The organism is Erythrobacter sp. SN021 (assembly GCF_021864455.1).
The window spans coordinates 681161-737706 of the sequence record NZ_JAKKUW010000001.1 but is presented as its reverse complement, the minus strand read 5'-3'; the positions used below and the strand labels follow the sequence as shown (position 1 = coordinate 737706).

General features: G+C 63.6%; 55 protein-coding genes (2 of these 55 running past the window's edge). 32 read left to right on the top strand and 23 right to left on the bottom strand.

Annotation, left to right across the window (positions count from 1 at the left end):
* From L5849_RS03595 to murI, 7 genes are all read right to left on the bottom strand, one after another.
* A protein-coding gene (locus L5849_RS03595) for a serine hydrolase (RefSeq protein ID WP_236924449.1) crosses the window boundary here: on the bottom strand, positions 1-1411 show its 5' portion. The gene continues 491 nt to the left of window position 1, outside the view; 1411 of the gene's 1902 nt are visible here — the first part of the coding sequence; the start codon lies at positions 1409-1411; the stop codon falls past the left edge of the window.
* A gap of 142 nt (positions 1412-1553) precedes the next feature.
* On the bottom strand, positions 1554-2246 hold the full coding sequence (locus L5849_RS03590) for a nitroreductase (protein WP_236924448.1): 693 nt from the start codon (positions 2244-2246) through the stop codon (positions 1554-1556).
* 62 nt (positions 2247-2308) lie between these two features.
* Positions 2309-3352, bottom strand: coding sequence for a cell wall hydrolase (locus L5849_RS03585; protein WP_236924447.1), 1044 nt, complete (start codon positions 3350-3352; stop codon positions 2309-2311).
* A 232-nt stretch (positions 3353-3584) separates the two neighbouring features.
* The gene (locus L5849_RS03580; protein ID WP_236924446.1) at positions 3585-3947 is read right to left on the bottom strand and encodes a DUF6463 family protein; all 363 of its coding nucleotides are present in this window, start codon (positions 3945-3947) and stop codon (positions 3585-3587) included.
* The gene (gene hemA / locus L5849_RS03575) at positions 3947-5167 is read right to left on the bottom strand and encodes a 5-aminolevulinate synthase (protein ID WP_115417142.1); all 1221 of its coding nucleotides are present in this window, start codon (positions 5165-5167) and stop codon (positions 3947-3949) included. Before hemA ends, L5849_RS03580 begins: the two co-directional genes overlap by 1 nt.
* A 108-nt stretch (positions 5168-5275) precedes the next feature.
* Positions 5276-5758: a hypothetical protein gene (locus tag L5849_RS03570; RefSeq protein WP_236924445.1), complete on the bottom strand. Its 483-nt coding sequence runs from the start codon at positions 5756-5758 to the stop codon at positions 5276-5278.
* A gap of 6 nt (positions 5759-5764) precedes the next feature.
* The gene (gene murI / locus L5849_RS03565; RefSeq protein ID WP_236924444.1) at positions 5765-6559 is read right to left on the bottom strand and encodes a glutamate racemase; all 795 of its coding nucleotides are present in this window, start codon (positions 6557-6559) and stop codon (positions 5765-5767) included.
* A gap of 74 nt (positions 6560-6633) precedes the next feature.
* Between murI and plsY the strand changes: the two genes are divergently transcribed.
* From plsY to L5849_RS03540, 5 genes are all read left to right on the top strand, one after another.
* Entirely contained in the window at positions 6634-7257 is a 624-nt protein-coding gene (gene plsY, locus L5849_RS03560; RefSeq protein WP_234041434.1) for a glycerol-3-phosphate 1-O-acyltransferase PlsY, read from the top strand.
* The gene (gene dprA / locus L5849_RS03555; RefSeq protein ID WP_236924443.1) at positions 7254-8363 is read left to right on the top strand and encodes a DNA-processing protein DprA; all 1110 of its coding nucleotides are present in this window, start codon (positions 7254-7256) and stop codon (positions 8361-8363) included. Before plsY ends, dprA begins: the two co-directional genes overlap by 4 nt.
* Positions 8364-8620: 257 nt before the next feature.
* Positions 8621-11197, top strand: coding sequence for a type I DNA topoisomerase (gene topA, locus L5849_RS03550; RefSeq protein WP_236924442.1), 2577 nt, complete (start codon positions 8621-8623; stop codon positions 11195-11197).
* On the top strand, positions 11197-11379 hold the full coding sequence (locus L5849_RS03545) for a hypothetical protein (protein WP_236924441.1): 183 nt from the start codon (positions 11197-11199) through the stop codon (positions 11377-11379). The genes topA and L5849_RS03545 overlap by 1 nt, the downstream gene beginning before the upstream one ends.
* Before the next feature lie 199 nt (positions 11380-11578).
* On the top strand, positions 11579-13402 hold the full coding sequence (locus L5849_RS03540) for a diguanylate cyclase (RefSeq protein WP_236924440.1): 1824 nt from the start codon (positions 11579-11581) through the stop codon (positions 13400-13402).
* A 42-nt stretch (positions 13403-13444) separates the two neighbouring features.
* Here the strand turns inward: L5849_RS03540 and L5849_RS03535 are convergent, their stop codons facing one another.
* From L5849_RS03535 to lepB, 4 genes are read right to left on the bottom strand one after another with little or no spacing between them, the layout of a single operon-like run.
* Positions 13445-14698, bottom strand: a complete 1254-nt coding sequence (locus L5849_RS03535; RefSeq protein WP_236924439.1) for an MgtC/SapB family protein — start codon at positions 14696-14698, stop codon at positions 13445-13447.
* A 22-nt stretch (positions 14699-14720) separates the two neighbouring features.
* Positions 14721-15635: a GTPase Era gene (gene era, locus L5849_RS03530; protein ID WP_236924438.1), complete on the bottom strand. Its 915-nt coding sequence runs from the start codon at positions 15633-15635 to the stop codon at positions 14721-14723.
* Complete coding sequence (gene rnc, locus L5849_RS03525) at positions 15632-16303, bottom strand: ribonuclease III (protein ID WP_115417133.1); 672 nt, start codon at positions 16301-16303, stop codon at positions 15632-15634. Before rnc ends, era begins: the two co-directional genes overlap by 4 nt.
* Positions 16300-17196: a signal peptidase I gene (gene lepB / locus L5849_RS03520; RefSeq protein ID WP_115417132.1), complete on the bottom strand. Its 897-nt coding sequence runs from the start codon at positions 17194-17196 to the stop codon at positions 16300-16302. Before lepB ends, rnc begins: the two co-directional genes overlap by 4 nt.
* Before the next feature lie 67 nt (positions 17197-17263).
* Between lepB and pgi the strand changes: the two genes are divergently transcribed.
* Positions 17264-18814 (top strand): glucose-6-phosphate isomerase, encoded by a 1551-nt coding sequence (gene pgi, locus L5849_RS03515; RefSeq protein ID WP_236924437.1) that lies wholly within the window; start codon positions 17264-17266, stop codon positions 18812-18814.
* Here pgi and L5849_RS03510 read toward each other — a convergent pair.
* Together L5849_RS03510 and L5849_RS03505 are read right to left on the bottom strand one after the other, a co-directional pair.
* Positions 18811-19932: a PAS domain-containing sensor histidine kinase gene (locus tag L5849_RS03510; protein WP_236924436.1), complete on the bottom strand. Its 1122-nt coding sequence runs from the start codon at positions 19930-19932 to the stop codon at positions 18811-18813. The two genes, pgi and L5849_RS03510, sit on opposite strands and share 4 nt — an antisense overlap.
* On the bottom strand, positions 19919-20701 hold the full coding sequence (locus L5849_RS03505) for an alpha/beta fold hydrolase (protein WP_236924435.1): 783 nt from the start codon (positions 20699-20701) through the stop codon (positions 19919-19921). The genes L5849_RS03510 and L5849_RS03505 overlap by 14 nt, the downstream gene beginning before the upstream one ends.
* Before the next feature lie 279 nt (positions 20702-20980).
* Here L5849_RS03505 and L5849_RS03500 point away from each other — a divergent pair, with 279 nt between their 5' ends.
* Both L5849_RS03500 and gorA read left to right on the top strand, forming a co-directional pair.
* Positions 20981-22351 (top strand): DEAD/DEAH box helicase, encoded by a 1371-nt coding sequence (locus L5849_RS03500; RefSeq protein WP_236924434.1) that lies wholly within the window; start codon positions 20981-20983, stop codon positions 22349-22351.
* A gap of 94 nt (positions 22352-22445) precedes the next feature.
* Complete coding sequence (gene gorA / locus L5849_RS03495) at positions 22446-23798, top strand: glutathione-disulfide reductase (protein WP_236924433.1); 1353 nt, start codon at positions 22446-22448, stop codon at positions 23796-23798.
* 75 nt (positions 23799-23873) lie between these two features.
* Here gorA and L5849_RS03490 read toward each other — a convergent pair whose 3' ends face one another.
* Positions 23874-24977 (bottom strand): FAD-binding oxidoreductase, encoded by a 1104-nt coding sequence (locus tag L5849_RS03490; RefSeq protein WP_236924432.1) that lies wholly within the window; start codon positions 24975-24977, stop codon positions 23874-23876.
* A 170-nt stretch (positions 24978-25147) separates the two neighbouring features.
* On the opposite strand from L5849_RS03490, the gene L5849_RS03485 reads away from it, so the two are divergent.
* From L5849_RS03485 to L5849_RS03460, 6 genes are all read left to right on the top strand, one after another.
* Complete coding sequence (locus L5849_RS03485; RefSeq protein WP_306664116.1) at positions 25148-25864, top strand: SDR family oxidoreductase; 717 nt, start codon at positions 25148-25150, stop codon at positions 25862-25864.
* Between the two features lie 99 nt (positions 25865-25963).
* Positions 25964-26512, top strand: coding sequence for a TspO/MBR family protein (locus L5849_RS03480; RefSeq protein WP_236924430.1), 549 nt, complete (start codon positions 25964-25966; stop codon positions 26510-26512).
* Between the two features lie 285 nt (positions 26513-26797).
* Positions 26798-27043 carry an accessory factor UbiK family protein gene (locus L5849_RS03475; RefSeq protein WP_236924429.1) on the top strand — a complete coding sequence of 82 codons (246 nt, stop codon included), beginning with the start codon at positions 26798-26800 and terminating at the stop codon, positions 27041-27043.
* A gap of 49 nt (positions 27044-27092) precedes the next feature.
* A complete protein-coding gene (locus tag L5849_RS03470; RefSeq protein WP_115417124.1) occupies positions 27093-27692 on the top strand; it encodes a DNA repair protein RecO in 600 nt (199 codons plus the stop codon).
* Between the two features lie 114 nt (positions 27693-27806).
* Positions 27807-28874 carry a 3-isopropylmalate dehydrogenase gene (gene leuB / locus L5849_RS03465; RefSeq protein WP_236924428.1) on the top strand — a complete coding sequence of 356 codons (1068 nt, stop codon included), beginning with the start codon at positions 27807-27809 and terminating at the stop codon, positions 28872-28874.
* Between the two features lie 32 nt (positions 28875-28906).
* Entirely contained in the window at positions 28907-30046 is a 1140-nt protein-coding gene (locus L5849_RS03460) for a glycosyltransferase family 2 protein (RefSeq protein WP_236924617.1), read from the top strand.
* 231 nt (positions 30047-30277) lie between these two features.
* On the opposite strand, the gene L5849_RS03455 is transcribed toward L5849_RS03460, so the two are convergent.
* The gene (locus L5849_RS03455) at positions 30278-31549 is read right to left on the bottom strand and encodes a phospholipid carrier-dependent glycosyltransferase (RefSeq protein WP_236924427.1); all 1272 of its coding nucleotides are present in this window, start codon (positions 31547-31549) and stop codon (positions 30278-30280) included.
* Positions 31550-31592: 43 nt separating this feature from the next.
* On the bottom strand, positions 31593-31979 hold the full coding sequence (locus tag L5849_RS03450) for a hypothetical protein (RefSeq protein ID WP_236924426.1): 387 nt from the start codon (positions 31977-31979) through the stop codon (positions 31593-31595).
* Positions 31980-32048: 69 nt separating this feature from the next.
* Here L5849_RS03450 and L5849_RS03445 point away from each other — a divergent pair, with 69 nt between their 5' ends.
* Both L5849_RS03445 and L5849_RS03440 read left to right on the top strand, forming a co-directional pair.
* Complete coding sequence (locus L5849_RS03445; protein ID WP_234041433.1) at positions 32049-32588, top strand: TetR/AcrR family transcriptional regulator; 540 nt, start codon at positions 32049-32051, stop codon at positions 32586-32588.
* 40 nt (positions 32589-32628) lie between these two features.
* Positions 32629-33834, top strand: a complete 1206-nt coding sequence (locus L5849_RS03440; protein ID WP_236924425.1) for a PLP-dependent aspartate aminotransferase family protein — start codon at positions 32629-32631, stop codon at positions 33832-33834.
* Here L5849_RS03440 and L5849_RS03435 read toward each other — a convergent pair.
* A complete protein-coding gene (locus tag L5849_RS03435) occupies positions 33831-34592 on the bottom strand; it encodes a hypothetical protein (RefSeq protein WP_236924424.1) in 762 nt (253 codons plus the stop codon). The genes L5849_RS03440 and L5849_RS03435 overlap by 4 nt on opposite strands.
* 179 nt (positions 34593-34771) lie before the next feature.
* Between L5849_RS03435 and L5849_RS03430 the strand changes: the two genes are divergently transcribed.
* Entirely contained in the window at positions 34772-34984 is a 213-nt protein-coding gene (locus tag L5849_RS03430; RefSeq protein WP_236924423.1) for a PLP-dependent transferase, read from the top strand.
* Here the strand turns inward: L5849_RS03430 and L5849_RS03425 are convergent.
* Positions 34981-35394: a DUF6628 family protein gene (locus L5849_RS03425; protein ID WP_236924422.1), complete on the bottom strand. Its 414-nt coding sequence runs from the start codon at positions 35392-35394 to the stop codon at positions 34981-34983. The two genes, L5849_RS03430 and L5849_RS03425, sit on opposite strands and share 4 nt — an antisense overlap.
* A 101-nt stretch (positions 35395-35495) precedes the next feature.
* On the bottom strand, positions 35496-35810 hold the full coding sequence (locus L5849_RS03420) for an excalibur calcium-binding domain-containing protein (RefSeq protein ID WP_236924421.1): 315 nt from the start codon (positions 35808-35810) through the stop codon (positions 35496-35498).
* A gap of 50 nt (positions 35811-35860) precedes the next feature.
* Between L5849_RS03420 and L5849_RS03415 the strand changes: the two genes are divergently transcribed.
* Together L5849_RS03415 and apaG are read left to right on the top strand one after the other, a co-directional pair.
* Positions 35861-36475, top strand: coding sequence for a 2-hydroxychromene-2-carboxylate isomerase (locus L5849_RS03415; protein WP_236924420.1), 615 nt, complete (start codon positions 35861-35863; stop codon positions 36473-36475).
* 192 nt (positions 36476-36667) lie between these two features.
* Complete coding sequence (apaG, locus tag L5849_RS03410; protein WP_115417115.1) at positions 36668-37066, top strand: Co2+/Mg2+ efflux protein ApaG; 399 nt, start codon at positions 36668-36670, stop codon at positions 37064-37066.
* 20 nt (positions 37067-37086) lie between these two features.
* Here apaG and L5849_RS03405 read toward each other — a convergent pair whose 3' ends face one another.
* Complete coding sequence (locus L5849_RS03405; protein WP_236924419.1) at positions 37087-38616, bottom strand: Ppx/GppA family phosphatase; 1530 nt, start codon at positions 38614-38616, stop codon at positions 37087-37089.
* Complete coding sequence (locus L5849_RS03400) at positions 38613-40778, bottom strand: RNA degradosome polyphosphate kinase (RefSeq protein ID WP_236924418.1); 2166 nt, start codon at positions 40776-40778, stop codon at positions 38613-38615. The genes L5849_RS03405 and L5849_RS03400 overlap by 4 nt, the downstream gene beginning before the upstream one ends.
* A 132-nt stretch (positions 40779-40910) precedes the next feature.
* Between L5849_RS03400 and L5849_RS03395 the strand changes: the two genes are divergently transcribed.
* From L5849_RS03395 to L5849_RS03380, 4 genes are all read left to right on the top strand, one after another.
* On the top strand, positions 40911-41711 hold the full coding sequence (locus tag L5849_RS03395) for a LysR family transcriptional regulator (RefSeq protein WP_236924616.1): 801 nt from the start codon (positions 40911-40913) through the stop codon (positions 41709-41711).
* A gap of 173 nt (positions 41712-41884) precedes the next feature.
* Entirely contained in the window at positions 41885-43495 is a 1611-nt protein-coding gene (locus tag L5849_RS03390; RefSeq protein WP_236924417.1) for a Tad domain-containing protein, read from the top strand.
* Complete coding sequence (locus L5849_RS03385) at positions 43495-44115, top strand: TadE/TadG family type IV pilus assembly protein (protein WP_236924416.1); 621 nt, start codon at positions 43495-43497, stop codon at positions 44113-44115. The genes L5849_RS03390 and L5849_RS03385 overlap by 1 nt, the downstream gene beginning before the upstream one ends.
* A 4-nt stretch (positions 44116-44119) precedes the next feature.
* Positions 44120-44743, top strand: a complete 624-nt coding sequence (locus L5849_RS03380) for a TadE/TadG family type IV pilus assembly protein (protein WP_368735716.1) — start codon at positions 44120-44122, stop codon at positions 44741-44743.
* Between the two features lie 57 nt (positions 44744-44800).
* Here L5849_RS03380 and L5849_RS03375 read toward each other — a convergent pair whose 3' ends face one another.
* Entirely contained in the window at positions 44801-45448 is a 648-nt protein-coding gene (locus L5849_RS03375; protein WP_236924414.1) for a GNAT family N-acetyltransferase, read from the bottom strand.
* A gap of 43 nt (positions 45449-45491) precedes the next feature.
* Positions 45492-46139 carry a hypothetical protein gene (locus tag L5849_RS03370; RefSeq protein ID WP_236924413.1) on the bottom strand — a complete coding sequence of 216 codons (648 nt, stop codon included), beginning with the start codon at positions 46137-46139 and terminating at the stop codon, positions 45492-45494.
* Between the two features lie 865 nt (positions 46140-47004).
* Here L5849_RS03370 and L5849_RS03365 point away from each other — a divergent pair.
* The 9 genes from L5849_RS03365 to rplC form a co-directional block, all read left to right on the top strand.
* The gene (locus tag L5849_RS03365) at positions 47005-49407 is read left to right on the top strand and encodes a hypothetical protein (protein WP_236924412.1); all 2403 of its coding nucleotides are present in this window, start codon (positions 47005-47007) and stop codon (positions 49405-49407) included.
* A 334-nt stretch (positions 49408-49741) separates the two neighbouring features.
* The gene (locus L5849_RS03360; RefSeq protein WP_115417934.1) at positions 49742-50005 is read left to right on the top strand and encodes a cold-shock protein; all 264 of its coding nucleotides are present in this window, start codon (positions 49742-49744) and stop codon (positions 50003-50005) included.
* Between the two features lie 81 nt (positions 50006-50086).
* Positions 50087-50503, top strand: a complete 417-nt coding sequence (locus tag L5849_RS03355) for a hypothetical protein (protein ID WP_115417109.1) — start codon at positions 50087-50089, stop codon at positions 50501-50503.
* A gap of 535 nt (positions 50504-51038) precedes the next feature.
* On the top strand, positions 51039-51410 hold the full coding sequence (gene rpsL / locus L5849_RS03350) for a 30S ribosomal protein S12 (RefSeq protein WP_006831873.1): 372 nt from the start codon (positions 51039-51041) through the stop codon (positions 51408-51410).
* A gap of 212 nt (positions 51411-51622) precedes the next feature.
* Positions 51623-52093 (top strand): 30S ribosomal protein S7, encoded by a 471-nt coding sequence (gene rpsG, locus L5849_RS03345; RefSeq protein WP_115417108.1) that lies wholly within the window; start codon positions 51623-51625, stop codon positions 52091-52093.
* Between the two features lie 109 nt (positions 52094-52202).
* Positions 52203-54296: an elongation factor G gene (gene fusA / locus L5849_RS03340; protein WP_236924411.1), complete on the top strand. Its 2094-nt coding sequence runs from the start codon at positions 52203-52205 to the stop codon at positions 54294-54296.
* A gap of 94 nt (positions 54297-54390) precedes the next feature.
* On the top strand, positions 54391-55581 hold the full coding sequence (gene tuf, locus L5849_RS03335; protein WP_236924410.1) for an elongation factor Tu: 1191 nt from the start codon (positions 54391-54393) through the stop codon (positions 55579-55581).
* A 311-nt stretch (positions 55582-55892) separates the two neighbouring features.
* Complete coding sequence (rpsJ, locus tag L5849_RS03330) at positions 55893-56204, top strand: 30S ribosomal protein S10 (RefSeq protein WP_006831877.1); 312 nt, start codon at positions 55893-55895, stop codon at positions 56202-56204.
* A 260-nt stretch (positions 56205-56464) separates the two neighbouring features.
* A protein-coding gene (rplC, locus tag L5849_RS03325; protein ID WP_115417105.1) for a 50S ribosomal protein L3 crosses the window boundary here: on the top strand, positions 56465-56546 show its start. It continues 785 nt past the right edge of the window; only the first 82 of its 867 coding nucleotides appear in the window; it begins with the start codon at positions 56465-56467; the stop codon falls past the right edge of the window.

Sequence of the window (56546 nt, the reverse complement as noted above, 5' to 3'; positions counted from 1 at the left end):
GGACGATCTCGCCGACCTCGTCCCTCGCGACACGCAGACGCGATCCATCCAGCGCTATCCAGATATCATTGCCGATGGGCGCGTAGCGTGTCGGCATAGGACCGGAGGTGACCAGAAAGCCGTTGTCGGCGGTCAGCGTCATTTCCGACCCCAGCCCCGCAAGGGCGAGCGGTCCGCCGAATGTGCGCCTGTTGGTCCAGTAGAGACCGGCGACTTCCTCGGCGGCTTCGACATCTCCCGCATGTTCGAGATAGCGTGTGACCGGATCGCTGCCGGTGATACGGCGTACGATGGCCACCGCCACATCGACAGGGAGGCTCTCCATAGAGGTCATGTTCGAAGAGGCGAAAACCCCGATCCCGCGATCGGGCAGGACGAACATCCAGCTCAGAAACTTGGTCGCTCCACCGTGGCCGATCGTGTTCTCGCCATCGATTTCATTGAGCATGAAACCCCAGCCCATGTCGTCGCCTCCGGCCGCATCGGCAAAGGCATTGGTCTGCACACGTGCCCATCCTTGTTCCGAAAGCAGGCGATCGCCGTTTTCAAGCTTTGTGCCGCGCAGCATCAGTTGCATGAAGGTGGCCGCGTCCTTCGCGCTTATCGCGACTGCGCCTACCGGCTCTTGCGGGCGCACCGGCAAATAATTCGAGACCGTCGCCGTACCGTTCTCCGGGATGTGTGGACGTGCCATACGATCGTCGAGCACAGTCGGGTTCTTTCCCTGCCCCGGATCGTGCAGCGTCGTCGCGTTCATGCCGGCCGGTTGCAGGATACGCATGTTCACGAATTCGAAATAATCCATGCCCGTCGCTCGTTCCACCACATAGGCGGCGAGATTGGTGCCGTAGTTGGAATAGCTCGCCCGCTCTCCCGGCGGGGCAACCAAGCGCGGCATCGACCGCTTCGCAGCGTCACGAAGCGAAATGTCCCGTTCCGAATCCAGAAAATCGCGCAGGCTGTCCTCAAATCCCGCACGGTGAGCCATCAAATCCCGCATCGTGATGGGCTCGTCATAGCTGTTTGGAATGTCGAAACCGTCGAGATAGGCATTGATGTCGGCATCGAGGTCGAGCTTGCCCTCCTCGGCCAACATATGTGCCGAGAGCCAGACGAACAGCTTGGATATCGATCCGATGCGGAACAGCGTATCCGCATCGTTCATGCGACCGCTATCCATGTCGGCCACGCCATAGCCTTTGGCGATGACACCGTCGGGAGTGACGACCGCGACACTCATCCCCGGAGGATCGAGATCCTCGATCTTGGCTGTCACGAAACCATCGATGAACTTTTCGAGATCGGCGATGCTAGTGCTGCGGACTTGTGCGGGTGTCTGTGCCTGTATCGGCTGTTGCGCATTGCTGGCGGGCACTACCGTCACGCCCGCGATGGCCACAAGCAAGATCATGAACAAGGCGGCGATTCCTAGTCGCACAAATCTTCTCTCTCCACGGGGGCATGAGATCGAACCAAGGCATGCGGCATCATGCAGCGATAAGGGAGTGTCGGTTAAATGGAAACCGGGTATTGGGTTGAAAAAGGCTGCCGGGCTAGTCGAACCCGACGAAACGCGCCGCCTCGTCCACGCCTTTGCGCTCGCTGACGACGGCATTGGCGGGGAAGCTTTCGTCGGGCCAGCCCATGGCGACCGCCTTCATGATCACCTGGTCGTCCGGAATGTCGGCATGTTTGCGCACCACCGGGCTCTGCATGATTCCCTGACTGTTGATGACGCAGCCCAATCCGCGCGACCAGGCGGCGTTGACCAGCGCGGTGGTGACGGCGCCGCAATCGAAAGCGGTATCATCGCTGCCCGATAATTCCTTGTCATAGGTCACGATCACGCAGACCGGTGCATCGAACTGGCGGAAACCGCGCAGCACCCAGTCCTGCCGCTTGTCCTTGTCGTCGCGGGCGATGCCCATGGCGCCGAACAATTGCTTCGCGACGCCAACCTGCCGTTCGCGGTGGACGCCGGCGAAGGGTTCGCCGCGGCGGAACTCGCGGCTGTCGGGAACGCCGGCGAGGATGTTCTCGGTATTGCCCTTGCGAATGCGATTCAGCGGCTCGCCGGTGATGACGTGGAAGTGCCACGGCTGCGTGTTCATAGAGGTGGGCGAGCGCATGGCGAGCGTCAGGATTTCCTCGATTAGCTCGCGCGGCACCGGCTTATCGAGATAGCCCCTGATTGAGCGGCGATCCATCACCACCTCTTCATAGGTCATGTCCCGATTGCCGCTCATTCCAACCTCTCCCTTGTCGATGGCGGGAGGCTTAGCGCGCCGACTCGGTCGCGCAAAATCCCCTACGGCCTTGCGGGCAGGCAGGTGCCTATGCCGGGGGCCGGGAAGGTGCGGCAGTCGAGAAAGATCGCTTCCTGCCCGCCCGCACCCGCGGCAACGAAGCTGAAGCGCATGGCGCGGCGTGCCTCGTCGGTCAGCGGCAGGCCGCGCGGAATGGCGTCGGCCTCGCTCCATCCCTGTACGCGGCAATAGCCTTCGCCCGAGCACAGGCCCCGCGCACGTTCGACCAGAGTCTGCGGCGATTCGCCCCTTGCAACGAGAACGAAATGCACGCCCGCGCCCGGCGAGGGTGGCGCGCCCTGGCCGACTTCGCTCACCTGCGCCGGGGTTTGACTGGTGATGCTGCGCACTGCTTCGCCGCTCTGGAGCAGGGTCGGCAGCGGATTGGCCTCGGCGACGGCCAGAGCCGTCTGGCGCAGGGCCAGGGGATCGGGCTCGGCTCCGCGATAGGAGGCCGAAAGCGCCGTGCGGCTGCCCCAGTAACCGCGCCAGCGGAAGAAGATGTGCGGGCCCACCTGTGCCACCTTGTCGAGCCGGTCGCTCCACCAGGGATAGACATAGTCGGCGTGGAAATGCGTGGCATTGCCCACCGGTGCATGCGTCGCGCCGCCGAGCATGTCCTCGGCTCGGGCGCGGGCACTACGCCATGCTGCTTTCGAATAGGCTCTTTCGAGCGAACCGTCGCAGGTGAAGCTGAACTGGCATCCGGTGGGGCGCTGCGAGCCTTCGAACACCACGCCGCATACGGTTCCGGCAAAGGCCGGATGGCGCACGCGGTTGAGGATCACCTGCATCACTGCCCGCTGGTCCGCATCGCCGCCACCAGCCTCGGCCATGCCCGCGAGCGCCAGGCAATCGCGCGCGCGGACGCGATCGGCCTCGCTGCCGCGAAAGCCAAAGGGGCTTGCCGTGCCAGGACCTGCCGCTGCGAAGTCGATCGCCGCATTGCGCGCGCGCGCAACGTTCGATTCGAGTTCGGACAGAATGACAGTGTCATCCGCAGCGCCGGGGAGATCGGCGATCGCGATGTCGGGGGTGATTGTCATCGCAACTTCATCGAGGCCGGTTGCTTCAACCCTGGCGTCCCGAGCAAAAATTGCCAAAACCAGAAATGGCAGCAGCATCAGCCCTGCAAAGACGCATACGGGAAAGACATCGCGCAAGGCGCGGCGTGAGACAGGTTCCCCATTCATCCTTGCGATCTAACCGTGGGCTCACCGTCGCACAATATACGCAAGCGGCAGGGATGCTGGCGCGATCGTAAAGTTGCCGGTTCTGTCAGACTCGTGCCAAGCGCAATTCGCGGACCCACATTCCGACGCCCGCCGGGACGAGGAGCCAGGCTCCGGTTGCGGGCATCGGCGCTATCAGCGCGACCAATGACAGCGAAAAGACGAGGACAACCAGCCATCCGAGCGACGTGCCGCCGCGCTCCGTCCGGTCGACCATGACCCCGAAGAGAAAAAGGAAGGGGGCGAACATGGCGAACCAGAAAGCCTCGGATTCGATCGAGGCGGGCGGAATGCTGCCGCTAAGCGTATAGGATACGGCTGCGGCGATGCCGACGGGGTAAATAGCAAAAGTGGCTGCCAGATGCAGAAGAGCAACGGCCGCGATCGACAGGCCGATCCACTGCCGCATCACGCCGCTTTCGCCAGCTCCAGATCCATCCGGTCCCAGATCTCGACCAGCGCGCCGACAAGCTCGTCCATCATCGCGGGGGTATGGGCCGGGCCGGGCGTAAAGCGCAGGCGTTCGGTCCCGCGAGGCACGGTCGGGAAGTTGATCGGCTGGACGTAGACGCCGTATTCGGCGAGCAGGATGTCGCTGATCTTCTTGGCGCGCACCGGGTCGCCGACCATTAGCGGGACGATGTGGGTTACGCTGTCCATCACGGGCAGGCCCGCATCGCGCATCTTCTGCTTGAGCAATTCGGCGGCGGCCTGCTGGCCTTCACGCTCGACCGAGGATGCCTTGAGGTGCCGCACCGATGCCAGCACGCCCGCGACGAGGGCGGGGCTGAGCGACGTGGTGAAGATGAAGCCGGGCGCATAGCTGCGAATGCAGTCGACGATCTTCTTGTCCGCCGCGATATACCCGCCCATCACGCCGAACGCCTTGCCCAGCGTCCCTTCGATGATGTCGATCCGATGCGCGGCTTCGTCGCGTTCGGAAATGCCGCCGCCGCGTGGGCCGTACATGCCCACGGCATGGACCTCGTCGATATAGGTCAGTGCGTTGTACTTCTCGGCCAGGTCGCAGATATCGTGGATCCGGGCGACGTCGCCATCCATCGAATAGACGCTTTCGAAGGCGATCAGCTTCGGCGTCGCCTCGTCCTCGGCAGCCAGCAGTTCCTCGAGGTGGTGGAGATCGTTGTGCCGGAAGACGCGCTTCTCGCAGCCCGAATTGCGGATACCCGCGATCATGCTGGCGTGGTTCAGTTCGTCGGAAAAGATCACGCAGCCGGGCAGCAACTTGGCGATGGTTGATAGTGTCGCGTCGTTCGAGACATAGCCGCTGGTGAACAGCAGCGCGGCGTCCTTGCCGTGGAGATCGGCGAGTTCGCCCTCGAGCTGCACGTGATAATGCGTGTTGCCGCCGATATTGCGGGTGCCGCCACTACCCGCGCCGACATCGTGCAATGCTTCTTCCATCGCGGCGATGACCTTGGGGTGCTGGCCCATGGCGAGATAGTCGTTCGAGCACCACACGGTGACCGGCTTCGGGCCATTGTGGCCGGCAAAGCAGCGCGCATTGGGAAAGGCGCCCTTGTTCCGCAGGATGTCGATGAAGACCCGGTAGCGGCCTTCCTCATGCAGTCGGGAAATCGCTTCGTCGAAGATCTGGTCGTAATTCACTGGCGTATTCGCCCGTCGCTGCACCGCCCGTCCGCGGCTGACTGTGAGCCTCGCCCTAATCGAAACGGTTTCAAATCGCTACCGCGATCTTTGCGAGCGACTCGCAAGTCAGCGGGCTGCCGGTGGCGGCTCGAATCCGGGCAGGGGATCGCCCCCGTCGCCATGGACGAACTCGCTGCGCAGGCTCTCGACGAAGGCCGCGAACTCCTCGCGGATCGCGATCCACAGGGCGCGTTCGTCGGGGGAATCTTCTGGAACGGTGCGAAGCAGGACGTCGAGCGCCGCATCCACCAGCCCGAGATACCAGCGCGGGGGAATATGCAGCGAGTCGTTGTGGTGCACGATGGCGGTTCCGTGGTCGATGCGCGCGGTCGCCGGGTCTTCGATCCAGGTCAGGAGCAGGTAGAGGCTTTCGGCCACCATGCGCCCTTCGAGCTCCGCCGTGTGACCCAGCCCGTGGTGCTCGAACGAGGCCCGCGCATCGGGATGGCGGGCGTAATAGGCGTCGAGCACCGGGCGCGTAACATCACCGCCAACCTCGGCGAGACGTTCGAGGCTTCTTTGAGCGAGTTCGGAGCGGTCGCGAGTCATGGCAGGTCAGAATTTCTCCAGTCGGTCGATACCCCGCTCGGCAAATGCCGGTGCGAGTCTTTCGAAATCCGCCAGCGCGCCGGTAGTGATCGCGCGGTCGCCGGTGCTGCGGGCGAAGGGTTGGCCTTCGGTGAGATGCGCGATCCGCCGCGCGATCCCCTGCGCTCCATGCACGAATTCGACCCCCTGACCGAAGGCTTCGCGCAGTTCCTGTTCGAGCAGCGGGAAATGGGTGCAGGCGAGCACGATTGTGTCGATATCGCTTCCATGCGCCTGCAGCATGAGGCCTTTCGCCGAATCGGCCACGTCGTCGATGCATACGCGTTCCCCGCGCAATTTGGCCTCGGCCAACGGGACCAGGCCATTGGCGCCGTGGCGTAGCAACCGCTTGCCCACCGCAAAGGCATGTTCGAGATCGTCGACATATCTCTGCCGCATCGTTGCCTCGGTGCCGAGCAGACCGAAAACGCCAGTTTTGGTGAGCGCGGCGGCGGGCTTGATCGCGGGCACGGTGCCGACGATCGGCGTTTCGAGCACGTCGCGCACCATGCCGAGCGCGATCGTGCTGGCGGTGTTGCAGGCAATGCAGATCAGGCGCGGCTGGTATCGTTCGGCCATCCGCCCGAGCAGCCCGGCGACGCGCGCGGCCACCTCCGCCTCGCTCTTCGTGCCATAGGGCAAGCCCGCCACATCGGCGGCGTAGATTACCGGCGCATCGGGCAGCACCTTGCGCAGTTCGTCCAGCACGGTGAGCCCGCCAACGCCGGAATCGAACAGGAGAATGGGGGAGGTTGCGTCCAAAGCGGATATTCCGTGCGGCCTGAGCTTGTCGAAGGGCCGTACTTAACTTTACAGCACAATCAAAGAGGAAGGGCGTGGCCGCGATCGGGCGCCCGGCAGCGGAGGTTCCCGTGGACGCATTTTACGCAGCATTGCTCGGCTATGTGGTCGGATCGATCCCCTTCGGCCTGTTGCTGACCAAAGCAGCGGGCATGGGCGACGTGCGCCAGATCGGTTCGGGCAATATCGGCGCGACCAACGTGCTGCGCACGGGCAATAAGGGGCTCGCCGCCGCTACGCTGGTACTCGATCTCGTCAAGGGACTCGCCCCGGTGGCAATCGCGGGCCAGCTCTGGGGCGAAGTGGCGATGGCCTTTGCCGCCGGTGCCGCGGTGCTAGGCCACTGCTTTCCCGTCTGGCTGGGGTTCAAGGGCGGCAAGGGCGTGGCGACCAATGCTGGCGTTGCCTTCGGTCTCGCCTGGCCGTTGGGGCTGGCCTATGCCTTCATCTGGCTGAGCGTACTCGCGATCTTTCGCGTCTCCTCGCTCGCCGGAATGGCGGCGGTCGTCGCTGCGGCTGCCGCCGCGCCGCTCTTCGGCTATCCGCAGTTCTTCCCGGTTCTTGCCGCGATCGCGCTGCTGATCATCTACCTCCACCGCGCCAATATCGCCCGGCTGATGAAGGGCGAAGAACCCAGGATCGGCGGCTCGAAAGAGTGAGCGGCGGGGCGCAGCCCGCACTGTCGCAGGACGAGGCTTTCGCCCGCATCCGCCTGCTACGCTCGCCCAATATCGGGCCGGTCAGCTATGCCATGCTGTTGCAGCGTTTCGGCAGCGCTACAGAGGCGCTGGGCGCGCTACCCGATCTCGGCAAGCGCGGCGGGCGGCAGTACCGCGCTTGCCCCGCCGACAGGATCGAGCGCGAGGTCGAGGCCGTGCGCAAGGCGGGCGCGAAGTACCTGTTTCACGATCAGCCCGATTATCCCGCACTGCTCGGTCAGATCGATGGAGCGCCGCCGATCCTGATCTGGCGCGGCGATCTGGCGCTGGCGTCGAAACCCTGCGTCGCCATGGTCGGCGCGCGCAATGCCAGTGCCGCCGCAGTCAAGCTGGCGCGCGATTTTGCGCAAGGATTGTCCGAAGCTGGTTTCACCGTGGTTTCCGGCCTGGCGCGCGGGATCGACGGCGCGGCGCATGAGGGGGCTTTTCCCACTACTATCGGGGTCATCGCCAGCGGCATCGACATTGCCTATCCCCCACAGCACGCCGAATTGCAGGAGCGGATCGCCGACGAAGGCCTGCTGCTGGCCGAACAGCCGCCGGGCACCGAACCGCGCGGCAGCCACTTCCCCAGCCGCAACCGGATCATCGCCGGGCTCGCGGGCGGAACGCTGGTGGTGGAGGCCGCGGTCAAATCGGGCAGCCTGATCACCGCGCGGCTGGCGGGGGAGGCGGGGCGCGAGGTCATGGCCATTCCAGGCAGTCCGCTGGAAGCGCGCAGCCACGGCTGCAACCACTTGATCCGCGAAGGCGCGGTGCTGGTGCAGACGCCCGAAGACGTGTCCGAGCTGCTGTCGACCTTCGACGGCGAGTCCCGATCCACTTTTCGCGAACCCTCACCGGCCTTCGATTTCGAGCCCGGCGGGTTGGCAGAGACCGACCCGGCCGACATTGCCGGTCTTTTGACAAGCGCGCCGGTACCGGTGGACGAAATCATCCGCCAGTCGGGCGCCGATGCCGGCGCCGTGCACCTTGCGCTGCTCGAACTCGAGATCGCCGGACGGCTCGAGCGGCATGCGGGCGCCCGGGTCAGCCTTTCGCTCTGATGGCGGCGAAATTGACGCGTTCTTGCAAGCGCGATTCGCAGACGCGTCTTATGGTGAATTCACCAGGTGGCCGATTCGGCCATCGCGATTTTCCGGACTGAATAGCGGGCACCCCCCAACGGCGCTCGCGACGGGCCGTCCGTGTACCTCCTAGGCCGGGCGGCCCGTTCGGTTTTTGGCGCTTGACGCCAATCGGGACCGGTCCCCATTTTCGCGCGTATACGCACGTACACACGTAAGGGACTGTAATTACCCCCATGCAACTGGTTATCGTCGAATCGCCCGCGAAGGCGAAGACCATCGAGAAATACCTTGGCAAGGACTTCAAGGTTCTGGCCAGCTACGGCCATGTCCGCGACCTGCCGCCGAAGGATGGCAGTGTGCGCCCCGACGAAGGTTTCGCGATGGATTGGGAGCTCTATCGGGACAAGCAGAAGCGGTTCAAGGAAATCGCCGACAATGCGAAGGCGGCCGACCGCCTGATTCTCGCGACCGACCCCGACCGCGAGGGCGAGGCGATTTCATGGCACGTGCGCGAACTGCTGGCCAAGCGCAAGGCGCTGCCCAAGGATGTCGAGCGCGTGACCTTCAACGCGATCACCAAACGGGCAGTGACCGACGCGATGAAGGCGCCGCGCGATCTCGACCAGGATTTGATCGACGCCTATCTCGCCCGCCGCGCGCTCGACTATCTTTATGGCTTCACGCTGTCTCCGGTGCTCTGGCGCCGCCTGCCGGGCGCGAAGAGCGCCGGCCGCGTGCAGTCGGTCGCGCTGCGTCTGATCGTCGATCGCGAGATCGAGATCGAGAACTTCCGCGCCGACGAATACTGGTCGGTCATCGCGAAGTTGCAGCATGACGGCACCGAATTCGACGCGCGGCTGGTCAAATATGACGGCAAGAAACTGGAGAAGCTCACCCTCGGGAACGAGGGCAGCGCCATGGCCGCAAAGAATGCGGTCGAGGCGGCGAACTTCACGGTCGAGGAAGTCGAAACCAAGCCTTTCAAGCGCAATCCGGCTCCGCCGTTCACCACCTCCACCTTGCAACAGGAAGCCGCCCGCAAGCTCGGCTTCTCGGCCAGCCATACCATGCGCTGCGCGCAGTCGCTCTACGAGGCGGGCGCGATCACCTATATGCGTACCGATGGCGTGAGCATGGATGGCGGCGCGATTGCCGATTGCCGCAAGGCGGTGGCCGATCGTTATGGCGGCCATGCGCTCCCCGATAGCCCACGCATGTACAAGTCGAAGGCCAAGAACGCGCAGGAAGCGCACGAGGCGATCCGACCGACCAACTTCAATCAGGACCGCGCCGGATCGGGCGATGAAGGCAAGCTCTACGACTTGATCTACAAGCGCGCGATGGCCAGTCAGATGGCCGCGGCCAGCCTCGAACGCACCAGCGTTACCCTGCGCGACGCGACCGGCCAGCACGAGCTTCGCGCGACCGGCCAGGTGGTCAAGTATCCGGGCTTCCTCGCGGTTTATCAGGAAGGTCGTGACGATGCGGAGGACGACGAAGACGGCCTGCTGCCCACGATCGCGAAGGGCGATAGTCCGCTCAAGAAAAGCGTCGATGCGAACCAGCACTTCACCCAGCCGCCGCCGCGCTTTTCCGAAGCCAGTCTGGTCAAGCGGCTCGAAGAGCTCGGCATCGGTCGCCCCTCGACCTATGCCAGCACCATCCAGACTTTGCGCGACCGCGCCTATGTGCGGATGGAGAAGAACCGCTTCTTCGCCGAGGAAAGCGGGCGTCTGCTGACGGCCTTTCTCGAACGGTTCTTCCCGCAATATGTCGCCTTCGATTATACGGCGGGCCTGGAAGACGAGCTCGACATCGTGTCCGACGGGCGCGAGGACTGGAAGAAGCTGCTCGAAGCCTTCTGGCGCGATTTCAAGCCCAAGACCGAAGAGGTGATGGAGAAGAAGCCTTCGGAAGTGACCGAGGTGCTCGACGATTTCCTCGCCGATTATCTCTTCCCCGAACGTGCCGACGGCAAGGACCCGCGCCATTGCCCACTATGCGAAACCGAAGGGCGCGAGGGCGGCAGGCTGGCGCTGCGCGGTGGCCGCTATGGCGCTTTCGTCGCCTGCGCCAACTATCCCGAATGCAAATACACCCGCCAGTTCGCCAAGCCGGGCGGTTCCGACGGCGATGACGGCGCCGATGACGGCGTCATGGGCGAGGATCCGGAAACCGGCCTGCCGGTCGAGCGCAAGAGCGGCCGCTTCGGCCCCTATGTCCAGCTTGGCGAGGGCAAGGAGGCGAAGCGCGCGAGCATTCCGAAGGACCTCGACGATTTCGATCTCGAATGGGCCTTGAAGCTGCTCAGCCTGCCGCGCATCGTTGGCACGCACCCGGAAACCGGCAAGGAAATCGAAGCCGCGATAGGGCGTTACGGCCCCTATCTGCGCCACGATGGGAAGTACGGCAAACTGTCGTCGACCCGCGAAGTCTTCGAGGTCGGCATGAACCGTGCGGTCGATATTCTCGCCCAGGCCGCCAATCGCAAGGGCGGCGGGCGCGGCAAGGCCGAACCGATCAAAACGCTGGGCGAACACCCCACCTCGGGCGGCGAGATCAAGGTGATGCCGGGCCGCTATGGCCCCTACGTGACCGACGGCACCACCAACGCCACGATCCCCAAGGATGTGAAACCCGAGGACGTGACCGAGGCGCAGGCGATTGAGCTGATCGACGCGCGTGCCGCGAAGGGACCGGCAAAGAAGGGGAAGGCCGCGCCGAAGAAAAAGGCCGCCGCGAAAAAGAAGCCTACGGCAAAGAAGCCCGCGGCGAAGAAGAAGCCTGCCGCGAAGAAGGCGGCGGGCTGATGGCCAAGGAACGGTTCGAACGGCACAAGCAGCCCTGGACCGGAGAGGAAGCGGGCCAACTGCGCACGCTTGCCGGAAAGGGGCAGGGGCTGAAGCAAATTGCCAAGGCGCTGGGGCGCAGCGAGGAATCGACCAAGGATTTCGCCAAGAAGAACAAGATCAAAATTGCGAAGAAACGGTAGGCACGCTGCATTGTCCCGCAGTCAAGGCTGACTGGCGGCGAGGCATGTTCGCGCCCGTTTCGAGTCCGTCGGCGGCGGCGAAAGTGAAGCCTACTGCGTGAGGTGCCGATGGTTGAAGGCTCCTGGCTGAATACCGCGTCAGGAACCATACCGCCTCGGCCTTAACGCTTCGGTTGGTCTTCCCTGCCATAAGGCAGCCATGCGTTTGGCAACCATCACCAATGTGGCCTATGGGGCGACCGTCGCCTTGACGGTCGTATCCGGCGTTATGATGCTTTTGGCATCGAATGCGCATGATCGCGAACGGGCCGCTGTCGAACAGCGCTATCAGCTCGACAAGGCGACCTCCCGGCTCGGCCGGGACATCTACGCCATGAGCGAGCACGCGCGCCAGTATGTCAACACGGGCGACGAGACCTACGCCGTGGTTTATCGCCGCGACGAAGAGGAACTGGAATCGGTCGAGCGGCGGATCGAACATATCGGCGATGCCGGTGCCAGCCAGAACGAACTCGCCACGCTGGCCGAAGCGATCCGCTGGGCGGATACGCTGCATGATGAACAAGTCGCAGCGATCGCGGCTTACGAGCGGGGCGACGAAGCGCGCGCACGGCAGATCCTGTTCGGCCCGGAATACGAGCGCGAATTGAACCGCGCCGAAATGCTGGTGCAGCGTTTTCAGAACCAGCTCGACGGGCGCATAGAAAGAGTGGTGAACGAAGCGGCGGCAATCGCGGCCATGTGGAAATTGCTGGCTGAAATCGTGCTGGCGATCACGGGTCTCCTGTTTCTGTTCGTGCTGTATTTCATTTTCAAGCGCCGCGTGCTGCATCCCGTGGTCCGGCTGAGTGATGTGATCGGCAGGTTAGCCGCCGAGGACTACGCTACCGAGCTGCCCGAAGTGAGCCAGATCGACGAAATCGGGGACATGGCGCAGGCTATCCGCGTTTTCCGCGAAAACGGCTTGGCACGGCAGCGCCTCCAGGCCGAACGCGATGCCGACAGCGCCCTTCGCGAACTGCTTTCGCGCATGACCCAGCGCATGCAGAGCTGCGATACGCTGGAAGACTTCGAAGACGTAGTGCGCCGGTTCGTGCCGGAGATCGACCCGGGGCGGGCCGGACGTCTCTATTTGTTCGACGAATATCGCAATGCGATGGTCGAAGCTTGCACATGGCAGAAACCGGTCCATTCGCAGGCCGAATTCGCGCCCTCCTCCTGCTGGGCTCTGCGACGTGGAATGCCCCACAGACCACAAAGCGACGGAATAGATGTGCCTTGTCAGCATCTCGCATTGGCGGATGGGGAAATATCCGATTCGCTTTGCCTGCCGTTGATGGCTCAGAACGAAACACTCGGACTGCTCTATCTCGAGGTCCGCGATGACAGCGCAGACGTATTACCGACGCCGGCCAACTATATCGAGATGCTGGCCGAAAACATCAGCCTGGCGCTGGCGAATCTCAAATTGCGCGACGCGCTTCGAAAGATGGCCATGCACGATACGCTGACAGGCCTTTCCAATCGCCGCAGCTTCGATCACGTCATGGAAAAGCTCCGCACGGGCGAGGGGGATGCCGCCGCGCGCATGAGTTGCCTGATGCTGGACGTCGATCATTTCAAGAGCTTCAACGACCGTTTCGGTCACGAGGCCGGCGACCTCGTGCTGAGCGAAGTGGGCAAGGTCCTGCAAAAAGCCACGCGCGAACCCGAATTCGCCTTCCGCTACGGCGGCGAAGAATTCGTGCTGCTATTGCCGGATTTCGACAGCGAGCAGGCAGCGGCCCGCGCGGAAGACATTCGTTTGCGGATTGCCGCGCTCAATCTTCACCACGACGGCGAACGGCTCGGCCGGATCACGATATCGATCGGTGTTGCAAGCGTTCCGGAACATTGCGATCTGAGCCAGATGGTCCAAGCTGCGGATGCCGCGCTGTACCGCGCGAAGGAGGGTGGGCGCGACCGAGTGGAACTGGCCCAGTGTCGGCGGGAGATAAGGGGAAGTACCCTGCAAACGGGTTGATCCCGACCGACCCACCGATCGCAGACCCGGTCGCCAATTGCTTCATAGCCTTGCGTAGCCGAACACGAGGCTTGCCGCCAATGCCACCATGCTTGCCGCCAGGGCGATGGCGGCGGGCCGTGCCTCGTGCCTGCCATAGGCCACGGTCACGCCGAGCTTCACGCACATATTGGCGAGGATCGTTCCCGCGATGGCCAACGCGGCGAGGCGCGGCGCGATCGTGCCGGGTTCCAGCCCTCCCGCAGTCACGATGGCCGCATCCACATCCATGCTGCCCATCAGCAGCAGCAGGATGGCAATGCCCTGCTCGCCGAATTCGCCTTGCGCCCAGCGCGCGGCCACTGCGGCAAGGGCAACGAAGGCGACGAAGGTCAGGGCGGGTAGCATGGCGATGGGGTTGCCCGGCGGTGCCGGTCCGGTCGTGCTGGGGGCCTTGCGGTAGAGCCAGTAGCTCGCCGCGAAGCCAGCGATCAGCGCGGGCGCCACCACCACCACGAACGGTTCGAGCAGGCTGGTCGCGAGCACCGCGACAAGAATGATGACCCGCAGATACATGACCGCGCTGGCCAGTGCGATCCCCGCATTCTCCGCGCCGCCGCCCATGCCCGATCCAAGCCGCTGGGCGAAGGAATGGGTGACTGCCGTGGAACTGTAGGCCCCGCCGATCACCGCAGTGGCGATCGTTCCCCGGCGCGCGCCGAACATGCGGTTGGCGACATAGCCGACGAAGGAAAAGCCGGTGACGATGACGACCACCAGCCACAGCACACGCGGCTCCCACGCGTCGTATGGGCCGTAGCGGCCTTCGGGCAGGAAGGGCAGTACCGCCAGCGCGATGACCGCATAGCGGGCGAAGGCCTTGATGTCGGCCTCGTCGAGCGCGCCGACCCAGCGATGGGCCTCGGTGCGCAGCGCAAGGATTAGCGTGACCACCGCCGCGCCCGCCACCGCCAGCGCTTCCTGGCCGATTCCCGCGAGGAACCCCAGCCCGAGCGTGACCATGGCCGCCACCGCGCTGGTCGCGTCGGGCCTCCCGGTGTCGAGTACCGAGCGCGAATAACCGATGGCCACCAGCGCCGCGGCGAGCGCGAAAACGATACCCGAGACGATGGGGTATCCCAGCAGGCCGATGATTCCGCCTAGCCCCGCTGTCATGCCGAGCAGGGTGAAGGTCCTGATGCCCGCAACCCGCATTCCCGGCGTTTCGTCGCGCAGCTTCCAGCCGCGTTCGATTCCTATCAGAAGCCCGACCGCGAGCGCTGCGGCGAGCTGGGGTACGAAGTGGGACGCAAGCATGTCCAGCGGAAAATCTCCCGGCTCAGCTCTTCCAGTCGAGCCCCATTTCCTCGTACATTTCCTTGTCCTCGCTCCAGCGCTCGTCGGTCTTCACATGGAGGAACAAATGGACCTTCTGGCCGAGCAATTCGGAGAGTTCCTCGCGCGCGGCCTTGCCGATTTCCTTGATCCGGCTACCGCCTTTGCCGAGCACGATGGCACGCTGGTTATCGCGCATGACGACGATCTGCTGGTGAATCTCGACGCTGCCATCCTTGCGCTGGATGTATTTTTCCGGGCGAACGGCGCTGTCATAGGGCAATTCCTCGTGAAGCTGCTGATAGAGCTGTTCACGGGTGATCTCGGTGGCGAGCAGACGCTCGCTGGCATCGCTCACCTGATCTTCGGGATACATCCACGGGCCTTCGGGCATCATCCCCGCCAGCGCTTCCTTCATTTCCGGCACGCCGTCACCGGTCAGCGCGGAGACGAAATAGACCGTCTCGAATTGGACCTTCTCACCAAGCTCCTGCGCCAGCGCCAGCAGCGGTTCCTTCTTCGCCACATCGACCTTGTTGAGGACGAGGATTTTGCGTTCGGGACGCTGGGCAACCTGTTCGAGCAGCGGTTCGAGTTCATGGCGTCGCTGCTTGACCGGGTCGACCAGCAGAAGCACCGCGTCGGCTGCTTCCGCACCTTCCCAGGCCGCGCTGACCATCGCGCGGTCGAGCCGCCGCTTGGGCGCGAAGATGCCCGGCGTATCGACCAGGATCATCTGCGTTTCCGCATCGTCGCTTGTGTGCAGCGCGATGCCCATCATCCGCGCGCGAGTGGTCTGCGCCTTGGCGCTGGTGATAGCGACCTTTTGGCCGACCAATTGGTTGACCAGCGTGCTCTTGCCCGCATTGGGCGCGCCGAGGACGGCGACGACGCCGCATCTGGTTTGCGTATCACTCACCCGAATTTCTCCATGAATTTGCGTGCCGCTTCCTTTTCGGCTTCCTGCTTGCTGCCCGCGCTGCCTTCCGCCGCGCCGACCCTGTGCACACTGACCCGCACGGTAAAGCGTGCCGCATGATCGGGCCCGGACCGGTCGATCAGCTCGTATTCGGGGGGCTTGCGCTGATTGCCCGCAGCCCATTCCTGCAACGCGCTCTTGGGGTGTTTCGACTTGCCCGCGCCGCTTTCGAGCGCCGGGCGCCAAAGCAGGCGGACGAGATCGCGCGAGGCATCGAACCCGTTATCGAGGAACTGCGCGCCGAGCAGCGCTTCCATCACGTCGCCGAGGATATTGTCGCTATCGCGGCCACCGTCGCTGCTGGCTTGCTTGGAAATGCGGATATGCGGCGCCAGACCGACACCGCGCGCAATGGTCGCGCACATTGCCCGGCTGACGATCGCGTTGAGACGCTGGGCGAGCTTGCCCTCCGGCGCATCGCTTTGCGCATAGAGCCAATCGGCAATGGACAGGCCGAGCACACGGTCGCCGAGGAATTCCAGCCGTTCGTAGTCGCGCTTTTCGCCCATGCTCCCATGCGTGAAAGCGGCGAACCACAGCGCCTCGTTTTTTACGGTAAAGCCGGTCTTCGCCAGCCATTCGCGCGTTTCAGGGGCGAGGGCGCTCATATGTCGCTTCCGATCCGGTCCCAGCGCGCGGCGGTGAACCAGGTCCAGGGCAGCAGCCACTGCGCGCTGCCATCGGTGGACCACAGCACACGGCTGGCGCGGCCGACCAGCAGGTCTGCATCGACCAGCCCCACACCGCCATCGGGCACGGGCGGAAAGCGGCTGTCGAGCGAGTTGTCGCGATTGTCGCCCATCATGAAAAGCTGACCTTCGGGGACGATTACGGGGTCGAAATTATCGGGATCGATCCGCACGGGCTGGCCGCGCGAATTGGTGACGAACCCGCCCGCGCCATCGGCAAGCAACCGCGCCCCGACCGGGCCGAAGTCGACGATCATGTAGCTTTTGCCGGAAGGCAGCGTCTCGCGGAACTGGCGATAGCGGCAGATCGTGCCGTCGACCACGATGCCTCCATCCCGGCGGCAGCTCGTATTGGCGCTCATCGGAATGTCGGCATAGCCCGCCGCCTCCTTGGGCAGAGGCTCGCCATTGAGGATCACCACGCCATCGCGGGTGGCGATCGTATCGCCGGGCAGGCCGATCACGCGCTTCACGTAATCGGCGCCGGTCACCGGATGCTTGAAAATCGCAACGTCTCCGCGCTCGGGCAGGTCGGCGAAAAGGCGCCCCTCCCACAAGGCCACTTCGCCCGGCAGCGAGAGCCTGGAATAGCCATAGGGCCATTTGGCCGCGACCAGATAATCGCCATTGCGCAGGTTCGGCAGCATCGATTCCGACGGAATGGTAAAGGGCGAAAAAATGAAGCTCCGGAAAATCAACACCGCGATCACCAGCTTGGCCACAAACCACAGGAAACTGCCGAGCGTTTCCTTTTCGGGTTCGTCCTTGGCGGGTGCGGGGCTCGAATTCCTATTCAGCGCTTGCTCTGTCATGCGGGGTTCTCAATCATCGCCGAAGTCCCTAGTCGCCGACCTGCGCACACGAAAGGATTTTTGAGCCATGACTTCTTCCGCCGCGATCTGGGACAAGCTCGAAAACCTGCCGCGCCCGACGCTGGGCGAGCTGTTCAGCGCGGTCCGCGACGGCGGCGAGGGCGCGGACGAACCCGGCGGGGCGGAGCGCGTGGCGATGCTCTCGGACCGGATCGAGCTGGGCGAAGGCGGCATCCTGTTCGACTGGTCGAAGACGCATCTCGACCGCGCGGTAATCGCGGCGTTCGAGGAGCTGGCCGAAGCGATGGACTTTACCGGCATGCGCGCCAAGCTGTTCGGAGGCGAGGTGGTCAACCCGACCGAAGGACGCGCGGCCGACCATGCTACGCTGCGCGGCACGGGCGACGAAGCCAAGGTCGAGGAGGCGATGGCGCTGATCGACCGTATGGGCATGCTGGTGGACGCGATCCACCAGGGCGCGCTGGGCGAGATCGAGCACCTCATCCACATCGGTATCGGTGGCAGCGCGCTGGGGCCGGCGCTGGGCGTCGATGCGCTTTCTCGCGACCTGTCCTATTGCGACGTCCACGTCGTCTCCAACATCGACGGTGTCGCGCTGGAGGCGGCCTTTGCCAAGTGCGATCCGGCCAAAACGCTGATCGCGGTTGCCAGCAAGACTTTCACCACCATCGAGACCATGACCAACGCTCGGTCGGCTCTCAAATGGCTTGCCGATAACGGTGTTTCGGACCCCGGCGGCCGCGTCATCGCGCTCACCGCCAATCCCGAAGGCGCGGTCGAATGGGGCGTCGACGAGACGCGCATCCTGCCGTTCCAGGAAAGCGTTGGCGGGCGCTATTCGATCTGGTCTTCGATCGGCTTTCCCATCGCGATGGCGGTCGGGATGGACGATTTCCGCGTCATGCTGGCGGGCGCCAAGGCTGTGGACGAACACTTTCGCGACACCGACGGGGCGGCCAATCTCGTGCTACGCGCGAGTTTTGCCGATCTCTACTACAGCCGTGTGCGCGGCTGCCAAACGCGCGCGGTCTTCGCCTATGACGAACGCCTCGGTCTGTTCCCCGACTACCTTCAGCAGCTCGAAATGGAATCGAACGGCAAGCGCGTTACTGCCGACATGCAGCCAGTGGACGGCCCGACCGCGCCGATTACCTGGGGCGGGGTGGGCACCGATGCGCAGCACGCGGTGTTCCAGCTCCTCCACCAGGGCACGCACCTTATCCCCGTGGATTTCATCGCCAGCGTGGCACCGGGCGACGAGCTCGACCCCGCGCACCACCGCATCCTGCTGATGAACTGCTTCGCCCAAGGCGCCGCGCTGATGGCGGGGAAGGCGGGAGAGGACCCCGCGCGCAACTATCCCGGCGACCGTCCCTCGGCCACGATCCTGTGCGACGATCTCGACGCCGCCGCGCTGGGCGCGCTGATCGCCTTCCACGAACACCGCACCTTCGCCAATGCCGTGCTGATGGGCATCAATCCCTTCGACCAGTTCGGCGTCGAACTCGGCAAGCAAATGGCGAAAGCGATCGAACAGGCCGGAGAGGCGTTCGACGCGAGCACCGAGGCGCTGGTGAAGGCGGCCGGCTTGGCTTAGCGCTGTTCGCTTTCCTTGGACGGGATGACGAGCTTGAAGGTTGTCCCGCCCTCATCGGAGGCGACTTCCATCCGTCCGCCATGCGCCGTGGCGATCTGGTCGACGATGAACAGGCCCAGTCCCAGGCCATCGTGATTGCCCTGTTTCGAGCCGCGATCGAACGGTTGAAACAGAGTCTCGAGGACATTGGCAGGAATGGGCGTGCCCGAATTCGTAACCGAGATTTCCAGTTTGTCCCGCGTCGTTATTGCCTTCACCATGACCGGGGCATCGTGCCTGCCGTGATGCAGGGCGTTCGAAAGAAGATTCGAAAGGAGCTGGGCCAAACGATCTGGATCGCACTTCACCGATGTCCCGATCGCAATCTCGCTGCGGATGTCGCGGTCGGGCCTTGCCGTTTTCGCTTCGACAATGACGATTTCCAGCTTCCTATCGAGGTCCGGCGTCGGCTGGAGTTCCAGCGAGATACCCGATCCCAGCCTGCCGCGGGCAAAATCCATGACATTGTTGATCAGCTCGATCGCGCGATCGATCGTCGAGTCCATGTGGGTGACGATTTCACGATCTTCGGTGTCGAGATTGCCGGAGTCCTTAAGCAGGCCGGTTCCCGCTTTCAGCGCAGCCACGGGGTCACGAAGATCGTGGCCCAGGACCGCGATGAACTGCTCGCGCAATTCGGCCTCGCGATCGCGCTGTTCCGTTTCGGATTCCGCGCGGATTTTCGACTCGAGAAGGTTGCGTTCGTATTTTCGGCGGTCTTCCGCAAGGAACAGCGTCAGGCGCGTGAAAAGATGGTTGTCCGATTCGTCCCGCTTTTCCGATGCATTGGCAATTACGGGCACGAGCCCGTGGTCGCATCTCAAGTCGAGGGCGATCTCGTAAACGAAGCCCTGCAGGCGCAGCAGCGGAGCAAGGTGCGTTTCGTAGGCGATGCGCCCACCGGTTCCGAGCAAGTCGCGCAGGGGTTTCCCGACCAGATCGTCAGCCGATAGATCGAGCCAGCCGAGCAGGGTTCGATTGGCCCGTACGATCGTTGAATCTGGGGCGAGCGACAGGTAGCCGCACGGCGCGTTTTCATAGAGGTCGAGGAGATCCTCGGTCGGGTCAGGCCCGGACATAGTGCCGGATTGCCTGCGCGACTTCATCCGGTGCGCTCAGGTTGGGGCAGTGCCCGGTCGCCTCCAATTGCACGAACGAGCTGTCGGGTACATTCTCGGCGACATATTTGCCGACCTCGACCGGGGCGATGATATCCTCGCTGCATTGCAGAACCAGCGTGGGGACGGGCACCGCCGACAGATCCGCCCGATTGTCCGAGAAGAAGGTAGCCCGCGCAAAATCGCGCGCGACATCCGGATCGGTGTTGCAGAAACTGTTGGTCAGCCTTTCGCCCAGTTCGGGGCGGTCGGGATTGCCCATGATCGCCGGTCCCATGGCGGCCGACCAGCCGAGGTGATTGTTGTCGAGGAATTCGAGCAGCTCTTCGATCTGCTGTTGGTCGAAGCCGCCAGTATAGTCCCCGTCGTCGATGTAGCGAGGCGAGGGGCCGACCATGATTAGCTGCTTGAAGAGATCGGGCGCCTCGATGGCCGCGAGCGCGCCGATCATCGCACTGACCGAATGGCCGACAAACACCAGATCCGGCGTGTCGATCGATCGCGCAACCTCGACGACGTCGCGTGCATAGCCGTCCAGGCTCGCATATTTCGCCTTGTCATATGCGCTCAGGTCGCTGCGTCCGGCCCCGACATGGTCGAAGAGCACGATGCGGAAGGAATCCGCCAACCGGTTGGCCACCGGTTCCCACATGCTCTGGTCGCAGCCAAAGCCGTGGGAGAACAGGAGGGTGGGGGATCCCGAGCCGAAGGTCCGGATATTATTGCGCATCTCAATCATGTGGGGGATTGTTACCAGCCTATCGGTTAATTCCAAGGTTACACGCAAACCCTCGTACGGCTTGACTTTCATCATGCCCTGCACCACATGCACGCCATCGAAGCGCGCTAGCCAGCGTGAAGCGGCGATGACGTTACATCCATCGCCCCGGCCGCGCCTCGGTTCATCTTCCAAGACTTCCCAATTCACGCGGGTGGTTTCAAACCCCGCGACCGCGCCCGGATTCCGCCTTGGAACCGACGGCGCGCCGCATGTTTAATGCGAGTAATCATGACTCAGTTTTCCGACCTCGGGCTATCGCAGCCCGTCCTCCAGGCCCTCGACCTCAAGGGCTACAATGAACCCACGCCGATCCAGGCGCAGGCGATCCCGCATGTGCTCGAAGGCCGCGACCTGCTGGGCATTGCGCAGACCGGAACCGGCAAGACCGCCGCCTTCATGCTGCCCAGCATCGACCGGCTGCGCGATGCCGACCGGCAGACGCCGTTCAAATCCTGCCGCATGCTGGTGCTCGCCCCGACGCGCGAACTTGCCGGGCAGATCGCCCAGAACGCCAAGGAATATGGCGCGCTGGCGGGTCTCAAAGTGCATTCGATCGTCGGCGGCACCTCGGTCAACAAGGACCGCAACAAGCTGCATCGCGGGACCGATATCCTCGTGGCCACGCCGGGCCGCCTGCTCGACCTGATCGACCAGAAGGCCTTCACCCTCGACAAGGTCGAAGTGCTGGTGCTCGACGAGGCCGACCAGATGCTCGACCTCGGCTTCATCCATGCGCTGCGCCGCATCAGCCAGCTTGTGCCCGAAGACCGCCAAACGCTGTTCTTCAGCGCCACCATGCCCAAGCAGATCCAGGAACTGGTCGGCAAATATTGCCGCAATCCGGTCAAGGTCTCGGTGACGCCCGAAAGCACCACGGCCGAGCGGATCGACCAGTTCCTCTTCATGGTCCAGCAGGACGAAAAACAGACGCTGCTCGAAATGATCCTGTCCGAACGCCACCAGGTGCCCGGCAAGTTCGAGCGCGTGCTGATCTTCGCGCGGACCAAGCACGGCTGCGACCGGATCGTGAAGAAGCTGTCGCAGGTCGGCATCCCGGCCAATGCCATCCATGGCAACAAGAGCCAGCCGCAGCGCGAACGCGCGCTCGACGAATTCAAGCGCGCCAAGACCCCGATCCTCATCGCGACCGATGTGGCCGCGCGCGGGATCGACATTCCGGGCGTCAGCCATGTGATCAATTACGAACTGCCCAATGTGCCGGAACAATATGTCCACCGCATCGGGCGCACGGCGCGCGCGGGCAAGGACGGCATCGCCATTGCCTTTTGTGCCGAGGACGAGCGCGACTATTTGAAGGACATTCGCAAGAAGACCGATGCGGAGTTCGAACGCCTGCCGCTGCCGGACAATTTTCGTGCAGTGGTGGAAGGTGTCGGGCCGACCAAGCGCGCGGCTCCCGGCCAGCGCATGGCCAAGCCCAAGGTTCGCCCCACCGGCGATGCCGCGGCGCGCCGGTCCAAGCCCAAGAACAAGCACCCCAACCGCGCCGGCGCGCCCAAGCGCGACGGTGCACCCGGTGGCAAGCCGAGCGGCGGTCGTCCTTCGCGCAATCGCAACCGACGCCGCGCGGGGCGTTAATCCGAAGCCAGGGGCAGCTTCCCTGTAACTCCTGCCTTGGCAAATGCGTATGGCGGGCCATATCGCACGCCTGCGCTAATTACGGAGCTGCCGCATGTCCGAGCAATACGATTTCGACCTTTTCACCATCGGTGCCGGTTCCGGCGGCGTGCGCGCCAGCCGCGTCGCGGCGGCTCACGGGGCGAAGGTCGCGATCGCCGAAGAGCACCGGGTCGGCGGCACCTGCGTCATCCGCGGCTGTGTGCCCAAGAAGATGCTCGTCTATGGCGCGCATTTCGCCGAGGATCTGAAGGATGCGCGAAACTTCGGCTGGAAAACCGAGAATTGCGAATTCGACTGGGCGGTTCTGCGCGACAATGTGCTGAAGGATGTCGACCGGCTCGAGGGTGCCTATACCGACACGCTCGAAAACCACGATGTCGCCATCTTCCACGAACGCGCGGAGATTACCGGCCCGCACGAGATCACGCTGGCGAGCGGCAGGAAGGTCACGGCGAAATACATTCTGATCGCCACCGGCGCTCGGCCGCGCCTGCCCGAATGCGAGGGTGCGGAACATGCCATCACCTCGAACGAGGCGTTCCATCTCGACAAGTTGCCGGAGCGCATCATCATCGCGGGTGGCGGCTATATCGCCAACGAGTTCGCGGGCATTTTCAATGAGTTCGGAAGCAAGGTGACGCTGGTCAACCGCAGCGACAAGCTGCTGCGCGGCTACGATCCGGCGCTGGTCGACCGGCTGCTGCAGATCTCGATCATGAAAGGCATCGAGTTCAAGTTCAACACGAAGTTCGAATATATCAAACCGTGCGAGGATGGCGGCTATTTCGTCAAGCTGACCGATTGCGACGAGGAGCGCGTCGACCAGGTGATGTTCGCCACCGGGCGCGTGCCCAATGTGGAAGGGCTCGGCCTCGACAAGGCAGGCATCGAAGCGGGCGACAATGGCGAGATCAAGGTCGACCGGTTCAGCAAGACCAATGTCGATCACATCTATGCCGTGGGCGACGTGACCGATCGAGTGCAATTGACGCCGGTGGCGATCCGCGAAGGGCAGGCCTTTGCCGACACCGTGTTCGGCGGGCAGGAGCCGCTGGCGGTCGACCACTCCTGCATTCCCAGTGCCGTCTTCAGCCATCCTCCCATCGCGGCGGTCGGCATGACCGAGGGCGAGGCGAAGAACAAGCTTGGCAGCGTCAAGGTCTATCAGTCCGACTTCCGGCCGATGAAGAACGTTCTGGCCGGACGCAATGAGCGTAGCCTGTTCAAGATGGTCTGCGACGGAGAGAGCGGCGAAATCGTCGGCATCCACATGATCGCGCCGGAGGCTGCGGAAATGATGCAGGCCGCCGCGATCGCGGTGAAGGCCGGGCTGACCAAGGCCGATTTCGACGCCACCACCGCGATCCATCCGACGATGGCGGAAGAGCTGGTGCTGATGCGCTAAGGACAGCTGTGAAGGGCGGTCCACAGTCCGCCCCCCTTGCTACAAAAACCGGGAGGCGGGTGGCTTGTGGGACTGTTAGAGCAGCCGATCCGGTGCCAGCGCCGCTTGGTCGACCCCCACCGCCTGCAATTCCTCCGGCCATTCGCCCCCCATGGCCAGCGCTTCTGTGGCCAATGACATGGCGGGCGAGGTCTGGAGGCCGAAGCCGCCCTGGCCTGCCAGCCAGAAGAAGCCGGGGGCTGCCGGGGCGAAGCCCGCCACCGGCAGGCGATCCGGGGTAAAGCTACGCAGTCCCGCCCATTTGCTTGCGAGGCGGGGGATGGCAAGCGTGGTGGCCTCCTCCACCCGCCAGGCGGCGAGCGCCACGTCCTCCTCCTCGGGCTGGGCATCGCACGGGCCGCTTTCGCCTTCGTCCATCGGGCTGGCGAGCAGGCGGCCGCTCCCCTCGGGTTCGATGTAGAAACCGGGGCCGACTGTTTTGGTGAAAGGCCAGGCGGAAACGTCCACCGTCACGTCGAAGGTGATGACCGTGCGGCGCAGCGGGCGGATACCGATCGGAGCCACACCGGCGAGACGCGCCACTTCGTCCACCCATGCTCCCGCCGCATTGATCACCACGCGCGCGGCATAGCTGGTGCCCGGCGTATCGACGATCCAGCACCGGCCATCGTGATGCAGCGAAGCCACCGGCGCCTTAACGGCAACCGATCCGCCCCGCGCGATCAGCGCCTTGCGATGCATTTCGAGCAAGGCATGGGCATCCAGCTTGCGGCCCGCAGGATCGAGCAGCGCTCCAGTGATCCCGCCTTCGCCTTCGCGCAGTACGGGAACATGGTCACGCGCTTCGCCTGCCGACAGGCGGCGTGCCTGCGGTGACCATTGGCGATAGTTCACCTCCAGCCGGTCGAGCACGTCTTCCTGTCCATCGAGCGCGACGAACAGCGCGGGGTGGGGACGGACGGCGGGCTCTTCCAGCAGCGGCAGGCTCGCCGCCGTCAGCGCCCGCACCAGCGGCGCATCCATGTCGAAATGCGCAAAGGCGGCGCTGCGGCCCGAGGAATGCACACCCGGCGCCGCCTCTGTTTCGCACACGACGACCTCGCCATGGCGCGCCAGCCGCGCGGCCGCCGACAATCCGGCGATGCCAGCACCCACCACGAGGTAGTCGACCTGTTTCATACGCGTCTCCATTGCCGCTCATGCCCTTGCGGCGTAGCCTCCCGCCCGGCAAGAGATAGGGGCAAGCACGGCAATTGGCGCGATGTTTCGGAAGGGGATTTGCCGGAACGCACACCGCGCCCCATCGTTCGCAGCCTCGTGGAAAAAAGGATAGTGAAAGCCTGATGGACATGAATGGCAAGCGTGTGCTCCTCACCGGAGGCACGGCAGGTATCGGCGAGCAGATGGCGCTCCAGCTCAGGGACAAGGGCGCCGAGGTGATCGTGACCGGGCGTTCGCTCAAGCGGCTGGAGGCGATGCGCAAGCGCGGGTTCGAGGCGATCGAGGCGGATCTTCACACCCCGCTCGGCGCCGAGCGCATTCTTCATGCGCTGGGAGACCGCATCATCGATGTGCTGGTCAACAATGCCGGCCAGGGGGTCGACCACGATTTCCGCGAAGCCGCGCCCGATGCGGATGCGGCGGACGATTGCATCCATACCAATCTCAACACGCCGATCCGGCTGATTACCGCGCTTGTTCCGCGGCTGAAACAGCGGCCCGAGGCGGCGATCGTCAATGTCACCAGCGGGCTTGCCATCGCGCCGCGCGCGGGCGGCCCGGTCTATTGCGCGACCAAAGCGGCGCTGCGCAGCTATACGCAGGCGATCCGCGCGCAACTGGCCGATACGAATGTCGCGGTAATCGAGGCGCTGCCGCCGGTGGTCGACACCCAGATGACCGCCGGGCGCACCAACAAGAAGATGCCGCCCGAAGAATGCGCGCGGCAGATCGTCCACGCGCTGGAGAAGGGGCATTCGGAAGCCAATGTCGGCATGGTCAAGATACTGAAGGCAGTTCACTCCGCTTCGCCGGCATTGGCGCGTAAAGTGATGCTGCGGTTTTAAAACACCGCTCCACCCGGGTACGAATCGCGCCGGCGCATTGCCACTGGGCCAAGGGCTCGTCACAAGGCGCATGAAACGAATCGCTGACGGGATATTCGCATGAACATGCTGGCGTCGCGCGGGCAGCTGCGCGCAAGTTTCATTCGCTGGGCACTTTTCACGGTTCCGCTTTGCGTGTTGCTGGGCTTCCTTGCGGGGATGTTGGGCAGCCCAGACACCGCCTGGTTCCAGAACCTCGCAAAGCCGGATATCTACCCCGAACCCAAATGGTTCGGTATCGTCTGGACGATACTTTATGCGATGATCGGCCTGTCGGTGGCGCTCGTCGCTTCGGCCTGGGGCGCACGCGGGCGCACCGCCGCCCTATGGGTCTTCGCGGTGCATTTCCTGCTCAACCTTTCGTGGAGCTACGTATTCTTCGGGGCGCAGCAGATCGCCGGGGCGCTTTTTCTGTTGGTCGCAATCGTGCTCACCCTGCTGGTGGTCATCGCGCTGTTCTGGCGCGTGCGGAAACTGGCTGCAGTTCTGCTGCTGCCCTATCTCGCCTGGGTCTGCTTCGCGACCGCGCTGAATTACCAGTTTTTGCAGCTCAATCCCGATGCGGATGGTGGCGATCCTGACGGCGCGGTCGAACGGGTGAGGATTTGAATTCTTGTCTTTCGAACCCGCCTCCGCGGGTTCGTCCTCGCTAGACGCGCAGCAAGCTGCGCCCGCTGCGGGCGGCCGGTCGGCCTTGCCGTCCACTGGTCGTGGACGGATCATGCGCGATCAAGCTGTCCTGCGCCGATCCGAGCCGCAGGCGAGGCAAGCGCGACTGCGCGCCCGCAGCGATGCGACCTTCAGGTCGCATGAGCGAGGAAAGCCTAAGGCTGCGGATGCGGCCGCCGGCGCTTGAGGCTAGACAAAAACCGCATCGCGTCCCAAGGGGACGGGATGCAATCTCAGAACCCGTTGATCGCCGATTTCGTCAAACTCGCCAATTCGGCGGCCGGTACGCTTGCCGGCATGGGGCGCGAGGCACGCGATGCCGCGCGCGAGCGGGCGAAGGAAACCTTCGGCGGGATGGATTTCGTCAGCCGCGAGGAATTCGACGCGGTGAAGATGATGGCCGCCAAGGCCCGCGAGGAGGCGGAAGACCTCAAGGCCCGCGTCGCGGCTTTGGAAGCCAAGATCAAGTGACCGTCGCCCCTGCGAAGGCAGGGCCACGGATGGTGCTACAGGGCAGCCCATGCACCTCACCGCACCCGCTATATTGATCGCCGCGCGCCCGCATGGGGAAACGGCGGTGATCGCGCGGCTGCTCACCGAAGAGAGCGGAGTGGTTGCCGCCTATGTCGCGGGCGGGCGCGGGCGGCAGTTGCGGCCGGTAATGATCCCCGGAAACGTGGTGCAGGCGGACATCCGCGCCAAGTCGGACAGCCAGCTACCATTCGCCAGGCTGGAGCTGGTGCGGAGCCGGGGGCCGTGGCTGTCCGAACCGCTATCGTCCGCCGCCATCGCATGGGCCACCGCGCTCACCGCCGCGGCACTGCCCGAGCGCAACCCCTATCCCACGCTTTACGCGGCGCTCGGCGGACTGCTCGATGCGATCTGTTCGGCCGATGCTGCGCGCCAGTGGGTCGAGGCGCTGGCCATCTACGAGACGCTGCTGCTGCGCGAGCTGGGCTATGGTGGCGAGCGGCCCGCGATAGCGGACCTTGGGCAGGCCTTGGAAATTCTCGACCGCCAGGAACCGCTTATCGCACGCTACCTGCTTGCCGATACCCGGGCCGACGTCCTAGCTGCACGGCAACTCCTCAGGCAGCGGCTGGCACGGATGATATCCTGATCGGTCATTGCGAGGAGCCGCTGGCGACGAAGCAATCCATGGCGTTTCGGTAGCCGCATTGTCGGTCCATGGATTGCCGCGCGGCCGTGCCGCTCGCAATGGCGAGGTAGTGACTTGAAGATTGCAGTTTTCGCAGGCGACGGGATCGGTCCCGAGGTTACGGCACAGGCGCTGCGCGTGCTCGATGAACTCGCGCTGCCCGGTTTGACGCTGTTAGAGGGCGATGTCGGCGCTGTGGCCTACCGCCGCCATGGGCATCCGCTCCCTCAGGAAACGCTGCAAATGGCCTGCGCCGCCGATGCCGTGCTGTTCGGCGCGGTGGGCGATTTCACCTGTGACGACCTGCCGCGCGACTTGCGGCCCGAACAGGCGATCCTCGGCCTGCGCAGCGAGCTTGGCCTGTTCGCGAACCTGCGCCCGGCGGCTGGCTTTCCCGGCCTCGAACACCTGTCCTCGCTCAAACCCGAAGTCGCGCGCAGCATCGACCTGCTCGTCGTGCGCGAGCTGAATGGCGATGTCTATTTCGGCGACAAGGGCGAACGGGTGAGCGATGGCGGGCGCGAGGGGTGGGACGCCATGTCCTATAACGAGGCCGAAGTGAGCCGCATCGCGCATACCGCCTTCCGCGCCGCGATGGGCCGGAACAAGCGCTTGACCAGCGTCGACAAGGCCAATGTCCTCGAAACCAGCCGGATCTGGCGCGAGACGATCGTCGAGGTGGCGAAAGACTATCCCGAGGTCGAACTCGATCACATGTATGTCGACAATGCCGCGATGCAGCTAGTGAAGTCGCCGGGCCAGTTCGACACGATCGTCACCGGCAATCTGTTCGGCGATATCCTGTCGGATCAGGCCTCTGCCTGCGTCGGGTCGATCGGCCTGCTCGCCAGCGCCTCGCTCGGCGAACGGCAGACCGATTATGGCACTTTCGGCCTTTACGAGCCGATCCATGGCAGCGCACCCGACATTGCGGGTGAGGGCAAGGCGAACCCGGTGGCCGCCGTGCTGAGCCTCGCGATGCTGCTGCGCCACTCGCTCGGGCGGGAGGAAGACGCGGCGCGAATCGAGCGCGCGGTCGAGGGCATTTTGGCCGATGGCGTGTTTGGCGGCGACCTCGGCGGCAGCGCTTCGACGGGCGAGATCGGCGATGCGATTGTTAGGAAGCTGGTAACCATATCTTGAGGAATGCGGCATAACCGGGTCATGCAATGGATATGACCCCGGAAACGCAGCCCTCCATAGCCAATACCGTCTCCAGCGCCCGTCCGCTGGACCTCGCCATCATCCTGCCGACGCTCAACGAGCGCGACAATCTCGAACCGCTGGTCGAGCGGATCGAGGATGCGCTGGGCATCTCGGGCTGGGAGGTGCTGATCGTCGACGACAATTCGTCGGACGGGACCAGCGACGAGGCTCGCCGTCTGTCGCTGTCCGACCCGCGCGTTCGAGTCATTCAACGGATCGGCCGTCGGGGCCTGTCGAGTGCGGCGATCGAGGGGTTCTGCGCCACTGCCGCGCCCTATGTCGCGGTGATGGATGCCGACCACCAGCACGATCCCAGGCTGCTTGTCGATATGCTTGCGGCAGTCAAATCGGGCGAGGCCGAGGTCGCCGTGGCCAGCCGTTTCGCCGAAGGCGCGAGCATGGAGGAATGGGGGCGTCCCGACCGCGAGAAGCTGTCGAGCGTGGCCAATTTCCTCGCCCGCAAACTGACCGGCGTGGACCTGTCCGACCCAATGAGCGGCTTTTTCCTGCTGCCCACCGCGACGGCGCGCCGCCTGGTGCCCAACCTGTCGGGTATCGGCTTCAAGATATTGCTCGACCTGTTGGCCACTTCCGACACACCGCTCAAGGTGAAGGATTTTCCGATGAACTTCTCCGCTCGCCGCTCCGGTGAAAGCAAGCTCGATCGTGCGATTGCCCTCGATTTTCTCGCCGGTCTTTATGACAAGAGCTTCGGCCGCGTCATTCCCACACGCTTCGCGCTGTTCGGGACGGTCGGGGTTATCGGCATCGGCGTGCACATGGCGATCCTTTATGCCTTCCTATTGATCGTCGGAACGAATTTCGGCTGGAGCCAGGCGGTCGCGACGTTCGGGGCGATGACCTTCAATTTCTGGCTCAACAACTTCCTGACCTACCGCGATCGCCGCCTGAAAGAAGCGGACAAGGTGTTCTGGGGCTGGCTCAGTTTCATCGTGGCCTGCTCGATCGGCGCCTTCGCCAATGTCGCGGTGGCGACCACGTTGTATGATCGCGGCCTTCACGAAGTGCTGGCCGCACTGGTCGGCATCGGCATCGGCTCGGTGTGGAACTACGCGCTTTCGAGCCGCTTCGTGTGGGGCAGGTATTAGGGATTGTTGCGTGCGGTCGGGACATCGGTCCCGGCCCTGCGGTGGCACCAGCCCACTCCCCCACCCGGCCACCCATGGGATCATGCTGAATGGGTGGCCGGGTGGGGGAGTGGGCTGGTGCCGCAAGCCTTCGACGGATGTCGAAGGCGCATCCACCAAAGACTCCGGGAGGGGAGCGGGAAGGCACAGCCTAGGGAAGCGCGGCTGCGCCTCACGCACGCAGCGAAAAACTCACCTCCAGCTTTCCAGCCAGGTCCAAACGGCGAAACTGTCAGGCCCTTTCAGCGGCGCACCGCTGATGATGGGATAGAACCAGGCGAATACCAGCACGCTGCTGACGACCGGCGCAAGCGCGGTTTTCCGCCAGCCGTTCTGCCACAATGCGTCGCAGGCCAGCGCCAGCGCGGCGAGCAGCGCCATGCTGGGCAGGGCGTAGTGGTAATAGAACTGAACCGGCTTGCTCGCCATGATCCAGAACCCTAGACTCACGCCATAGAGCGCGACCACGCCCAATGCGGTCCAGTGGCGGCGGACTACGCCGTGCCAGGCGCACCAGGCGAGCGCGGGCAGGCCGAGCAGCATGGTCAGCGGATTGCCGATCAGCATGATTCCGCGCTGCACGCCATCGATCGGCTCGTAGAGATACCAGATCGATCGCGCGTTCAGCACCCATTGCTCCCAGGTCGACTGGTAGGGATGGGGCTTGAGCACCTGTTCCTGCTGCGACAGCATGAACTGGTGGTGGAACAGCAGACCTTCGGTAATCGGGTTCACGCGGAAGAAGAAGGCCGGAAGATAGGTCGCGGCATAGACCGCCAGCGGCAGCACGCCGAGCCACAGCGTCGCCTCGACCAGCGTGGTGCCTGGAACGGGCGCGCCCCGGCGGCTCAGGAACAAACGGCGGCGCCCGGCTGCGGCGCGGGCGAAGAAGAACGCAAGGCCGGGCAGCATGGCGATAACGAGCGCGTTCCATTTGGCGCCCATGGCGAGGCCCAGCGCGATACCGGTCAGTGCGAGCCGCCAGCGTCCCTGTTCGGGCTGGCGGATGGCGGCGGCATAATGCCAGGCCGCGAGGCTGAGGAAGGCGAGGCAGAAGATGTCCAGCATCGCGATCCGCGCGTGGATGAACAGATGGAAGCCCGTCGCCAGCAACACGCCATAGGCAAGCGTGGCAAAGCGGCTCAGCGTGCCGAACCATAGCGCCCGCATGGCGGCGAACAGGGCGAGCGTGCCGAACAGGGTCGGGAGCAGACGCCAGCCCCAGGGATTGTCACCGAACATGGCCATGCCGAGCGCGAGTAGCTGTTTGCCCAGCAGCGGGTGTTCGCGATTGGTGAACTCGCCCATGACCAGCAGCTCGCGCGCGGCGGGGAGGTAGTGGACCTCGTCGAAATAGGGTTTCTGGGCGACGGTGAGATGCGGCAGGCAGGCCAGCCAGAAAAGCAGTGCCAGCGCGGCGCACCAGCGCAAGGGATCCTTGGGTTGCTCGGGCGCGCGGCTCATTGGCAAGCGGCTTAGGAAAGCCGCGCGCCCGCTTCAAGCGGGTTCAGGAAGTTGTGCGCCGTTCCAGCCAGAACAGCCGCGCGACCATCGGCAGCAGGGCGATCGAGGCGCTCAGCCCGCAGGCGATGACCCACAGCGGCACATTCATGCCGACCGCCCGCGCGCGCGGCACGATGAAGGTCAGCGCCACGACCACGCAGATGACCAGGTCGTACCACACCTGCGTGCCCCACAGATTGACCGTGTGGTTGGGCACGAAGCCGAGCACGCCTTCGCGCAGGATCGTGATGGCGCTGAAGCCCCAGAAGGCCCCGGCCAGCAGCGCGACCAGAAGGAAGCTTTCTTGCACTTGGCGGCCGAATGCCAGAAACAGTACGAAGGGCAGGGCGCCCGCAATACCGGCGACGAAGAGGATATCGAGAGTGGTCATGATGGGCTCCGATGGCTATGTAGCACTCGCTACACTGGTAGCTCAATGTAGCAGGTGCTACAAGCAATAATGTCCAAGCCCGCCCTGTCCCGCGATGCCCTCCTGCCGCTGCTCGCCGCCCATGTGCTCGAACATGGGCTCGCCGGGGCCAGCCTGCGCCCATTGGCCAAGGCCGCCGGGACCAGCGACCGGATGCTGATCTATCATTTCGGTTCGAAGGACGCACTGGTCGAGGCGCTGCTCGCGCATGTCGCGGCCATGTATGCCCAGGCGCTCGACATGGCCTATCCCAGCGAGCCCGCGGCCAGCCGCAAGGATTGCGCCCAGCGCCTCCTCGCGATCGCCCGGGCGCCCATGTTCGCGCCTTTCCTGCGGCTGTGGTGGGAAATCGTCGCGGGTTCGGCGAAGGGCGGCAAGGCCTTTCGCGCCAGCGCCTCGGCGATGATGGACAGCCAGCTTGCCTGGTTCGAGGCGCACATGCCTCCCGACGATCCCGATCCCAAGGGCGGGGCGAGGCTGGTCGCGACGCTGGTGGAGGGGGCGCTGATGTTCGATGCGCTGGGCCTGGGCGATACCGCCGAAGCCGGGCTTGCCGCCTTGGAAGGCTGACCTGCTTGCCGCACGCACGCGCCATGCTATCGAGCCAGCCATGAAGAAGACTACCGGCACCGACCGTTCGATCACCTCTGGGTGGCGCCCCGCGACTCAGGCCGTGCGGGGCGGCACCTGGCGCAGCGAGCATGGCGAGACCAGCGAAGCGCTGTTTCTCACCAGCGGCTATAGCTATGACGACGCGCAGACCGTGGCCGACCGTTTCGCGGGCGAGGCGCAGGGCATGACCTATTCGCGCCTCCAGAACCCGACCGTCGCCATGCTGGAAGAGCGCATCGCGCTGATGGAAGGGGCGGAGGCGTGCCGCGCGCAGGCGAGCGGGATGGCGGCGATGACCACCGCGCTGCTGTGCCAGCTTTCTGTAGGAGACCATGTGGTCGGTGCGCGGGCGGCGTTCGGCTCGTGTCGCTGGCTGCTCGATCATCTGCTGCCGCGCTTCGGGATCGAGACGACGGTGATCGACAGCGCCGACGACGATGCGTGGGAGGCCGCGATCCGGCCCAATACCAAGGTCTTCTTCTTCGAAACGCCCGCCAATCCGACGCTCGACGTGGTCGATCTCGCGCATGTTTGCGGCGTCGCGCAGGCGCATGGCATTACTACGGTGGTCGACAACGCCTTTGCCACCAGCGCGCTACAAAAGCCGATGGATTTCGGCGCCGATGTGGTGGCCTACAGCGCGACCAAGCTGATGGACGGGCAGGGCCGGGTGCTGGCGGGCGCGGTCTGCGGATCGCAGGAGTGGATCGACGAGGTGCTGCTGCCCTTCCAGCGCAATACCGGCCCCAATATCGCGCCGTTCAACGCCTGGGTGGTGATGAAGGGCCTCGAGACGCTGGACCTGCGCGCGCGGCGCCAGAGCGAGAACGCAGTCGAACTCGGCCAATTCATGGAAGGCCGCGTGCCGAAGATGCTGCATCCCGGCCTGCCCCGCCACCCGCGCCACGATCTCGCATGCAAACAAATGGTCGCGACCGGCCCGATCTTCGCCTTCGACGTGGGCGACCGGGCCACTGCCTTCGCCGTTCTCGATGCGCTCGAACTGGTCGATATTTCCAACAATATCGGCGATGCGCGCAGCCTGATGTGCCATCCGGCCAGCACCACCCATGCCGGCATGACGCAGGACGCACGCGACGAGATGGGCGTGACCGAGGGCCTGCTGCGGATCAATGTGGGGCTTGAGGATGTCGAGGACCTCAAGGAGGATATCGACCGCGCGCTTGGCGCGGCGGGGCTCTAGTCGGTTTCGTCCAGCTCGCCCATGTCCATGGTCATGCGCCCGCTCGAAAACTGCATCAGCACCGGCAGATCGTAGGCGCGCCGCAGCCGGTCGCACTGGGCGAGCGCTTGCGGGTCGGGTTTGCCGTTTTCGCTATAGACGTCGATCATCACCGCCCAGCCCGTCTCGGGTGAACCGCCTTCGCCATTGGTATCGAGCAGTTGGCGCGTGATCTCGTGCCCGATCCGCCGCCGTTCCATGAACTGGTCGTGGCTGTAGGGAACATCGTAGAGCACCTTAACCGGAACGCCTCTGGCGCGGTCGCCCAGCGGAGGGGGACTTACAGGCTCCGAGCCCGTCACCGCGATTTCATAGACCAAAGGCGGCCGCGCATCGGGAAAGATACGCTCCGGCCCCGGCGTCCAGTCGTAGGTCACTGTGGAATAGGCCAGCCGGTCGCCCAGTTCTTCGCGTGCCCAGCGGCCGAGCCAGAAACTGTCGGAACGCACTTCGCGCAGCCGGGTTCGCGTGGCCGGGTCCTCGACCCATTCGGGCCGCTCGAACTCGCGCTTGAGGCACGGTACCTCGGGGTCTTCGGCAAAGGCCGCCCGATCGAGCATCCATTGCAGCTTTTCCGAATAGGGATCGGATGATGCCGCAGGCACATTTCCGTTCGCGCCGGGGGAGGGGCCGGCGGAAGCAGGCGAACTGTCGCCAGAAGGGGATGGCGCGCTGCAGGCGGCCAGAAGCAGAAGAGCGGGTGCGGCACGGGCGATCATGCCGTCTCAACTGCCGAGTGCGAAAACGGTTGCCATGCGTGCGCCAGGGATCGACGATGGGGCCCTGACCCTGGCTCTCGAATAGATCTGCGATTTCGCCGCGGCCGACGGCTATCCAGCCTGATATCGGCCGACGGGGCTCGAAACACTCGACCTGTGTCCCCGGTGCCGGAGCGACAATGCGTTCGGGCTGGTCGATATCTCCCAATACTATCGGCGATGCGCGCAGTCTGATGTGCCACCCGGCCAGCACCGCCCATGCGGGCATGACGCAGGACGATCACGTTTGCATAGGCGTGACCGAGGGCCTGCTGCGGATCGATATGGGGCCGGAGGATGTCGAGGATGTGAAGGAAGACCTCGACCGGGCGCTGTCCGCCGCCGGGCTTTAGCGCCGCCAGTTATTGCGGATCGCGATCCTTTCCAGCTCTCCGCCCAGCGCATGGGCGCTCGTCATCGCCACGGCACAGCGCGCATCGTCGGTCAGCACGCCGTGAACGTCGAGACCGGCGCCGCCGATAAGCGCCATGAGCAGACCTTCGTCGCGTGTCATTCCGGTCGCGCAGCACGGTGCGAGCAGAATCCGGCGCTGCGAGGTTCGGGCCAGATCGATGACCAGCGCCCGCGCCAGCACCAAGACCTTGCGAAATTCCGCACCGCTTGCATCGAGCGCCAGCATGGTTGCGCGGGCATCGTGCAGTCCGTGTGCCGCCAGTCGCCGCATGAGAACCAGCCCCAGCGTCTGGTGGCGGCGGGCGGGTAACGGCAACTCGAGAGCGGTCGAATCATGCGAACGGGCCATGCGATCTCCTTTGCAGCCCTTCTACGCTAATGCGAGTCATTCGCAAGTAGCGACTGGATATGATCCGTATCGTTTGGCGACCCCTTTTCGATAACCTGCCTTTATCGTCTGCGGGATACTTCGCAGGCCACCCCGTCATTGTCGCGGTCCAGCGCTCGCCGATATCCGGCCTCTCCTCGCCGGATCGGCGCTGCGCCTGCCGCCCGGGCGGCATCGCAGTTTGGGAAATAGACGCCGCCCCTGATCTGCGATGTGGGTGGTTGAGGCGTTGCGCGCCGGTTGCGGTGGCAGTGATAATCGCCCGTCTTGCGGTTGTTATGGCATCCTTGCGCATTCAGCCCACCCGGATGCGCCAGCGCGGGCGGCGGCGGAGCGGCGAGCAGCGCGAGCGGCAGGAGGAGGGCGATGCCTTTCATCCTCGCAAGCATAGCATCAAACGGCTATCGGGGGGAGCGAGGGGAAACGAATGGCTCGGAAGACCATCGAATACATTTTCGATTTCGGCGCGCCGAATGGCTATCTTGCATGGTATCCACTGAAGGATATCGCGGCGCGGACCGATGCGCGCCTGGTGGTGACGCCGGTCTTTCTCGGCGGGATGCACAAGCTCACCGGCAATGCCCCGCCGATGGTGCGCGATGCCGATGTGAAGGGCAAGGTCGCCTATGCCGCGCTCGAATTCCAGCGCTTTCTGGACCGTCACGGGATGGACAAGTTCAGGATACACCCCGCTCTGCCGTTCAATTCGATCCTGCCCCAGCGTGTACTGGTGGCGGCGGGCGACGAGGCGGAGCGACACGCCATCGTCGAAGCCCTGCTTCCGGCGGTGTGGGAGCGTAATATCGATAGCGGCGATATCGAGGTGGTGGGGCGCGAACTGGCCGGGGCAGGGCTCGATGCGGAGCGCTTGCTCGCCGCCACGCAGGATGCGGCGGTGAAGGCGGAACTGGCGGACAATACCGAACAGGCGGTTGCGCGCGGGGCTTTCGGCATTCCGACCTATTTCGTCGACGACGAAATGTGGTTCGGTAAGGAACGCCTCGGCCAGCTCGAAAGCTATCTGGCCGACGGCCGGCCCTAACGCGGCGCAGCCAGTCGTCTTCGGTTCGCCGGATCGGCAAAGCGGTGGGCATTGCAGCGCAAAAAGCCCGAACTAACGCGGTTGATCGGTGCTTGCCGAGAGGATCGCCGGGAGGGCAGGCGAGACGCTTAAGGTGGAAAATCGCACGGTTTTGCTTGCACAGCTTGGCAGGTGCTCTAATTTGGGTTTGTGATGAAAGAGCTCTTCCAACATGCCGCGATTACCGATGGGATTACGGTTCGCGTCTCGGTGAATTTCCTGCCCGAGCAATCGCGCCCGGAAGCGGGAAAGTGGTTCTGGGTCTATCACATCCGTATCGAAAACGGCTCTCATGAGCGCGTCCAGCTTATGACCCGGCATTGGCGGATCACCGATGGGGCCGGGCTGGTCAGCCATGTCGATGGCGATGGCGTGGTTGGCGAACAGCCGGTCCTGATGCCGGGGCAGAGCCATGATTACGTTTCGGGCTGCCCGCTCGACACGCCCCATGGCTCGATGGAAGGCTTCTACACGTTCCGCGGCGAGGATGGCTCTCCGCTGGAAGTGCGCATTCCGTACTTTCCGCTCGCCGCCCCGGCAACCGCGGATTAAGCCTCGCGGGGGCGCACCGCTTACCCGTCCTCTTCCTCGTCCAGCCCCGAAAACTCGAAACTGCCGATCTTGATCTTGGGGCTGAGGTCGAGCCAATTGGCGAGCACTTCGAAATCCAGGGTCGCGGGATAATTCGCCAGTGCGGCGCGGCTTTCATGGAGGCGCAGGACCAGGCGTTTTTTCTTGCGGCGCAGCGCGCTGGTGGTGAGCGAGACCTTGCTTCCGCCACCCAGCCTGCGCGCGAGGCGAAAGCCGAGGCCCCAGGTCATCCCTTCGCGCAGATCGTCGTCGCTGGCGAGCTCGCGCAGCTTATCGGGTAATTCGGTACGTCCCATGCTGCCGAACAGGGCGGCGCAGATCATGGCCCGGCCGCGCGCGTCGAGGTCGATCCAGCGTTTGCCCAAGGCCCATTCGATCGCGTGGCTGCTCCGCAGGTTCGGCTCGACTCGCTGGAGCGCGCCGGACAATTGCGCCGCGGCCAGCCGCAGGCGTTCGTTCACGCGGCCATCGCCATCCGCCAGCTCCACCGTCCAGGCGGCGAGCAGAGCCGCTTCGGTGATCGAGGCATCGCGCGGCCCGGCATAGGCGGCGACCCCGGCAAGCAGCGGATCGGCGCGCATCTGCGCCGGATCGAGCCGGGCATAGAGCAGCCCTTCGCGGATACCCCAGGAGGAGAAGACCAGCTCGTCCGGTTCGACCGCGTCGAGCAGCGGGCGCAGCAGGGCGGCGGCATCGGGCAGATAATGGGCGCGCATCGGAGTGATGCCGCTGATGTCCATCAACGCTTCCGGCTTCGCCGCGACCAGCTCGCCGGCCAGCCGCCGCGCATCGTCGGGTGCCAGGGTGAAGCCGTGCGGGTCGGTCAGCGGATAGTCGAAATACCGCATGGCATAGGCCGCCAGCGCCCGCCAGGTGCCGCCGATCATATATATCGGGCCGGGATGCGCGACAGCCCAGCCGACGCCGGCGAGCCGATCGTGCACATGCCGGGCGAAGGCATCTTGTCCGGCGGCGCGCAGCGCGGGCAGGCGCAAGGTTCCCAGAGCCAGGCTGGCGGCCTCGTGACACGCGTTCTTGGCGATGGAAACGAGTTCGAGGCTACCCCCACCGAGGTCCGCGACCACTCCCTTTGCGCCGGGAAAGGCTCCCAGCGCGCCCATTGCCGAGGCGCGGGCCTCTTCCTCGCCCGACAATAGCCGTGGTTCGAGCCCGAGATCGGCGACCCGTTCAAGGAATTCCGCGCCGTTCTCCGCCTCGCGCGCGGCGGCCGTCGCGACCGTCTGGACATCGTCGATCCCGAGATCGCGGATGATAAGCGCATAGCGCGCCAGCGCGCCCAGCGCCTCGTCGGCGGCTTCGTCGGGGATGCGGCCCGCCAAAGACAGGTCCCGCCCGAGCCGGGCGGCGACTTTCTCGTTCCACACCACTTCGGGCGCGCGTCCGGTGCCTTCGTAAATGACCATCCGTACGGTGTTCGAACCGATGTCGATCACTGCCCGCGGAGGCTGCATCAGTCGACGCTGCCACTTGGCCGAACGCGATTTGTTCACGTGGTGCCGTCCCGCAGCGTCAATCGCGGGACTTCGTGATCGGCAAGCGCGGCACCGCGGCCCGAAAGTGATGGATTGGCCATGAAATACTGGTGGCAGTTGAAGCCGCCATCTCCCTGTCGCATACGGTGATACTGGCCGTCCGGCTCCAGTACCCAGCTTTGTTCGGTATCGAGGATATTGGCCAGCATGACCTGTCCCAATACCTGATCGTGCACGGTTTTGTTGGTGATCGGCACCATCACCTCGACCCGGTGTTCGAGATTGCGGCTCATCGCATCGGCGCTGGTCAGGAAAACCTTGGCCTGGCGGCTCGGCATCGTCTTGCCGTTGGCAAAGGCCCAGACGCGTGAATGTTCGAGGAATCGGCCGATGACGGATTTGACGCTGATATTTTCCGAAATGCCCGGCAGCCCCGCCCGCAGGCTGCAAATGCCGCGCACCACCATGCGGATTTCGACCCCCGCCTGGCTCGCTTCGTAGAGCTTGTCGATCATCGCCCGGTTGGTGATCGAATTGAGCTTGACCCAGATGCCTGCCGGCTTGCCCGCTTTCGCATTGGCGATTTCGGCGTCGATCAGTTCGTAGAGCTTTTCCTGCAGGCCGATAGGGGAAAGCGCCAGCTTCTCGAGATCGTCGGGCTCGATATAGCCGGTGATGAAATTGAACATCTTGGCGGCATCGCGCCCCAGCGCCGGATCGGCGGTGAAGAAGCTCAGGTCGGTGTAGATCTTCGCATTGACCGGATGATAATTGCCCGTGCCGAAATGGCAGTAGGTACGGTACCCGTCCTCCTCGCGCCGCACGACCAGGCTGACCTTGGCATGGGTCTTCCAGTCGGTGAAGCCGTATATCACCTGCACCCCGGCGCGCTCCAGCTCGCTCGCCCACTGGATGTTGCGCTCCTCGTCGAAGCGGGCCTTCAGCTCGACCACGGCGGTTACCGCCTTGCCGTTCTGCGCGGCCTCGATAAGCGCGGCGATTACCGGCGACTGATCGCCCGCGCGGTACAGCGTCTGCTTGATCGAGACCACCGCCGGATCCCGTGCGGCCTGGCTGAGGAAATCGACCACCACGTCGAAGCTCTCGAACGGGTGATGAATGACGATGTCCTTTTCGCGGATGGCGGCGAAGCAATCCCCGTCATGTTCCAGGATGCGTTCGGGATAGCGCGGACTGAAAGGTTCGAACTTGAGGTCCGCGCGCGGCTCGTTGCAGATCGCCGAAAGGTCGGCAAGGCCCAGCATGCCGCCGGACTTGACGATCATCGCCTCTTCCACCTCGAGCTGTTCGCGCAGGAGCGTTTCGGCCACTTCGTCGCAATCGTCGTCCAGTTCCAACAGGACGGCGCGCCCCCGGCGGCGACGTTGAATGGCGGTGCGGAAATAGCGCACCAGATCCTCGGCCTCTTCTTCCACTTCGATGTCGCTGTCGCGGATGACGCGGAAAATTCCGTCCCCCAGCACTTTGAAGCCGGGGAATAGCTGGTCGGCATATCGCGTCACGAGCTGTTCGATCGAAACGTATATCGCATCGTCCCCCGGCACGCGCACGAATCGCGGAGCGCCGCTGGGGATCAGCACCATTTCGATCAAGTCCGCCTGGCGCTTCCCGCGCTTCAGCCGAAAAATCACCCCGATCCCCTTATTGGCCACGAAGGGGAAGGGGTGACTGGGATCGATCGCCTGAGGGGTGATGAGCGGCAGGATGTCGCTTTCGAAATACTCGGCCAGCCAGTTCTGCTGGCTTTCCGGCAGATCGTCGATCGCGGCGATCAGGATGCCTTCTTCGGCCAGCAGGCCACGCAGCGTCTCCAGGCTTTCCTGTTGTCGGTCTTCCAATGCCGAAAACTGTTCGCGAATGGCGGCAATTTGCTGGCGCGGGCTGGTGCCGTCGATTCCCTGGGTTTCGATTCCGCGCTGTACCTGACCTTCGAGGCCGGCGACGCGCACCATGATGAACTCGTCGAGATTGCTGGCCGAGATCGACAGGAACCGCAGGCGTTCAAGCAAGGGATATCGCTCGTTCTCGCTTTCGGCGAGCACGCGCCGGTTGAACGAAAGCCAACTGAGTTCGCGATTGGTATAGCGGTCGCCCCGCGCTGGCGGCGCGTTCGTTCCGGCGTCATTGGCCGGGGTGGTCCGGGCAGCTTCGGCAGTCATGCGGGTACGGTTGCGGCCATGGGCCTCGATTGTGACGGTCGGGTTACAGAATGCTTGAAAGGCGCGCTAAAGGAAAGGGTTGACAGACGCACCTTGTTTCCTGGGCGTGCCGCATTTATGTCGCATCGCACCATGAAGCGTACCCATCTGCCCCTGAACGCCTTGCGCGTCTACGATGCCGCCGCAAGGCATTTGTCCTTCACCCGCGCCGCGGACGAGCTGGCGGTGACCCCGGCAGCGGTCGGCCAGCAGATTCGCGCGCTGGAGGATCATCTGGGCACGGTGCTGTTTCGCCGTACCAGCAAGGGGCTTGAACTGACGCAGGAAGGGGCTGCCGGGCTCGATGCGCTGCGAGAAGGGTTCCTCAAATTCGAGGAAAGCGTTTCGGCGATGCAGGCGGGGCAGGCATCCGACAGCTATACCATCGCCTGTCCACGCGAATTCTATGCCCAGTGGCTGGCACCGCGCCTGGCGAAGTTCGGGGAAGCCAATCCGGAGATCAAATTCACCTTCGTCGCGGACGAAAATGCCGACTTCACCGAAACCAATCTCGATTGCGCGATTCGCCTGGTCGACGGGCCGGGTGACCTGCAAGGCATCGAACTGGACGAAGCGCGCCGTGTCACCGTGGCGCGGCCCGGGGATCAGGGCGGCGCGCCCGACCAGTGGATCGACTGGGGCCTGCCGCTGCAGGACGGTATGACGGCGCATGTGACGGTTTCCAACGCAGGACAGGCTTTGTCCTCGGCCCTGGCCGGCCTGGGCAAGGCAATTCTGCCCGAACTCCTGGCGAAGGAATCGATCGAGGCCGGCAAGCTCGAGGTGCTCGATGGACCGCACACCGGTACGCGGGCCTATTGGCTGGTTGCTCCGACACCGCAATGGCGGACCAAGAAGGTCAAGTCTCTGGTATCGTTCCTTTCGGCGGGGTGAGGGGTCGGTGGGGTGAGGGGCTCTCGGCGACTGGCCGCGACATTATTGCCGGGGATCAGGCCCTTGTTTTTTAACGACTATAATATGCTTTACCGGGCGTAAACCATAATAGGTTCCGGATTATTTCTGTTTTCCCTGGATAGGGCCTGATGGGCTGAACAGGGACAAACGGAATGACGGGCTTTTTCCGAAAGCTTATAGCGGATCAGCAAGGCAACACGCTGGCGATTTTCGCCGCCGCCCTGATTCCGCTGACCATCGTCATCGGCAGCGGCCTGGATTTGAGCTTTGCCTATTTGGCCAAGGGCAAGCTGCAGAACGCCTGCGACGCCGCCGTGCTGGCAGGTCGCCAATCGATGGACGGCAACTCCTGGACCGATGCCAACAAAGCCGAGGCGGTCAAGTTCTTCGACTTCAATTATCCCGCTGGGCTGATGGGTTCCCGGAACCGCGTGTTCACTGTCGCCCAAGACCCGAACGACAATGCCCAGATCGTCGGCAGCGCCACTGCGGATGTTCCCACCTCGCTGATGCATATTTTCGGCTTCGACACGATCGGAATCAAGGCCAATTGCGACGCCAAGCGCGATCTTGGCCATAACGATGTGATGCTGGTGCTCGACACCACCGGGTCGATGAACGATCCTCCTTCGACAGGCGGAAGCAAGAAGAAGATCGAACTTCTGCGCGACGGGACGACCGGACTGTACCGTGCGCTCGACGACTCCGGCAACGGATCGATTACCCGGTTTGGCATCGTATCCTACTCGCACACCGTCAATGTCGCGCGTCGCTTGAAGAATCGCGACATCCTGCGAAACCAGCAACACCATAAGAGGGTTTACGAACAACGAGTGTGCACGCAGTACAAGAGCGGTTGGTATTGGTATCAGGATAGCTGCACGACCAACACCTACGACAGCTATGGCGACACGCAGAGCAGCGGTTACACGTACGAATCGAGCACCCTTCGGACCCGGGTCTATGACCCGTCTTCGGCATATCAGTACCGGACGGTCGACATCAACGATACCCCTTGGGCTTCCTCCGGCAACACGGTAAACGAAAACAAGCGCGCCTTCCGTATAAGCGGCATTGGCTGTATCGAGGAGCGCTCCAGCGTCGGCCAGCCAGAAGATCCCGTGACGATCCTCCAGACCGTGAGCCAGCAGGATATCGATTCGGTTGCGGCCCGTGGCAGCGATACGGCTTTGCAGTGGGGCCGGTACGATCCCGTCAGCCAGGAAGGGGAATCGCAGGACGGCTGCCCATCGGAATCGCGAAAGCTCCAGGAATACAATACGGAGCGAGGATTCCAGAACGCGGTCAACGCATCCACCAGCAATGTAACCGGCGGTACCTATCACGATATCGGTCTTCTGTGGGGCGCGCGGTTTCTCTCGCCCACCGGCATGTTCTCTGCCAATAATCCGACAGCGCATGGTCTCGTGCCGGTCAACCGGCACCTGGTCTTCATGACCGATGGCGAACTCGGTACGGGCGACAGGCTCTATTCCGCCTTCGGTATCCAGCGCTATCACGACCGTCTGACCGGGTCCGGATCGCAGGGAGCGAAACACATCGCCCGTTTCCACGCAATCTGCGACCGGGTGAAGGCCACCGGGACGACGATCTGGGTGATTGCGCTCGACGTGACAGCGACGGACGATATCGACGATTGCGCGACGAGTACGGCGCATTTCTATACCTCGGACGGTTCCGATCTCGAGGAGATTTTCGAGAATATCGGGCGCGGTATCGGCAATCTGAGGCTGACGCGGTGATGCGGCTGCCACCTGTCATCCGTCGTCTGCGGCGCGACCAGCGCGGTGCGACGATTATCGAATTCGCGATCATCAGCGGTCCTATGTTGCTGCTGCTGATGGGCGGGCTCGAACTGGGGTACGACAGCTATGTCCGCTCGACCATGCAGGGCGCGCTCAACGATGCCGCGCGTACCGCGGCGGTCGAATTCCCCATCATCAACGTGCCGGGCAGCACCGTCGAAGAGCAGGTCGAGAACTTGATCGAGGAACAGGTCCACAATGTCGCGCCCAATGCGACGATCACCGTGACGCAGAAAAGCTATTTCGATTTCTCGTCCATCGGTGATCCGGAAAAGCTCATGACCGACAATAACGGCAACGGCCAGTTCGATGCCGCCGATGGCGATTGTTACGAAGATGCCAATGGCAATGGCAGCTACGATACCGACGCCGGCAAGACCGGCAATGGCGGGGCGGATGACGTCGTGCTTTACACCGCCCATGTCAGCGCGCCGCGCATCCTGCCGCTCGACGGGTTCCTGCCGGGGGTAGGGCCGACGATCGAATATTCGCTGCAGACCGCAGTGCGCAACCAGCCCTACGACCAGCAGGCGACCGCGGCGGTGATCTGTGCTTAGGAGGGTGCGATCCTTGCGCGCGCTGCGGCGCGACACGCGCGGGCTGGCGCTGACCGAATTCGCCTTTGCCGCGCCGATCTTCCTCACGCTCGTGCTCACCGGGCTCGAGCTGTCCAACCTCGCGCTCGCGCATTTGCGCGTCAGCCAGATGGCGATGACCGTGGCCGACAATGCCGGGCGCGTTACCACCGGGATCGACGAGGCCAATATTTACGAGGTCTTCACCGGCGCGGAATTTGTCGGCAACAGCCTCGACTTCGAGGCCAATGGCCGTGTCGTGCTCTCCAGCCTCGAACACAATGGCGAGACCGGATCGGACGAGGGTCAGACGATCGTCTGGCAGCGCTGCTGGGGCGACGATACGGCGGTGGAACCCCTCTATGGCGAGGAAGGCGACGGGGCCGACGACGATAGCCTCGAGGATGGCCTGGGTTCGGGCAGCGACAAGATCACCGCGCTCGAGGATACGGCGGTGATGTTCGTCGAGGCGACCTACGATTACCAGCCGCTCGTCTCGACCGGCTTTTTCGACCCGCCGACGATCCGCTACGAAAGCGCCTTCAACGTCCGGGGGCGGCAGAATAACGACATCACCAATACGCAGAGGCTCGCCGTGATGAGCTGCTGACCTGCCCGGGCGCCCACGCGCCCTTGCGGGCCGCGATCCTCGCGCGGGCGTTCGGGCCTAGGCAGCGTCCGAAGCGTCGAAATGGGCGAAGATATCGGCCAGGCCCGGCGGGTCCTGCTCCTGGCGCAGCCGGGCGAGCGCCTCGGCGATGTCGAGCCGATATTCCAGCGTCGGCCCGTCCTGCGCCACGCGCTGCCCGCCCAGCCGCCGGATAAAGCGCATCGCCGCAGTGTTCTCGTAAAGCACATGCGCGGTCAGCGCCTCCAGCGCATCGTCGCGCGTATCCAGCAGCAGCGTCGCCGCCAGCAAACGCCCCAGGCCGAGCCCGTGATAGTCGTCGACCACCCCGACCGAAAATTCCGCCACCCGGTCGCCCGCATCGGGCCGCATGGCATGGACCACGCCCATGGCGGGCTGCACCGGGTCCGACAGGTCGATTGCCCCCCAGGCGAGATGCAGCACGCCGTCGACATCCAGCAGCCGCTCGATCACCCAGTCGGGGGGCGTGGTGGCGCCGGAAAAGAACCGCAAATAGCGCGAGCGCGGGCTCATCCGCGCAATCCCTTCGCGCAGCCGCCCCTCATCCTCGGGCGAGACGGTCCGGATGCAGATCTCCCGCCCGTCCTCCAGCCGCGTCAGGATGGAGGCATCGCCCCGGGCTTCCTGCGAGCGCGGCGCGGCCTTGCGGTTCGTGTCGTCACCCATGGGTATCCTTGGCTCCCGCGCGCACTTGCGATCGGGATCGAAGCTAGGGCTTTTGCGCAGAGCTTGCCAGTGCCGAGATGTCGGCGGAGTTCGCACAGGTCCCGTCGCCGCCGCCCTCTCGCGCCAGTCGCTCGGCAAAATGGCGGGAGAGCGCGCATTCCCGCGCATCCTCCCCGCTCCCGCTCCCGCTCCCGCACCCGGCAGCGCGGGCGGGGGGCAGGCCCGCGAGCACTTCGCGGCGGATGCGTTCGTAAACGGGGTGGCCGGGGCGGATATGCTCGGAATAGCGTTCGGGGCGGCGGTTGCGCAGGAAGAACATCACCAGCGCCTCGTTATGCTTCACGCCGTAAGTGACGATGCCGCCGTCGCCATCGCTCTTCCATTCGGGCACGCCCTCGATCGCACGGGCGAGCGCGCTGTCCTCCAGCCGCTGCACCCCGCGCTCGATCGCCGCATCCCAGGCGGCGGCAAACCCTTCCGCGCCGGGTTTGTTGCGCAGTTTGTAGAGCGCCTCCATGCTCTTCCCGATGGAACGCGCCGCCTGCGTGACGATCCCCGTCGCCGCGAGGCTGGCGACAAAGCGCCGCTGCAGCGTCGGCGTGATCGAATTGCGGCGGGGGGCCTTGTGGAGATAGGGCGCGAAACCGAGCAGCGGATCGTCCGCCGCAGGCTCGGGGCCGACGATTGCCACGGAAGATGTCGCCTGTCGCGGCGTAACGCGTCGATTCTTAGTCATGAGACATGGGCGGAGTCGAAGCGTCAGCGGAGACGGCACGAAGTGCCACCGCGGAGGTGGCCTGGCGAGCGATGGCACGGGTGGGGGTGGTCATATTGCTCTCCGTCATTGCGAGGAGCCGCAGGCGACGCGGCAATCCAGCTTCCGACCTTGCAAAATGCGGCGAGGCCAGGAGATGGATTGCTTCGCTACGCTCGCAATGACGAGTAGGAAAACGCTTTCCATCCGGCAAAATAACCGAGCCGCAGGCGGAGACGGCGCGACGCGCCAACGCAAGGCGCGCGGATGCGTCGCGCCCGGCGCTTGAGGGCGAAACACTAACTCGCGGGTGGGGGTGGTATCCTCCCCGAACCGGGGAGGGGGACTATCCGCAGGTTGGGGGAGGGGCATCTGCGGCATCTCCGTCGATCCGCCATCGGCGCCAGTCCGGCTATCGGCGGGCTCTGCGCCGGTTTGAGTCACACAAAGGCGCGAAGGCACGAAGGGCTCTGTGGGGCTGGGGTCGTCCATAACCCACCCCACAATGCACATTCCCGCGAAGTAGGAAAACGGTTTCTGGCTGGCGAAATCACCGAGCCGCAGGCGAGGCAAGGCTGGAAGCGAAGGCGAAGCCGTAGCTGGCCAAAGGCCACCTGCACGGACGCCGGCCGGTTAGGCCGGAAGCGAAGCTGGCCAAAGGCCTACCCAAGCCGCACGGACGTGCGGCGCCCAGCGTCTCAGAGACGAAAACAAAAAACTGCGGAGTAGGAAAACGAAACTGACACTCTCGCTTGCGAACCAGCGGTGATTCATCAATTAAGGACGTCGGAAGGGACAAAACTTGAGCCTTATTGAAGATTTAGGACGCGCGCGCACTGAAGAGGACGTCAAGGACGCCTACATCAAGGCACTTGGTTTGAAGGGCGTTTTCAAAGGACTGGTCGATATCCAGACACCCGAAATTTGGTTCGAGGCGAAGGAAGCTGCCACCCCGCCGCTTCTAATGTTCGCGCAGCTGCTCACCTATGTCCGCGCTGCCCGCAAGCGAGGCGAGGCGATCCCGGGATTTCTGTGCGTGATCGACCGGGAAAAAGCCGCTCTGATGGCGACCGAGCACGCCTTGCCGATCCTTGAGGACAAGGCAATCCAGTGGCCCAAATCGGGTTCTGCGGCGGACAAGGCGCTGGCGGCGCAGATTGCCCCCGTGATCGAAACGCACTTCGTGCTCTACCAGATCGACGGTTACGAAGCCGAGTTCATCAAGGCGACCAAGGATGCCGTGCGCGAAGGGCGGATCATCCGCACCCCGATCACGCCCGACAATCTGCGGCAGGTGTTCGACAAGTGGGTAGCGATGGTTGGCGTCGAACTCGGCGTGAAGCGCGAGGCGGACTACGCCGTCCTTTTCTTTGCCGACATCATGCACGATGGCCGCAACGAGGCGATGCGCAACCTGCCCGCGCGCCTGCTGTTCAGCGGCGACAAGCCGGTATTCATCCTCGGCGCGGAGCAATACGATCTCGCCAGCGAGCGCGGCTATCGCAATTTCTGGAACATCTACCACCGCCCCCCCGAACAGAAGCACCGGCACTATCTTCTCGAACGGCGCGACAGCCTGCTGCCGATGGACGACCAGAAGTTCAAGGGCGCGTTCTACACCCCGCTTCACATCGTCGACAAGGCCTATGACCAGCTTGCCGCCACCTTGGGTGCGGACTGGCAGCAGAAATACATCGTGTGGGACATGTGCGCCGGCGTCGGCAATCTCGAGGCCAAGCATTCCAACCTGCGCAATGTTTTCATGTCTACGCTCGATGCCGAGGACGTGACGATCATGCGCAGCAACCCGGCCTTCGCTGGGGCGGAGATCTTCCAATACGACTACCTCAACGATGATGTGACCGATTTCGGCGAGATCGATTACGAGCTTTCAGGCAAGGTGCCGCAGAGCTTGCGCGATGCGATTGTGGCTGCGCGCGAGGGGAAGAAGGGCGCGAAGCCGGTTTTGGTGCTGATCAATCCGCCTTATGCGGAGGCGATGAATGTCGATAATAGGAAAGACGAGGGTGCAAAAGCCGGAATAAAGCAGGGTGTATCGAAGACCCGTATAAGCCATGGAATGGACCACCTTGGATATGCTGCCCGCGAGTTATTCGTGCAGTTTCTCCATAGGATCATGATCGAACTTCCGCGTTCTAAAGTGGCAATTTTTAGCAAACTCAAATACGTAAATGCGCCCAACTTCGCGCTTTTTAGAGATGGTTGGACTGCGAAGTATCTTGATGGGTTTGTCGTTCACAGTCTCGCCTTTGATGGCTTGAAGGGCAATTTCCCGATTGGCTTCCTTTCATGGGATTTGGCAGTTGAGGAGCGTTCTGAAGCAATCGATACTATCGCTTTGGATCGATCCGGCGCGATCATCGACTCCAAAGTATTTTACAGGGTGCCGCCGCGTGAGCCTCTGGCCGATTGGATTATCCGCCCACGTTCGAACAGTGAGCCAGCTCTCCCTCTTCAAAACGCGCTCGTGCCGACAACACGGACAAACGATGTACGCGGGCGATATTGGGCAGATGGTGCTATCGGAAGCATGATCTGCAAGGGCAACGATTTTCAGAATGCGGGCAACGCGACAGCCCTGTTATCGTCAGGTTACAACAGTGCAGGTGCATTTTTCGTCACCGAGGAGAACCTCTGGCAAGCCGCCATCGTTTTTGCCGTCCGCCGCGTGATCAAGCCGACATGGCTCAACGACCGCGACCAGTTCCTGCAACCGTCGCAGCCGCTCTCGGACGAGTTCAAATCCGATTGCCTTGTCTGGATGCTGTTCAACGGCAGCAACCTCACTGCGGGCGCAGACGGGCTTCGCTGGAATGATCGCGACTGGAGCCTCACCAACCACTTCATCCCCTTTACCGAAGCCGAAGTTGGGGCGAAGGCGCGGTTCGAAAGCGATTTCATGGTGCGCTACATGACGGGCATGGCGTCGTCGCCCGAAGCACAGGCCGTGCTCGATGAAGGCTGCAAACTGTTCCAGCGTTTTCACGCTACGCAGTTCCCCAATAAGATTAGAAAAGATCTTAAGCTGAACCGTGCCGACGCCGGATGGTATCAGGTCCGCCGCGCGCTCGAAGCATATGGTGATATTGAACTCACCGATTTCGATCCTTTTAAGGCGGCCTACGCCTCCCTCACCGAAAAGCTGCGCCCATTGGTTTATGAACTGGGCTTCCTAGCCACGTAGGCTCTCCCTTGACCTCCCCCCATCACCCCACTATGTGCGCGGCCATCCGGTGTTGGAGCCGCTTCGCGTGATTCCCCCATCGGTCAGATAGAGCTGAACATTGCCGGTCATGTCCCGGGGCCTGTCGCTCCCGCGACAAAGCTCTCTCCTCGTACAACGGGCGACCCACAACCCCTTGTAACGCCGAAAAAACACCCCATCTAACTCTCAGCTACCAGTCGTGATCGACGGTCCTGAGGGCCAGTTGCCCTCCCTTCTTTCCATTTCGCCTTCTAGCCACCGCGCACAAGCGGTCGCTCCTGAGCGCCTGCGCGAAATCGAAGGAAGATTTCCCATGACACATTATGGCACCATCAAGAGCTACGACGCCGGCAAGGGCCAGGGCATGATCACCCCCGAACAGGGCGGTGATGTGCTGAAGTTCGAAAAGTCCGATCTCAAGAAGGAATCCTCGGCTCCCCAGCAGGGCCAGCGTTTCGGCTATGAAACCAAGCAGGTCGGCGGTGGACAGCCGCAGGCCATCAACCTGCGTCAAGAAGAGCAGGGCGAAGGCCAGGGCGCCAAGCATCGCGACCAGGCAAAGCAGCAGCAGAGCTGATCCGAGACCACTTCCCGGGCGCACTCACTCCGCGCCCGGGCCTTTTTGACGCTCACAGAAATATCGAAGGCAGGCCGGGCCATGGACCTCAACGGATTACTCCACGAACACCAGGTCGCGGTCATGAAAGCCGCCGCCTCAGGCGATGGGTCGGCGCGAGACAACCATTTCGCCAAGGTCGTCGAATATGCCGAGCGCGTTCGCGCGCTGAGAAGGATCGATCCCATGACCAAGACCCCCGCATCCGCCGACGGTCCACCTACCATAATCTATGGATCCTATGCGGGCGAGACCTCCGCGCCTTCGCACTCCGCCCCGATCGCATCGTGGGAAGATGAGGGTGGGGCATTGAACCCGCCCGAGGTCACCCTTCCGAGAGGTGTGACGAGCAAGGCGCTTCGGCAGTATTATGTCGGGCCCTATGTCTACCAGGACCTCGACCTGGCGGTTGCCGAACATCTGCGTCAGTTGAGCGCTGCCGCTCGACCCACGGCTTGACCCACCCCTCCTCCCGCACTATGTGCGCGGCCATCCGGTGAGGGAATCGCCCTGCGCGCTTCCAACGTCGGTCAGATAGAGCTGAACATTGCCGGTCATGTCCCGGGGCCTGTCGCCACTAGCGATCGGGCTCTTTTCTATTGAGGCAGACCAGGAGGCGAAGCGCCCCGGATCAGGTCCGGGGCCGCGGTCCCCGGAAGGGGCGCCTTCCGGGAACCTTGGGGCAGCCGTCAAAGTAACCCGGTGGCCGTGTGGGCCGATGGGTGGAGTGTTTCAGGCTCGCGAAGATGACGCGCGAAGAGCGCGGCGTTTTGTCCAGCACTGTCCCGGATCGGGTCCGGGACGACGTTGGAACGCGAAGCTTCGGACAATCCATCCGACCCCCGCAAGTTGTCGCCAATCCGCGAAGGGCCGCCCTGTGTGGCTTTGAACGGAACCTCGTCAGGGAAAGTGGGAACCGGTTTCCCGCCCGGATGAGGTGACCTGACCGGGCAAGTCGCCCGTTCAGCAAGCAAGGTGAAGAGAAAGAACTCATATGCCGACGATCAACCAGCTGGTCCGCAAGGGCCGCGTTCCGCAGAAGGCCAAGAGCAAGGTCCCTGCGATGGAGCAGAACCCGCAGAAGCGTGGCGTTTGCACCCGCGTCTACACGACGACCCCGAAGAAGCCGAACTCGGCTCTGCGCAAGGTGGCCAAGGTTCGCCTGACCAACCAGCGCGAAGTCATCTCCTACATCCCGGGCGAAGGCCACAACCTGCAGGAACACAGCGTCGTGCTGATCCGCGGCGGCCGTGTGCGCGACCTTCCCGGCGTGCGCTACCACGTCCTGCGCGGCGTGCTCGACACGCAGGGTGTCAAGGACCGCAAGCAGAGCCGCTCCAAGTACGGCGCCAAGCGTCCGAAGTAAGGGGTAAGGGCTCGCCGCCCGCGCTGAGGTGGGTGGCGAGGTTTCGAGTTTTTTGTGGGGTGCGGTCGAGACCTCCGTCTCGACCTTGCGGTTCCAGCCCTCTCCCCCACCCGACCACCCATAAGCTATGGGTGGTCGGGTGGGGGAGAGGGCCGGCACCGACCCCAAAGGCAGCACGGAGGTGCTGCCGCACTCCGAAGGAGTTATACGAAATGTCACGTCGTCGTCGTCCCGAGAAGCGGGAAATCCTGCCTGATCCCAAGTTCGGTGATCAGGTCCTGTCGAAGTTCATGAACAACCTCATGCTCGACGGTAAGAAGGCCGTTGCCGAGAAGATCGTCTATGGCGCGCTCGACACGGTCGAGAACAAGGCCAAGGCCAATCCGGTCGAGCTGTTTCACGCAGCGCTCGACAACATCAAGCCGCAGGTCGAAGTGCGCAGCCGCCGTGTCGGCGGTGCGACCTATCAGGTGCCTGTGGAAGTGCGTCCCGAGCGTGCCCAGGCGCTGGCCATTCGCTGGCTGATCTCGGCCGCGCGCGGTCGCCCCGAGACCACCATGTCGGCCCGCCTCTCGGGCGAGCTGATGGATGCGGCCAACAATCGCGGCAACGCGGTGAAGAAGCGCGAGGACACGCACCGCATGGCGGACGCGAACCGCGCCTTCTCGCACTACCGCTGGTAAGGCTCGTCTGGCAGGCCGTTCCGCCGAAACGCGGAACGGTCGCCGGGCGGTCACATTAAGGACCCAAGGGGCGGCGCATCTGTCACCCCGAACCCACGAGGAATTTCACATGGCCCGCGAATATCCGCTCGAGCGGTACCGCAATATCGGCATCATGGCACACATCGATGCCGGCAAGACCACCACGACCGAACGCATCCTCTACTACACCGGCAAGTCCTACAAGATCGGCGAAGTCCACGACGGCGCCGCGACCATGGACTGGATGGAGCAGGAACAGGAACGCGGCATCACCATCACCTCGGCTGCGACCACGACCTTCTGGTCGGCCGAAGACGGTGAAGGCCCCAAGCACCGCATCAACATCATCGACACCCCAGGCCACGTCGACTTCACTATCGAAGTCGAACGCTCGCTCCGCGTGCTCGACGGTGCGGTCGCAGTCTTCGACGGCGTTGCCGGCGTCGAACCGCAATCCGAAACCGTATGGCGCCAGGCCGATAAATACGGCGTTCCGCGGATGTGCTTCGTGAATAAGTTGGACCGCACCGGCGCGGACTTCTATTATTGCGTTCAGTCGATCATCGACCGCCTCGGCGCGAACCCGCTGGTGCTCTATCTCCCGATTGGCGCGGAAAGCGATCTGCAGGGCGTTGTCGACCTGGTGAACAACCGCGGCATCGTATGGCAGGCCGAAGACCTGGGCGCGAAGTTCGACTATGTCGATATTCCCGCCGACATGGCCGACAAGGCCGCCGAATACCGCGAGAAGCTGATCGAGACTGCCGTCGAGCAGGACGACGATGTCATGGAAGCTTACCTCGAAGGTAACGAGCCCGACGCAGCGACGCTCAAGCGGCTTATCCGCAAGGGCACCATGGCGCGCGACTTCGTGCCGGTGCTGTGCGGTTCGGCGTTCAAGAACAAGGGTGTTCAGCCCCTGCTCGACGCCGTGGTCGATTACATGCCGAGCCCGCTCGACGTTCCGGCCATCAAGGGCGTCCTGCCCGACAGCGACAAGGAAGACACCCGTCCGTCTTCGGACGAGGCTCCCTTCGCTGCACTGGCCTTCAAGATCATGAACGACCCGTTCGTCGGCTCGCTCACCTTCACCCGGATCTATTCGGGTCACCTCACCAAGGGTTCGGTGCTGAACTCGGTGAAGGAGAAGAAGGAAAAGATCGGCCGCATGCTGCTGATGCACTCGAACAATCGCGAGGACATCGACGAGGCATTCGCCGGCGATATCGTGGCGATCGCGGGTCTCAAGGAAACCACCACCGGCGACACGCTGTGTGCGTCGAACGCTCCGATCATTCTCGAGCGGATGGAATTCCCCGAGCCGGTGATCGAGCTGTCGGTGGAACCCAAAACCAAGGCCGACCAGGAAAAAATGGGCGTTGCGCTCAATCGCCTGGCAGCCGAGGATCCCAGCTTCCGTGTCACGACCGACCACGAATCGGGCCAGACGATCATCAAGGGCATGGGCGAGCTTCACCTCGACATCTTGGTCGATCGCATGAAGCGCGAGTTCAAGGTCGAGGCGAATGTCGGTGCGCCGCAGGTGGCGTATCGCGAATATCTCGGCAAGCCGGTCGACGTCGACTACACCCACAAGAAGCAGTCGGGTGGTTCGGGTCAGTTCGGTCGTGTCAAGGTAAAGGTCACCCCGGGTGAGCGCGGCCAGGGCTTCGTCTTCGAAGACGAGATCAAGGGCGGCAACATTCCGAAGGAATACATCCCGGCAATCGAAAAGGGTTTCCGCGAGCAGGCCGAAAGCGGCCATCTCGTCGGCTTCCCGATCATCGACTTCACCGTCAATCTGTATGACGGTGCGTACCACGACGTCGACTCGAGCGCGATCGCGTTCGAGATCGCTGGTCGCGGTGCGATGCGCGAAGTCGCAGACCGTGCGGGTATCAAGCTGCTCGAGCCGATCATGAAGGTCGAAGTCGTGACCCCCGAGGACTATCTCGGCGACGTCATCGGCGACCTCAACTCGCGTCGTGGCCAGATCCAGGGCACCGACAGCCGCGGCAATGCGCAGGCGGTCGACGCCTTCGTGCCGCTGGCGAACATGTTCGGTTACGTGAACGAGCTGCGTTCCTTCACCCAGGGCCGCGCTCAGTACTCGATGCAGTTCAGCCACTATGACGAAGTGCCGGCCAACGTCGCGCAGGAAGTCAAGGAGAAGCTTGCGTAAGCCAGCTTTGAGGTCTAGGGGCGGCGCCTGATTCCGCGGGCGCCGTTTCCTCCCCCGCAGAAATCCCAAATTTTTAGACAGAGGTTATTGGAAAATGGCGAAGGAAAAGTTCGAGCGCAACAAGCCGCACGTCAACGTTGGCACCATCGGTCACGTCGACCACGGCAAGACCACGCTGACTGCTGCGATCACCAAGGTGATGGCAGAAACCTACGGAGGTGCGGCCGTCGATTTCGCGAACATCGACAAGGCGCCCGAAGAGCGCGAGCGCGGCATCACCATCTCGACCGCGCACGTCGAGTACGAAACCGACGCACGTCACTACGCGCACGTCGACTGCCCGGGTCACGCCGACTACGTGAAGAACATGATCACCGGTGCCGCACAGATGGACGGCGCGATTCTGGTCGTGAACGCAGCCGACGGCCCGATGCCCCAGACTCGCGAGCACATCCTGCTTTCGCGTCAGGTCGGCGTACCTGCGCTGGTCGTTTACCTGAACAAGGTCGACCAGGTCGACGACGAGGAAATCCTCGAACTCGTCGAGCTGGAAGTCCGCGAACTGCTCAGCGAATACGACTTCGACGGCGACAACATCTCGATCGTCAAGGGTTCGGCTCTGGCCGCCCTCGAAGGCCGTGACGACGAAATCGGCAAGAACTCGATCATCGAGCTCATGAAGGCCGTCGACGAGAACATCCCGCAGCCCGACCGCCCGGTCGACCAGGACTTCCTGATGCCGATCGAAGACGTGTTCTCGATCTCGGGCCGTGGTACGGTTGTTACCGGTCGCGTCGAAACCGGCGTTGTGAACGTTGGCGACGAAGTCGAAATCGTCGGCATCAAGGACACCACGAAGACGACCGTGACCGGCGTCGAAATGTTCCGCAAGCTGCTCGACCGCGGTGAAGCCGGCGACAACATCGGTGCCCTGATCCGCGGTGTCGGCCGTGACGAAGTCGAGCGTGGCCAGGTCCTCGCCAAGCCGGGTTCGGTTACGCCGCACACCGAGTTCAGCGCAGAAGTCTATGTCCTGTCGAAGGACGAAGGCGGCCGTCACACGCCGTTCTTCGCGAACTACCGTCCGCAGTTCTACTTCCGCACCACCGACGTCACCGGCGAAGTGATCCTTCCCGAAGGCACTGAAATGGTGATGCCGGGCGACAACGTGACGATCAACGTCAAGCTGATCGCTCCGATCGCCATGGACGAAGGTCTGCGCTTCGCTATCCGCGAAGGCGGCCGTACCGTCGGCTCGGGCGTTGTGGCGAAGATCACCAAGTAATCTTCCCGCGAAAGCGCATCAAATAGTTGGCCCGCTCCTGGAAACGGGGGCGGGCCTTCGCGTTTTAGTGAGGGCATGCGAACCGTGCGGGAGCACGGTTTGTCGCTTCCCGTCCCGTCTGGCAAAATCGGACGGAATTCGGGGGTTGCCAGATACGGGTTAGGCCCGTATACGCGCGCCAACAGACGGGGATTCGTCCCCGACACACAATTTCAGTAGGGCCGCCCACTGACGGGAAACCGCAACGTGGGGCTGGCCTTTGTTTTTTGAGGGGCTCACGCTCCTTTGGCTCTTTCGCATCGGTGTAGGTAATGGAAGCTCAGAATATCCGCATTCGCCTCAAGGCGTTCGACCATCGCGTTCTCGACCAGGCAACTGGCGAAATCGCAGACACCGCGCGTCGTACGGGTGCTCTTATTCGTGGCCCCATTCCCATGCCGACGCGCATCGAGAAGTTCACTGTGAACCGCGGCCCGCACATCGACAAGAAGTCGCGCGAGCAGTTCGAGGTGCGCACCTATAAGCGGCTGCTCGACATCGTGCAGCCCAACGCCCAGACCGTCGACGCTCTGATGAAGCTCGACCTTGCTGCGGGCGTGAACGTGGAAATCAAACTCGCCTGATCCGCGACATGATTTTCCGTCCTCCTGCCGGACGTTAAGTGGGTAGGGAAGTTAAGGGGCGCTCGATAGCCCCGCCGGATCACAAGATCAGGCAAGACATCGGGATACCGCCGGATCTGATCCGGGTCTGCGTCCCCCGTCTCGCTGCCAAGGCTCTTCAAGGGCTGCGGTGGCACTCAGCCCGGACGGGGCGACGCATCACAAACGGGCTGGCAAGCACCTCGGATGGGCCGGGGTGCCTCTGTTTTAGGAGTTTTACGATGCGCACTGGCGTTATCGCAAAGAAAGTCGGGATGACCCGCCTCTTCCAGGAGGACGGTCGGCACGTGCCGGTTACCGTTC

What these genes read in the sequence shown, in the direction of transcription:
- L5849_RS03535 (WP_236924439.1), bottom strand. Translation starts at nt 14,698, where the DNA reads ATGCTTGCGTCCCACTTCGTACCCCAGCTCGCCGCAGCGCTCGCGGTC.
- L5849_RS03500 (WP_236924434.1), top strand. Translation starts at nt 20,981, where the DNA reads ATGACTCAGTTTTCCGACCTCGGGCTATCGCAGCCCGTCCTCCAGGCC.
- L5849_RS03440 (WP_236924425.1), top strand. Translation starts at nt 32,629, where the DNA reads ATGAAGAAGACTACCGGCACCGACCGTTCGATCACCTCTGGGTGGCGC.
- L5849_RS03580 (WP_236924446.1), bottom strand. Translation starts at nt 3,947, where the DNA reads ATGCGGCAGTGGATCGGCCTGTCGATCGCGGCCGTTGCTCTTCTGCAT.
- L5849_RS03455 (WP_236924427.1), bottom strand. Translation starts at nt 31,549, where the DNA reads ATGAGCCGCGCGCCCGAGCAACCCAAGGATCCCTTGCGCTGGTGCGCC.
- rpsL (WP_006831873.1), top strand. Translation starts at nt 51,039, where the DNA reads ATGCCGACGATCAACCAGCTGGTCCGCAAGGGCCGCGTTCCGCAGAAG.
- L5849_RS03435 (WP_236924424.1), bottom strand. Translation starts at nt 34,592, where the DNA reads ATGATCGCCCGTGCCGCACCCGCTCTTCTGCTTCTGGCCGCCTGCAGC.
- L5849_RS03445 (WP_234041433.1), top strand. Translation starts at nt 32,049, where the DNA reads ATGTCCAAGCCCGCCCTGTCCCGCGATGCCCTCCTGCCGCTGCTCGCC.
- L5849_RS03490 (WP_236924432.1), bottom strand. Translation starts at nt 24,977, where the DNA reads ATGAAACAGGTCGACTACCTCGTGGTGGGTGCTGGCATCGCCGGATTG.
- L5849_RS03390 (WP_236924417.1), top strand. Translation starts at nt 41,885, where the DNA reads ATGACGGGCTTTTTCCGAAAGCTTATAGCGGATCAGCAAGGCAACACG.
- L5849_RS03375 (WP_236924414.1), bottom strand. Translation starts at nt 45,448, where the DNA reads ATGGGTGACGACACGAACCGCAAGGCCGCGCCGCGCTCGCAGGAAGCC.
- L5849_RS03545 (WP_236924441.1), top strand. Translation starts at nt 11,197, where the DNA reads ATGGCCAAGGAACGGTTCGAACGGCACAAGCAGCCCTGGACCGGAGAG.
- L5849_RS03460 (WP_236924617.1), top strand. Translation starts at nt 28,907, where the DNA reads ATGACCCCGGAAACGCAGCCCTCCATAGCCAATACCGTCTCCAGCGCC.
- L5849_RS03430 (WP_236924423.1), top strand. Translation starts at nt 34,772, where the DNA reads ATGCGTTCGGGCTGGTCGATATCTCCCAATACTATCGGCGATGCGCGC.
- rpsG (WP_115417108.1), top strand. Translation starts at nt 51,623, where the DNA reads ATGTCACGTCGTCGTCGTCCCGAGAAGCGGGAAATCCTGCCTGATCCC.
- L5849_RS03570 (WP_236924445.1), bottom strand. Translation starts at nt 5,758, where the DNA reads ATGACTCGCGACCGCTCCGAACTCGCTCAAAGAAGCCTCGAACGTCTC.
- L5849_RS03475 (WP_236924429.1), top strand. Translation starts at nt 26,798, where the DNA reads ATGCAATCTCAGAACCCGTTGATCGCCGATTTCGTCAAACTCGCCAAT.
- topA (WP_236924442.1), top strand. Translation starts at nt 8,621, where the DNA reads ATGCAACTGGTTATCGTCGAATCGCCCGCGAAGGCGAAGACCATCGAG.
- tuf (WP_236924410.1), top strand. Translation starts at nt 54,391, where the DNA reads ATGGCGAAGGAAAAGTTCGAGCGCAACAAGCCGCACGTCAACGTTGGC.
- L5849_RS03355 (WP_115417109.1), top strand. Translation starts at nt 50,087, where the DNA reads ATGGACCTCAACGGATTACTCCACGAACACCAGGTCGCGGTCATGAAA.
- L5849_RS03400 (WP_236924418.1), bottom strand. Translation starts at nt 40,778, where the DNA reads ATGACTGCCGAAGCTGCCCGGACCACCCCGGCCAATGACGCCGGAACG.
- L5849_RS03540 (WP_236924440.1), top strand. Translation starts at nt 11,579, where the DNA reads ATGCGTTTGGCAACCATCACCAATGTGGCCTATGGGGCGACCGTCGCC.
- L5849_RS03420 (WP_236924421.1), bottom strand. Translation starts at nt 35,810, where the DNA reads ATGAAAGGCATCGCCCTCCTCCTGCCGCTCGCGCTGCTCGCCGCTCCG.
- L5849_RS03450 (WP_236924426.1), bottom strand. Translation starts at nt 31,979, where the DNA reads ATGACCACTCTCGATATCCTCTTCGTCGCCGGTATTGCGGGCGCCCTG.
- L5849_RS03510 (WP_236924436.1), bottom strand. Translation starts at nt 19,932, where the DNA reads ATGTCCGGGCCTGACCCGACCGAGGATCTCCTCGACCTCTATGAAAAC.
- gorA (WP_236924433.1), top strand. Translation starts at nt 22,446, where the DNA reads ATGTCCGAGCAATACGATTTCGACCTTTTCACCATCGGTGCCGGTTCC.
- L5849_RS03385 (WP_236924416.1), top strand. Translation starts at nt 43,495, where the DNA reads ATGCGGCTGCCACCTGTCATCCGTCGTCTGCGGCGCGACCAGCGCGGT.
- L5849_RS03395 (WP_236924616.1), top strand. Translation starts at nt 40,911, where the DNA reads ATGAAGCGTACCCATCTGCCCCTGAACGCCTTGCGCGTCTACGATGCC.
- L5849_RS03505 (WP_236924435.1), bottom strand. Translation starts at nt 20,701, where the DNA reads ATGCGCAATAATATCCGGACCTTCGGCTCGGGATCCCCCACCCTCCTG.
- apaG (WP_115417115.1), top strand. Translation starts at nt 36,668, where the DNA reads ATGAAAGAGCTCTTCCAACATGCCGCGATTACCGATGGGATTACGGTT.
- L5849_RS03590 (WP_236924448.1), bottom strand. Translation starts at nt 2,246, where the DNA reads ATGAGCGGCAATCGGGACATGACCTATGAAGAGGTGGTGATGGATCGC.
- fusA (WP_236924411.1), top strand. Translation starts at nt 52,203, where the DNA reads ATGGCCCGCGAATATCCGCTCGAGCGGTACCGCAATATCGGCATCATG.
- L5849_RS03585 (WP_236924447.1), bottom strand. Translation starts at nt 3,352, where the DNA reads ATGACAATCACCCCCGACATCGCGATCGCCGATCTCCCCGGCGCTGCG.
- L5849_RS03485 (WP_306664116.1), top strand. Translation starts at nt 25,148, where the DNA reads ATGAATGGCAAGCGTGTGCTCCTCACCGGAGGCACGGCAGGTATCGGC.
- L5849_RS03360 (WP_115417934.1), top strand. Translation starts at nt 49,742, where the DNA reads ATGACACATTATGGCACCATCAAGAGCTACGACGCCGGCAAGGGCCAG.
- rnc (WP_115417133.1), bottom strand. Translation starts at nt 16,303, where the DNA reads ATGAGCGCCCTCGCCCCTGAAACGCGCGAATGGCTGGCGAAGACCGGC.
- L5849_RS03425 (WP_236924422.1), bottom strand. Translation starts at nt 35,394, where the DNA reads ATGGCCCGTTCGCATGATTCGACCGCTCTCGAGTTGCCGTTACCCGCC.
- L5849_RS03415 (WP_236924420.1), top strand. Translation starts at nt 35,861, where the DNA reads ATGGCTCGGAAGACCATCGAATACATTTTCGATTTCGGCGCGCCGAAT.
- L5849_RS03470 (WP_115417124.1), top strand. Translation starts at nt 27,093, where the DNA reads ATGCACCTCACCGCACCCGCTATATTGATCGCCGCGCGCCCGCATGGG.
- L5849_RS03480 (WP_236924430.1), top strand. Translation starts at nt 25,964, where the DNA reads ATGAACATGCTGGCGTCGCGCGGGCAGCTGCGCGCAAGTTTCATTCGC.
- rpsJ (WP_006831877.1), top strand. Translation starts at nt 55,893, where the DNA reads ATGGAAGCTCAGAATATCCGCATTCGCCTCAAGGCGTTCGACCATCGC.
- pgi (WP_236924437.1), top strand. Translation starts at nt 17,264, where the DNA reads ATGACTTCTTCCGCCGCGATCTGGGACAAGCTCGAAAACCTGCCGCGC.
- lepB (WP_115417132.1), bottom strand. Translation starts at nt 17,196, where the DNA reads ATGACAGAGCAAGCGCTGAATAGGAATTCGAGCCCCGCACCCGCCAAG.